50 protein-coding genes, 1 tRNA gene and 1 pseudogene (2 of these 52 running past the window's edge) are annotated in these 57,671 nt (G+C 63.6%); 22 read left to right on the forward strand and 30 right to left on the reverse strand.

The features are described 5' to 3' along the window. From ACM42_RS05775 to ACM42_RS05790, 4 genes and pseudogenes are all read right to left on the reverse strand, one after another. Positions 1–2,546, reverse strand: the 5' portion of a protein-coding gene (locus ACM42_RS05775; protein WP_225152176.1) for a bifunctional class I SAM-dependent methyltransferase/DEAD/DEAH box helicase. 1,786 nt of this gene lie to the left of the window's left edge; 2,546 of the gene's 4,332 nt are visible here — the first part of the coding sequence; the start codon lies at positions 2,544–2,546; its stop codon lies beyond the left edge, outside the window. A gap of 274 nt (positions 2,547–2,820) precedes the next feature. Then, positions 2,821–3,234: a hypothetical protein gene (locus ACM42_RS05780; protein WP_036044874.1), complete on the reverse strand. Its 414-nt coding sequence runs from the start codon at positions 3,232–3,234 to the stop codon at positions 2,821–2,823. Between the two features lie 100 nt (positions 3,235–3,334). Continuing rightward, on the reverse strand, positions 3,335–5,479 hold the full coding sequence (locus ACM42_RS05785; protein ID WP_036044870.1) for a ParB N-terminal domain-containing protein: 2,145 nt from the start codon (positions 5,477–5,479) through the stop codon (positions 3,335–3,337). Between the two features lie 173 nt (positions 5,480–5,652). After that, positions 5,653–6,835, reverse strand: a pseudogene (locus ACM42_RS05790) (DUF932 domain-containing protein). 254 nt (positions 6,836–7,089) lie between these two features. Here ACM42_RS05790 and ACM42_RS05795 point away from each other — a divergent pair. Together ACM42_RS05795 and ACM42_RS05800 are read left to right on the forward strand one after the other, a co-directional pair. Beyond that, a complete protein-coding gene (locus ACM42_RS05795; RefSeq protein ID WP_225152178.1) occupies positions 7,090–7,428 on the forward strand; it encodes a hypothetical protein in 339 nt (112 codons plus the stop codon). After that, a complete protein-coding gene (locus ACM42_RS05800) occupies positions 7,425–7,964 on the forward strand; it encodes a hypothetical protein (RefSeq protein WP_225152179.1) in 540 nt (179 codons plus the stop codon). Before ACM42_RS05795 ends, ACM42_RS05800 begins: the two co-directional genes overlap by 4 nt. Positions 7,965–8,803: 839 nt before the next feature. Here ACM42_RS05800 and ACM42_RS05805 read toward each other — a convergent pair. After that, positions 8,804–8,998, reverse strand: coding sequence for a hypothetical protein (locus tag ACM42_RS05805; RefSeq protein WP_036044866.1), 195 nt, complete (start codon positions 8,996–8,998; stop codon positions 8,804–8,806). 20 nt (positions 8,999–9,018) lie between these two features. Further along, the gene (locus ACM42_RS05810; RefSeq protein WP_157785250.1) at positions 9,019–9,789 is read right to left on the reverse strand and encodes a hypothetical protein; all 771 of its coding nucleotides are present in this window, start codon (positions 9,787–9,789) and stop codon (positions 9,019–9,021) included. A gap of 317 nt (positions 9,790–10,106) precedes the next feature. Between ACM42_RS05810 and ACM42_RS05815 the strand changes: the two genes are divergently transcribed. Both ACM42_RS05815 and ACM42_RS05820 read left to right on the forward strand, forming a co-directional pair. Continuing rightward, the gene (locus ACM42_RS05815; RefSeq protein ID WP_036044861.1) at positions 10,107–13,220 is read left to right on the forward strand and encodes a hypothetical protein; all 3,114 of its coding nucleotides are present in this window, start codon (positions 10,107–10,109) and stop codon (positions 13,218–13,220) included. A 29-nt stretch (positions 13,221–13,249) separates the two neighbouring features. After that, on the forward strand, positions 13,250–13,411 hold the full coding sequence (locus ACM42_RS05820) for a hypothetical protein (protein WP_157785249.1): 162 nt from the start codon (positions 13,250–13,252) through the stop codon (positions 13,409–13,411). A 411-nt stretch (positions 13,412–13,822) separates the two neighbouring features. On the opposite strand, the gene ACM42_RS05825 is transcribed toward ACM42_RS05820, so the two are convergent. The 5 genes from ACM42_RS05825 to ACM42_RS05845 are packed head-to-tail and all read right to left on the reverse strand — an operon-like array spanning position 13,823 to position 19,781. Continuing rightward, complete coding sequence (locus ACM42_RS05825; protein ID WP_271526999.1) at positions 13,823–15,595, reverse strand: TOPRIM nucleotidyl transferase/hydrolase domain-containing protein; 1,773 nt, start codon at positions 15,593–15,595, stop codon at positions 13,823–13,825. 60 nt (positions 15,596–15,655) lie between these two features. After that, positions 15,656–17,650 carry an ATP-binding protein gene (locus ACM42_RS05830; RefSeq protein WP_036044856.1) on the reverse strand — a complete coding sequence of 665 codons (1,995 nt, stop codon included), beginning with the start codon at positions 17,648–17,650 and terminating at the stop codon, positions 15,656–15,658. Between the two features lies 1 nt (position 17,651). Beyond that, positions 17,652–19,040 (reverse strand): SIR2 family protein, encoded by a 1,389-nt coding sequence (locus ACM42_RS05835; RefSeq protein ID WP_036044854.1) that lies wholly within the window; start codon positions 19,038–19,040, stop codon positions 17,652–17,654. Positions 19,041–19,050: 10 nt separating this feature from the next. Beyond that, positions 19,051–19,482 carry a PIN domain-containing protein gene (locus ACM42_RS05840; RefSeq protein ID WP_036044852.1) on the reverse strand — a complete coding sequence of 144 codons (432 nt, stop codon included), beginning with the start codon at positions 19,480–19,482 and terminating at the stop codon, positions 19,051–19,053. Further along, a complete protein-coding gene (locus tag ACM42_RS05845) occupies positions 19,479–19,781 on the reverse strand; it encodes a hypothetical protein (RefSeq protein WP_036044850.1) in 303 nt (100 codons plus the stop codon). Before ACM42_RS05845 ends, ACM42_RS05840 begins: the two co-directional genes overlap by 4 nt. 543 nt (positions 19,782–20,324) lie before the next feature. Here ACM42_RS05845 and ACM42_RS05850 point away from each other — a divergent pair. Continuing rightward, entirely contained in the window at positions 20,325–21,983 is a 1,659-nt protein-coding gene (locus ACM42_RS05850) for a recombinase family protein (protein WP_225152227.1), read from the forward strand. Here ACM42_RS05850 and ACM42_RS05855 read toward each other — a convergent pair. After that, positions 21,940–22,016, reverse strand: a tRNA-Met gene (locus tag ACM42_RS05855). The genes ACM42_RS05850 and ACM42_RS05855 overlap by 44 nt on opposite strands. Before the next feature lie 364 nt (positions 22,017–22,380). Between ACM42_RS05855 and ACM42_RS05860 the strand changes: the two genes are divergently transcribed. Further along, positions 22,381–23,757 (forward strand): coniferyl aldehyde dehydrogenase, encoded by a 1,377-nt coding sequence (locus tag ACM42_RS05860; protein ID WP_442868901.1) that lies wholly within the window; start codon positions 22,381–22,383, stop codon positions 23,755–23,757. A gap of 108 nt (positions 23,758–23,865) precedes the next feature. After that, the gene (locus ACM42_RS05865; RefSeq protein ID WP_271527001.1) at positions 23,866–25,470 is read left to right on the forward strand and encodes a GMC family oxidoreductase; all 1,605 of its coding nucleotides are present in this window, start codon (positions 23,866–23,868) and stop codon (positions 25,468–25,470) included. A 112-nt stretch (positions 25,471–25,582) separates the two neighbouring features. Here ACM42_RS05865 and ACM42_RS05870 read toward each other — a convergent pair whose 3' ends face one another. Continuing rightward, on the reverse strand, positions 25,583–26,344 hold the full coding sequence (locus ACM42_RS05870; protein ID WP_271527002.1) for an SDR family oxidoreductase: 762 nt from the start codon (positions 26,342–26,344) through the stop codon (positions 25,583–25,585). Between the two features lie 129 nt (positions 26,345–26,473). On the opposite strand from ACM42_RS05870, the gene ACM42_RS05875 reads away from it, so the two are divergent. Both ACM42_RS05875 and ACM42_RS05880 read left to right on the forward strand, forming a co-directional pair. Beyond that, a complete protein-coding gene (locus ACM42_RS05875) occupies positions 26,474–26,986 on the forward strand; it encodes a CvpA family protein (protein ID WP_271527003.1) in 513 nt (170 codons plus the stop codon). A 127-nt stretch (positions 26,987–27,113) separates the two neighbouring features. Continuing rightward, positions 27,114–27,896, forward strand: coding sequence for an SDR family oxidoreductase (locus ACM42_RS05880; RefSeq protein ID WP_271527004.1), 783 nt, complete (start codon positions 27,114–27,116; stop codon positions 27,894–27,896). A 219-nt stretch (positions 27,897–28,115) separates the two neighbouring features. Here ACM42_RS05880 and ACM42_RS05885 read toward each other — a convergent pair whose 3' ends face one another. Next, a complete protein-coding gene (locus ACM42_RS05885) occupies positions 28,116–28,592 on the reverse strand; it encodes a DUF3775 domain-containing protein (protein ID WP_271527005.1) in 477 nt (158 codons plus the stop codon). A 110-nt stretch (positions 28,593–28,702) separates the two neighbouring features. Here ACM42_RS05885 and ACM42_RS05890 point away from each other — a divergent pair, with 110 nt between their 5' ends. The 7 genes from ACM42_RS05890 to ACM42_RS05920 all read left to right on the forward strand — a co-directional run bounded on the left by ACM42_RS05890 (position 28,703) and on the right by ACM42_RS05920 (position 35,977). Then, positions 28,703–29,551, forward strand: coding sequence for an MBL fold metallo-hydrolase (locus ACM42_RS05890; RefSeq protein ID WP_271527006.1), 849 nt, complete (start codon positions 28,703–28,705; stop codon positions 29,549–29,551). A gap of 85 nt (positions 29,552–29,636) precedes the next feature. Continuing rightward, positions 29,637–30,479, forward strand: a complete 843-nt coding sequence (locus ACM42_RS05895) for a fumarylacetoacetate hydrolase family protein (RefSeq protein WP_271527007.1) — start codon at positions 29,637–29,639, stop codon at positions 30,477–30,479. A 112-nt stretch (positions 30,480–30,591) separates the two neighbouring features. Beyond that, positions 30,592–31,203 carry a glutathione S-transferase family protein gene (locus ACM42_RS05900; protein ID WP_271527008.1) on the forward strand — a complete coding sequence of 204 codons (612 nt, stop codon included), beginning with the start codon at positions 30,592–30,594 and terminating at the stop codon, positions 31,201–31,203. Between the two features lie 16 nt (positions 31,204–31,219). Beyond that, the gene (locus ACM42_RS05905; RefSeq protein WP_271527009.1) at positions 31,220–32,089 is read left to right on the forward strand and encodes an MBL fold metallo-hydrolase; all 870 of its coding nucleotides are present in this window, start codon (positions 31,220–31,222) and stop codon (positions 32,087–32,089) included. Positions 32,090–32,215: 126 nt separating this feature from the next. Further along, entirely contained in the window at positions 32,216–33,364 is a 1,149-nt protein-coding gene (locus tag ACM42_RS05910; protein ID WP_271527010.1) for an alpha/beta hydrolase, read from the forward strand. A 65-nt stretch (positions 33,365–33,429) separates the two neighbouring features. After that, positions 33,430–34,401, forward strand: a complete 972-nt coding sequence (gene mbfA / locus ACM42_RS05915; protein WP_271527011.1) for an iron exporter MbfA — start codon at positions 33,430–33,432, stop codon at positions 34,399–34,401. A 103-nt stretch (positions 34,402–34,504) separates the two neighbouring features. Further along, positions 34,505–35,977, forward strand: a complete 1,473-nt coding sequence (locus ACM42_RS05920) for an amidase (protein WP_271527012.1) — start codon at positions 34,505–34,507, stop codon at positions 35,975–35,977. Between the two features lie 78 nt (positions 35,978–36,055). Here ACM42_RS05920 and ACM42_RS05925 read toward each other — a convergent pair whose 3' ends face one another. Both ACM42_RS05925 and ACM42_RS05930 read right to left on the reverse strand, forming a co-directional pair. Beyond that, positions 36,056–37,144, reverse strand: coding sequence for a Zn-dependent alcohol dehydrogenase (locus tag ACM42_RS05925; protein ID WP_271527013.1), 1,089 nt, complete (start codon positions 37,142–37,144; stop codon positions 36,056–36,058). Between the two features lie 174 nt (positions 37,145–37,318). Then, on the reverse strand, positions 37,319–39,103 hold the full coding sequence (locus ACM42_RS05930) for an acyl-CoA dehydrogenase family protein (RefSeq protein WP_271527014.1): 1,785 nt from the start codon (positions 39,101–39,103) through the stop codon (positions 37,319–37,321). A 221-nt stretch (positions 39,104–39,324) separates the two neighbouring features. On the opposite strand from ACM42_RS05930, the gene ACM42_RS05935 reads away from it, so the two are divergent. From ACM42_RS05935 to ACM42_RS05945, 3 genes are all read left to right on the forward strand, one after another. Beyond that, complete coding sequence (locus tag ACM42_RS05935) at positions 39,325–40,026, forward strand: SDR family oxidoreductase (protein ID WP_271527015.1); 702 nt, start codon at positions 39,325–39,327, stop codon at positions 40,024–40,026. Between the two features lie 113 nt (positions 40,027–40,139). After that, on the forward strand, positions 40,140–40,970 hold the full coding sequence (locus ACM42_RS05940; RefSeq protein WP_271527016.1) for an enoyl-CoA hydratase: 831 nt from the start codon (positions 40,140–40,142) through the stop codon (positions 40,968–40,970). Between the two features lie 65 nt (positions 40,971–41,035). After that, positions 41,036–41,206, forward strand: coding sequence for an RNA polymerase sigma factor region1.1 domain-containing protein (locus tag ACM42_RS05945; RefSeq protein WP_271527017.1), 171 nt, complete (start codon positions 41,036–41,038; stop codon positions 41,204–41,206). Positions 41,207–41,290: 84 nt separating this feature from the next. Here the strand turns inward: ACM42_RS05945 and ACM42_RS05950 are convergent, their stop codons facing one another. Both ACM42_RS05950 and ACM42_RS05955 read right to left on the reverse strand, forming a co-directional pair. Then, positions 41,291–41,914: a GNAT family N-acetyltransferase gene (locus ACM42_RS05950; protein ID WP_271527018.1), complete on the reverse strand. Its 624-nt coding sequence runs from the start codon at positions 41,912–41,914 to the stop codon at positions 41,291–41,293. 68 nt (positions 41,915–41,982) lie between these two features. After that, the gene (locus tag ACM42_RS05955) at positions 41,983–42,186 is read right to left on the reverse strand and encodes a DUF1127 domain-containing protein (RefSeq protein WP_124159348.1); all 204 of its coding nucleotides are present in this window, start codon (positions 42,184–42,186) and stop codon (positions 41,983–41,985) included. A gap of 110 nt (positions 42,187–42,296) precedes the next feature. On the opposite strand from ACM42_RS05955, the gene ACM42_RS05960 reads away from it, so the two are divergent. Further along, a complete protein-coding gene (locus ACM42_RS05960) occupies positions 42,297–43,196 on the forward strand; it encodes a transcriptional regulator GcvA (protein ID WP_271527020.1) in 900 nt (299 codons plus the stop codon). Between the two features lie 145 nt (positions 43,197–43,341). Beyond that, a complete protein-coding gene (locus ACM42_RS05965; protein WP_271527021.1) occupies positions 43,342–44,673 on the forward strand; it encodes an MFS transporter in 1,332 nt (443 codons plus the stop codon). Positions 44,674–44,795: 122 nt separating this feature from the next. Here the strand turns inward: ACM42_RS05965 and ACM42_RS05970 are convergent, their stop codons facing one another. Genes ACM42_RS05970 through ACM42_RS05980 form a run of 3 tightly spaced genes read right to left on the reverse strand, consistent with a single transcriptional unit; the run spans position 44,796 to position 47,400 of the window. After that, on the reverse strand, positions 44,796–45,209 hold the full coding sequence (locus tag ACM42_RS05970; protein ID WP_271527022.1) for a Rieske (2Fe-2S) protein: 414 nt from the start codon (positions 45,207–45,209) through the stop codon (positions 44,796–44,798). Next, positions 45,209–46,318, reverse strand: coding sequence for an amidohydrolase family protein (locus ACM42_RS05975; protein ID WP_271527023.1), 1,110 nt, complete (start codon positions 46,316–46,318; stop codon positions 45,209–45,211). The genes ACM42_RS05970 and ACM42_RS05975 overlap by 1 nt, the downstream gene beginning before the upstream one ends. Beyond that, the gene (locus ACM42_RS05980) at positions 46,315–47,400 is read right to left on the reverse strand and encodes an amidohydrolase family protein (protein ID WP_271527025.1); all 1,086 of its coding nucleotides are present in this window, start codon (positions 47,398–47,400) and stop codon (positions 46,315–46,317) included. Before ACM42_RS05980 ends, ACM42_RS05975 begins: the two co-directional genes overlap by 4 nt. 144 nt (positions 47,401–47,544) lie before the next feature. Between ACM42_RS05980 and ACM42_RS05985 the strand changes: the two genes are divergently transcribed. Next, a complete protein-coding gene (locus ACM42_RS05985; protein WP_271527026.1) occupies positions 47,545–48,027 on the forward strand; it encodes a CinA family protein in 483 nt (160 codons plus the stop codon). 165 nt (positions 48,028–48,192) lie between these two features. On the opposite strand, the gene ACM42_RS05990 is transcribed toward ACM42_RS05985, so the two are convergent. The 9 genes from ACM42_RS05990 to ACM42_RS06030 form a co-directional block, all read right to left on the reverse strand. Next, a complete protein-coding gene (locus ACM42_RS05990) occupies positions 48,193–48,468 on the reverse strand; it encodes a DUF1488 family protein (RefSeq protein ID WP_131872072.1) in 276 nt (91 codons plus the stop codon). 83 nt (positions 48,469–48,551) lie between these two features. Beyond that, on the reverse strand, positions 48,552–50,021 hold the full coding sequence (locus ACM42_RS05995) for an AMP nucleosidase (RefSeq protein ID WP_271527027.1): 1,470 nt from the start codon (positions 50,019–50,021) through the stop codon (positions 48,552–48,554). A 217-nt stretch (positions 50,022–50,238) separates the two neighbouring features. Then, complete coding sequence (locus ACM42_RS06000; RefSeq protein WP_271527028.1) at positions 50,239–51,573, reverse strand: HlyD family type I secretion periplasmic adaptor subunit; 1,335 nt, start codon at positions 51,571–51,573, stop codon at positions 50,239–50,241. Further along, on the reverse strand, positions 51,570–53,318 hold the full coding sequence (locus ACM42_RS06005) for a type I secretion system permease/ATPase (RefSeq protein WP_271527029.1): 1,749 nt from the start codon (positions 53,316–53,318) through the stop codon (positions 51,570–51,572). The genes ACM42_RS06000 and ACM42_RS06005 overlap by 4 nt, the downstream gene beginning before the upstream one ends. A 377-nt stretch (positions 53,319–53,695) precedes the next feature. After that, positions 53,696–54,673, reverse strand: a complete 978-nt coding sequence (locus ACM42_RS06010) for an ABC transporter ATP-binding protein (protein WP_239627522.1) — start codon at positions 54,671–54,673, stop codon at positions 53,696–53,698. Continuing rightward, on the reverse strand, positions 54,670–56,085 hold the full coding sequence (locus ACM42_RS06015; RefSeq protein WP_271527030.1) for an amidase: 1,416 nt from the start codon (positions 56,083–56,085) through the stop codon (positions 54,670–54,672). The genes ACM42_RS06010 and ACM42_RS06015 overlap by 4 nt, the downstream gene beginning before the upstream one ends. Beyond that, complete coding sequence (locus tag ACM42_RS06020) at positions 56,082–56,279, reverse strand: hypothetical protein (RefSeq protein ID WP_271527032.1); 198 nt, start codon at positions 56,277–56,279, stop codon at positions 56,082–56,084. Before ACM42_RS06020 ends, ACM42_RS06015 begins: the two co-directional genes overlap by 4 nt. Beyond that, on the reverse strand, positions 56,276–57,334 hold the full coding sequence (locus tag ACM42_RS06025; RefSeq protein WP_271527034.1) for an ABC transporter ATP-binding protein: 1,059 nt from the start codon (positions 57,332–57,334) through the stop codon (positions 56,276–56,278). Before ACM42_RS06025 ends, ACM42_RS06020 begins: the two co-directional genes overlap by 4 nt. Before the next feature lie 197 nt (positions 57,335–57,531). Further along, positions 57,532–57,671, reverse strand: partial view of an ABC transporter permease gene (locus tag ACM42_RS06030; RefSeq protein WP_271527036.1) — the 3' end only. 763 nt of this gene lie beyond the right edge of the window; 140 of the gene's 903 nt are visible here — the last part of the coding sequence; its start codon lies beyond the right edge, outside the window; it ends in the stop codon at positions 57,532–57,534.

The following is a 57,671-nucleotide window of genomic DNA, read 5'->3' on the forward strand; positions in this document are numbered from 1 at the left end:
GGCGTGATGTCCACGCGCACGTCATTCCATTCCTCAGGTGAAATTTCGGCGAGCCGCCGCTCCATCAGCGCCTCGCCCGTTGACACGATCTGGATCACGGCGGCATGGCCGTCGGCGAGGTCTCGCCCGATGGAGCGGACCAGGGTCGGCGTCTTCATGCTGGTGAGCAGATGGCCGAAGAAGCGCTGCTTGGCGGACTCGAAGGCTGAGCGCGCGGCCGACTTGGCCTGACGGTTGAGCGTGCCGGTCTCGCCGGTGATGTTGGCGGCCTGCATCGCCGCGTCGAGATGATTGTGAATGATGGCGAACGCACCGGCGTAGGCGTCATAGATGCGCCGCTGCTCGTCGGTGAGCTGGTGCTCGACCAGTTCATATTCGACGCCGTCGTAAGAAAGCGAGCGGGCGGTGTAGAGGCCGAGGGAGCGAAGATCGCGGGAGAGCACCTCCATAGCCGCGACGCCGCCCTCCTCGATCGCCTCGACGAATTCAGCCCGGGTGGCGAACGGAAAATCCTCGCCGCCCCAGAGCCCGAGGCGCTGGGCATAGGCCAGATTGTGGACCGTGGTGGCACCAGTCGCTGAGACATAGACGATGCGGGCATTCGGCAGCGCATGCTGAAGGCGCAAGCCCGCACGACCCTGCTGCGAGGGCGCGACATCGCCCCGCTCGCCCTTGCCGCCACCGGCATTCTGCATGGCATGGCTCTCGTCGAAAATGATGACGCCGTCGAAGTCGGAGCCCAACCATTGAACGATCTGCCGGACGCGCGAAAGCTTCTCGCCGCGGTCGTCGGACCGCAGCGTAGCGTAGGTTAAAAATAGGATGCCTTCAGCCAACCGGATCTCGTGCCCTTGCGGGAAGCGCGACAGCGGCGTGACCAAGAGACGCTCCATGCCGAGGGCCGACCAGTCGCGCTGCGCATCCTCGAGCAGCTTGTCGGACTTCGAGATCCAGACCGCCTTGCGCCGGCCCTGCAGCCAGTTGTCCAGAATAATGCCGGCGGACTGGCGGCCCTTGCCGGTGCCGGTCCCGTCGCCGAGCATAAAACCTCGACGGAAGCGGACAGTATTCGGCGCATCATCGGGGGCGGCGGTGACGAGGTCGAAGGTCTCGTCTACGGTCCAGGTGCCGCCGAGATAGTTGGCATGCGCCTCGCCGGCATAGATGACCGTCTCAAGTTGGGCGTCTGAGAGGACGCCGCCGCTGATGAGGCTGGCCGGCAGCCGGGGCCTGTAACTCGGCTTCGGCGGCGCGACCGAGGCCATCGCGGCCGACTGCACAAGCTTCGTCGGGTGCGCCTGCGCGCCGGGGATCCGGATCGATTGGAGACGGTATTCTTCGTAGATGGCGTCGCTGAGGCGTGCCCCCTCGGCCGGCGTCCAATCGAATGTCTCATAGGCGAGGTCGACGCCCTCGGGATCGGCGGCCGGTGCGTTGACCGACTGCGCGGCGGCCCGCGCGAGATAGCCGCGCACGGTGCGAGGTGCCGGCGACGCTGACATGGGACACGGCCCGGTTGATGCGACGCTCAGCCGAGGTGGAACGTGTTCGCCGATCCAGCGGAGCAGCGTCGCGGCATCGGGCGCCATTCCCGGCGATTCCGCGAACGCGTTTGGATCATCGGCCGGCTTCTTGTCGATGACGGTGAGGCGCGTCTCGATCGTGGTGCCGTGCTTGGCGTAGACAGCTCCGGCGATCGCGGCGGTGAACACCACCCGGCCGCGTTCCTGCAGGCGGGCGAAGGCCTCGCGCCAGGCGGAGGCTTCGGGTGAGAAGTTTGCGCCTGATATCGTGACCAGCCGGCCGCCATCGGCAAGACGCGCCAGGGCCGAGGCGATGTGACGGTAGGCAGCGTCGGCCATGCGGCCGGAAACGTTCGCCATCGCCGAGAACGGCGGGTTCATCAGCACGACGCTCGGGACGACGGCCGGATCGAGGTGATCGTCGATCTGGGCTGCGTCGAAGCGCGTGACGGAGCTGGCCGGAAAGAGGGAGGAGAGCAACATGGCTCGCGTCTCGGCCAGTTCGTTCAGCACGAGGGCGCCGCCCGCGATCTCGGCTAGGATGGCGAGCAGGCCGGTGCCAGCGGATGGCTCCAACACTCGATCCGCCGCCGTAATGGCGGCCGCGGTCAACGCGGCCAGGCCGAGCGAGATCGGGGTCGAGAATTGCTGGAAAGTCTCGCTCTCGGCAGAGCGACACGTGTGGGTGGGCAGAAGCTTCGCGATCTTGTCCAAGGCGGAAAGTCGTGAAGCCGGAGAAGCGGCTTTGCGGAACAGCGCCTTTCCGTGTTTGCGCAGGAATATGGCGCTGGCAGCTTCACAGGCATCGTAGGCCGTCTTCCAATCCCATGCGCCTGTCGCATCGGATGCGCCGAAGGCCGCTTCCATCGCGGAGCGTAGGATTGCGGCGTCGATGCGCCGACCATGCTCAAGATGTGGGAGAAGCTGCTGAGCCGCAGCGATGATGACGCTGACGCTTTCGGGAGCGCGCACAGGCGAGATCGGGGCGGCCTCGTCGGCCGCAATCGAGAAAAGGTGGTTCATGAGGGGAGCCTTAGGGAGAGCGGGAACGGGCGAGCCGATCGGCGCTCTCTCTGACCGCGCCGGCTCAAACCCGTTCCGGCCGCCCTCTCCCTCTCAGCATCAAGGCGGTGCCCGACATGAGGAACGGCGCCCCACCGGATGGCGGCGCGCCGCGCACAGAGCATTCGTCAGTATCGAAACTGCCAAGAATGCCAACCTTAGCCGTCGTCAGCCTCGGCGGCGGCTTCTGCGAGGTAGCTCGCGTCGTGCTTGACGACGGTGACGATGTACTGGCTCATGACGCAGCTCCCTCGATCGGATCGTTTTCGCGCGCGAGAATGGTCTCGGCCTTCGCGACGGCGGCGTCCGCCCGCCGGCGCCAAAGCTCGACATCCGCTGAGCCTGCCTCCGGAGCGTGGGTGAGTATCTTGAGCAGACCCAGCAGCACCTCGAAATGGTCGGCCTTGCGCTGGACCTGCTCGTCAAAACGTGAGGGAAACGACAGGAGTCGGCCGAAATAGGCGGCGTCGCGGCCTTCCCATGCACCAGTGACATAGGTATCGCCGGATGCTTCAACGTCCGACTTGCTGTCGTCCCAGCCCTCGTCGGTGATCGCGAGATCGCAGGCTTGGTCGAGCGTTTCGGCTTCGTAAGTTCGCTGCCGATGGATCGGCAGGCGATAGGTCGTCTCGATGGTAAAGAGGGGCACGAGAGCCTCCATAATAATATAGAAGGCCCGGCACGAGCCGGGCTTGGGGCGATTGACGGTGGAGAGACGCGGACGGCGGAAGCCGTCCCGCGTGCTCGAGCTATTCGGCCGCGATCATGTGCGGTTCGGCCGCTTCGTCAGCCGGGGTTTCGTCGTCGTCGCCGGCGAGGAATTCCGGCAGCGCTTCGCCACCGCCCTCGGGCTCCGCGGCGTGGGCGGTCGCAGCCTGGTCGACGTCGGCCATTTGCAGGGGCTCGGGCAGCCAGCCGGTCTCGGCCAGGAGGCGTTCGGCCTCCTTGGCCATGTCGCCCTTCTTCAGATGGTCGATGAGCTGGGCGGCCCGCTCGCCGGCACCCTCGCGTACCGCCTCCAGGATACGACGCTTTGGCACGCGGCCGAGATAGTTCTCGACGGTTGGGCGCCAACCGGATTCCACCATGTCGAGATCGACGGCCCAGGCGATGCGATCAGCGTCCGCGATGCGCTGCTCGACTGTGTGCGGGGTAGCGCCGCCGCCGTAACGGTCGCCCTTCTCGTAGAGCGCGTTGACGCCGAATGAGGCGCAGTGCGCAAAGAGCGCTGCCTGCTCGTCGCCCGTGAGACTAATGAGCCAGTCCCAGAGATCGGCTTTGTCCTTGGGCAGGCGCTCCTCCCAGGTCTTGTGGCGCGCGTCGATCGCCTTGGCCGCCGGCGTGTCCTTCAACCCTTGCGCCTGCACGGGGAAGCTGGCGCTGCGCATAGAGATCTCCATCGCCGTGCCGTAGGAGGAATAGCGGGAGAAGACGTCCAGGCAGAACTTGTGCAGCACCGCCTGGAAAGCGACCGACGGCATAATCGCCAGCTTGTCGCGCAGCGCCAGCGTCCGCTCCGCCGTGAGCTCGGTCAGCAGGCGGTCCGGCAGCGGCTTCACCGCATCGTCATCCTCGTCCTCGGGCTCCGCAACCTTCCCGCCGATGGTGATGATGGCGCGCTGGATAACGGGCGCTGATGGTTCGGCGCCGTCCAGGGCCGCGGCATCGGGTTCGCTGCTCCTGGCCTGCTCTGGTTCGGACGCGGGCACTTCGTCCTCGGGTCGGACGTAGCCGCGATCAATCAAGAGCGTGCCTTCGGCGTCGATGCCGACGAACGCGCCCGCGCGGGCGATGTCGGCCGGCTGATAGATGACGGGTCGATCGTTGAAGACGCCGAGAGCCGTCTCAATTTCGCCGATGCGCTGGTCAACCTCATCGGGAAGCTCATCCGCGCCGTCATGCTCGGCTTCGAGTTTGGCATATTCGGCCTCGAGCGCCTCGATGGTCGCTTGCTCCTCGGCGGTGAGATCGGCGGATACGCCGTCCAGCTCGCGCAAGCCGCGCGTATGACCGTAGGGGAAGTCGATCGCGACCTCGATCCACTTCCAACCTTCGGCGGCGATCGTTTCCGCCTCTGCCTTCAGCTTCTCGGCGACCAGGCGGTCGAGCAGAGCAACGTCCTCGAGCCAACCGCCATCGTCGGACTGGAACAGGTCGCGCAGCAGCACTCCACCAGCGGCCTCATAGGCATCGAGGCCAACAAACACGACCCTCCGGTCGGAGGCACGCACTGTCTTCTCCGTCAACATGCGGCGGATCTGATAGGGCTCCTTCTGCCAGGAGCCGGAGATAGCCTGCCAGACCTGCTCCTGGCGTCCATGATCCGCGGTGACGGTGAAAGCCATCAACTGCTCGAGCGACATGCCGTCCTCGGCATAGATTTCGAGCAGCGCCGGTGAGACCGCGGCCAGGCGCAAGCGCTGCTTCACGACGTTGACCGAGGTGAAGAAGGCAGCGGCGATGTCCTCCTCGGACTGCCCCTTCTCCTGCAAAGCCAGGAATGCCCGGAACTGGTCGAGCGGATGCAGCGGCGCACGCTGAATATTCTCCGCAAGCGAGTCGTCCTCGGCGAGAATGGTGCTTGCCGGATCGCGGACAACACAAGGCACCGGCGCGGTCTTGGCCAGGCGCTTCTGCTTCACGAGCAGCTCCAGCGCACGGTAGCGCCGTCCGCCGGCGGGGATCTCGAACATGCCGGTCTCGGTGCCCTCGGGGTTTAGGACCGGCCGGACGTTGAGGCTCTGGAGCAAAGTACGCCGGGCAATGTCCTCAGCCAGCTCCTCGATGGAGACGCCGGCCTTCACGCGCCGGACGTTTGATTGGCTGAGCACTAGCTTGTTGAAGGGAATGTCGCGCGAGGATGACAGGGTGATCTTCTGAACGGCGTTAGCCATGGGTGATACTCCGCGACGGGCGGCCCAAAGACTCTCTCTGGGCCTCCAACCCGTCACGGAGCGCAGCGCGGCCCTCTTCCTCTCAAGGGCCGCGCCACAAATCCGACGACCAGGAAGGACGGAAAGGCACGAAGCCGGAGACACGCCGTTCCGCATCTCCGGTTTTCCGGGTATCAGGCTGCGCGGTCGAGTAGCTTCTTCGCGCGGGTCTCCAGATCGAGCCGTGCATCCTGATGGGTCTTGCCCCGCGCAACCGCTGTGATGCCTTGCACGAAATCGAACACGCTTTCGGGCTTGCGGCCTTCCTCAGACAGCACTCTTTCGATGATCTTCGCTGTCTCTATCTTCGAGAAGCCGCGCTTGCGCAGGAACTCGCTGCGATCCTCGTCGGTGCGGGCGACGATCATTTCTCGCACCGCCCTGATGCCATTGATGAATGGCATCGGTGAGGAGTTGGCAAAGCTGGCGAGCGCTGGCGCCGCCTCGTGGGCAAAGCGCGAGGCGGCGTATTTGGAGTGGCGGATGGTGATCTCCTCGAAATCCTCGACGCCCCAGAGATTGCGGTTCTGGCAGACGGCGCGGAGATAGAAGCTCGCCATGCCGAGCGTCTTCGCTCCTACCTCGGAATTCCAGCAGTAGAAGCCACGGAAGTAGAGGTCCGGCGAGCCGTGGCGAAGCCGGCCGGCCTCGATCGGGTTAAGGTCGTCGACCAAGAACAGAAAGACGTCCCGGTCGGAGGCGTAGAGCGTCGTCGTATCCTGGGTGATGTCGACGCTCGGGTTATAGACGCCGGTCGACCAGTCGAGCACGCCAGGGATCTTCCAGCGCGTGTCGCCCGTGCCATTGCCGGCGATGCGCTGAACGGCCCGCCACGAGTTCGTGGTCAAATATGCGCCCGTATTCGGGACCCGTAGCGGCGCGAAGCTCGACGCTCGAGCGTCTTGACCTGCTCGGCTCGATGAGAGCTGAGGCCGAACTGCAGGTTGATGCCAGCGAGTGGCGCCGGAAGCTGACGGAGGTAAGTCGCCGGAGCTCCGACCAGACTGGCAAGTTGGCCGAAGCTCCAGTGAGTGGGCGCGATTGGCGCGTCTGATCCGGGCAGCAGCAGAGCCAGGCGCTCGGCATCGTCGCGGCTGGCCTCTACCCGGATCGCCGCGCTCTCGACGGTCCGGGTCCGGCTGCGTTCTGTCCGTCCGCGCACGGAGGCAAGAGGTCAGACAGCGATAGATAGCGCTCGTCCGTCGGCCTCGAGAATCACTCCGACGATACTCGGCCGACGCGCTCGCCGCGGCTCACGTCCACCTTGTAGCCGCCGGCACGGTCGCGGTCAGGGTTCAGAACTTCGATGCTGGTCATCGGACAATCTCCATGACGGGCGCCGGAAGCCTCTCCTCCGATCCTCAACCCGTCACGGCGAAGCCGATCCGTCCTCTCACTCTAATGGGGGCTTTGCGGGGTCTCCCCGCAGAAGGGGTCGGCCGAGACCTCAGGCTCGGGCGCAGGGGAAGGCTTTCCCCTTTTTGGCGGTTTTGCAAAGTTAGCTGTTCAACGGGCCCCCGTCGCGTGTTCTACAGACGGTTGCCTATTCATGCGAGTGTCTGGAGAAAGTAATGGAAATCTACTGCAAGGGAACAGCTCGCATCAGGCACAATATGACCGGCGAAATCTACGAGATCGAAAGCGACGAGCTGGACTGGGATGCAGTGGCTAGCGACGAACGCCAGATGGGGCCGGAAATCCACTATGAGGCAGCCGTCGAGCATCCCAAACTAGGGGAGCTGACCTGGGGCCTTTGGGAGTATCCGGTCGGCCTCGAGAATTATCACGAGACAAACGCCGGGCCTCATGAGGTGATCGAGGATTTTGAGTACGGCCTCGAGCATGCGAACCCGAGCCTGATGAATGGGTCGATTACTCTATCCCCGATAACCCCTTCTCGATCTTCATGAGCTCCTATCACCATACCCGCGATTTGCTCGCGGACTATGGAAGCGATAGTGGGGGCCATTTGGTCAATCGTATGATCTTTTCGCATCAGATCACTGCAATGGAAGCCTTTCTGGCCGACGAGTTGAAAAGCGACATCGAGGCTGATGCAGCTGCCTTTCAGCGCCTAATCGATCAGGATGATGATCTTGCGAAGGAGAAGTTCACGCTCACCGAAATTGCGAAGGACCCCGCGCTCGTCGAGAGAAAAGTTTGGGAGCATCTTCGCTCGATCCAGTATCACAATCTCGCTAGGGACGATGCTCTTTACAACATTGCGCTTGGCATTCGTATCCTGAGCTTGGCCAACGACAAACCGAGCCTCTTCAAGGCGGTGATGCTGCGCTATGACTGTGTCCACCGGAACGGGTTCGACAAAAACGGGAACGAGCTGAAGGTCTTCACCAAGGCGTTCGTTCAGGACACGGCCGACCTGGTCAAGAGCTTCGTCGAAAACATCGAGAACGCGGTGCGAGCGAGACCGGCGGGAGCATCTTAGCGCGTCATGCACCGGACAGATCGACCGGCCCAAGTAGCTGATGTCGATCCCGCCGACAATCCTAAAACACCAGAGCGCGCAACGGCCCGGGTCCCTGGCATTAAGTGCGGTCCGCACAGTGTCGAGCGGCTCGGCATCGACCTAGAATATAATGTCTCACCGGCCCAGTGATGAATCTGGACCGGTGTGGCCGGAGGCGCGCGCTGAGCAATGTCACTTTCGCGTTGGCATCGGCGAAGCCATCCCAGGTACCGTACTCGGCCAGTGTAAAGCCTTGCTGCAAAGTACGCCCACATCGCTTTGGTCTTTGCGGTCGGCCAATTCAGCTGCGCCTCGATGCCGCAACGGCTTTCGAGTCGAACCATCCTCGAAGCTCACCCGTTTGGAAGGTGGCTGCGGTGTCGGTGCCTTCGATGTGATGGTCGCCGATACAACGACGCCGTGCCGTACGTACCGACCAACTCTCAAGGCGCAAAGACGGCTTGCTCGCACTCGCCATCGAGCCTTTCACTTGCGAGACGGCTGCTCCCCTTTCCCCGCGGTCGTTGCCGTAGTTCCACAAACCGAACACCGAGCTTATCCAGCCTCCCCCGTTCGTCGAACGGCACGCCCTCCAGTCGTGGCTGCCGAGTGGCCATAAGAGACTCGATTATCTCGTGGATGAGGCTGTGATGGGTCGGGCACAACCAGCAGAATTCCTGTACTGGCTCCCTCAAGACGTCATCGAATTGAAGCGACAAAGGATAAATATGATGCGCCTCGGTGACACTTTTATACTGAAGACAAACAACACAGGGGCGCCGCGGACCAGGATCAAAGGCCAGGCGGGCCGTCGCGACCTAGATCTGGCGGCGAGCCACCCTCGCCCGTTCGAGCTGCTTCGACTCCTCTACCATACTCGCCGCGATCATCGCGCGCTGACTTGGCGTCAGTATTTCAGTCAAGCGCGCGCGGTATTGCTCGTCGGTTTCGCCTTCGCGGACGGGCACTCGATCGCTCGCATGACGCTTCAGGATTTCGAACCACGGATTCATCCGTCCCTCTCCTTGAACGGCTACGCGATCGCTCTTCTTCGGCCGCGATCCTGCGCAAAGCCGCCTCGAGGGCGGATCTCAGCATCTAGATCGTCGATGACAGCTTTCGACATATTGAAGGTGACATTCGGCATGCCGTAACCGAGATCGTCGATATGGGCCTTGTGCTTGAACCCCATATGGACGGCGGCGGCGATCAACATGCCGTTGGGCACAAAGTCCGGGCCGAGCGGCGTACCTTCGGGATAGGTGCAAGGATAATTCTCGGCAATGTGCTTGAGCCGGTAGCTGCCGGTGCCCGAGCGGATTGTTTTGGTCTCCTTGACCCTCGCCAGCAAGGCCAAAGACCGCAAGAAGGCTTCCACCGCGTTCTCTTCAAGACATTCCTGCCGATGCTCAAGGAATTCCGCATATTGCTGCTGAGGGATCCGCCGGGTGCCATCGGTATTGCGTTGCGGTCGCCCGAACCCGCCTCCATGAATATGCAATCTTGGAAACGTATCGAGGACGCTCCGAATAGCGATCAGCGCGGCAGCCCGGTAGAGATGTACAGGCTCAACCTGAAAGCCATGCTCCCCAAGGTAGCTGACAAAAGCCGCGCCCGTCACCGTCGCGGTCGGCGGTGCGGGTTGCTGCGATGCTGCTCGTAGCGCGGCATAGCTGCGAAAGCCAAGCCCTCGGGCGACTGCCTCCACACGATGAGACGATTTGACTTCCTCAAGGCTTCTGGCGAGGTCGGCTTTGACGTGGTCGACAGCAAAAGGCTTCACAGAAATGCGAAGCACAAACATGTGCATTCTCCTCCAACAGGCTTCGCAGTTCGCCGATTACGCAGCAGCCCACAGGGTGAGATGCAGAATGAGTGCTTGTAATTTCAATAGAGCGTTTGACCCGGCGACAGGTCAGAGGTGCCCAAATCCCCACTTGATCATCGCTGAGTCGTCCGTTCTTTTCAATGAGAAAACCAGCATCATTGATGGCAAGAAAGCCTTGAAAATAGCTGCTCCCTTGCCAAATCACCTCAGCTGCGCCCCGCGCCTAGCCCGCGGTCCACGGTTCGTGCGATCGTGCAGTATTGTTGCGCAAATGTTTTCCTTAAGAGCCTTGCATGGACGAGCCGATTAAAACTCTCGATCTCTCACGGGAGCAGCAAGACACAGCAACGCTCATGCAGCGCTTGCTCGGCAAGCGCATCGCGGATCGCTATGTCGATTTTTGCCGGCTAGCAACCGGGGGCCTGCCGCTTCGCGTGTCAAGGCCCTTGGCTGCCCACGCCTTGCGAGAACTGGAATCGATCCTGCGGCAAACCCTCGACGTTCCAATGGAGGTGGCCGTCCCGCCGACACCGCAAGACATGGAGAGGATCGAAAAGGCCAAGGCGGGATTGCGAGCGATCGGGTACGGCGAGGAAGACTTGCAGCGTGTCGCCAATCAGTTGCGACCACGGCTCAGCCACAAGGAAGAAATTGAAAAGATCGTAACGCGCCTCGGCCTGGCGCCGGACGGCGACATTGCGCACGCCTGGAAATCCATCTCGCAGGCCCATGGCCTGGCTCACGGCGCCCGCGCGCTGCATCAAACAATCGAGGTCGATGACATGTTCCGGGCCGAATGGCAGGCGCCGTTCGACACCGTCGTGCGCGGCCTCATGGTCGCCCTTCAGGGGAAGTACGCAGCGTTCATGCGACGGATCGACCAGTTGGTCGCTATGCCAAATCGGAGTGCAGCGGTCACAAGCTTCTCCAAGGAGATTCCCGGAGCCCTGCCGCTTCTCTGGCATTTTTTTAACAAGCTCGAAACACCCGATTGGCTGCCGCATCTCTCGCAACGCAAGCTGCTCGTAGCGCCGCTTTCGCAAGACGACGAGTCCGGCGGTAATGGCCTCCCCATGCGCCAATGGCCCGCAGGCCGCTACTTGCTTCGCATGGCCAAATCACCCGATCCGGCAGCCCGGATTCTTGTGGCTAGCGCCCTTCGGGCCGTCGCCTCGTCTACCCACCCCGATGTCCAGCTCACGGGTATGGAAATCCTTACGGCGTTGCCAGCCGATGAATCAGCATCCCTTGTCGATCTCGCCGAGGGATGGCTGACGCCCGCAGCCCGCTTCATCATGGCGCAGGGGCCTCACGACCTAATCCGAAATCTCGCGCGGAGTGGCAAAGGACACGCCGCGCTCCGCACGACCCGCGCCGTGTTCCAGCTCTTCTCGGAAAATGAACGGCTTGCCACGCTTTTCAGCCGGCATATGTACGAGCACTTTTTGCCGGATGCGGTCAAGGCGATTGCGCCCCTTTGCAAGGTAGAAGGCGTCGCGCTATTGGCTGATCTTCTCGACCAGGCTCTACATATCGCTGGCAAGGTGTCCGACGACCCGCCGCATGACTATAGCTATTACCTCTCAGGCACGGTGTCGGAGCACGGCACCAAGCACGATGTCATCGACGCGCTGGTTGGCGAAACCGTTCGCGCAGCCAAACTCGCTATCGAGGCCGATCCGACGTGCGCGGGTGATGTTGTATCGCGCATCAAGGGCCATTCATCGCGGCTATTCATGCGGATTGCCTTACACGTACTCTCATTCGCCCCGGAACGCGCGCCCGAGACCGCCCAAGCGCTTCTATCCACCCCGGAGTTGATTGATGCCACATGGTGCCGCATTGAATACGGGCAGCTTGCGCTCAGTTGGTTTCCATCCCTGTCACCGTCCGTTCAACAGGACATCCTCGCTTATGTGGATTCCGTGCCCGGGATGTATCGCGAGCGCTTGAACAAGCGCTTCGAAGAATATGAAAAACGCGCGCCAACCGAGGAAGAACAGCGCGCGCGTGACGCATCCATTGTACGTGACTTGGTATGGCACTGGCGAGACGTCCTGCCCATAGAGCGTCGACAAGCGACCGAAAAGCTCGGCGATCCCGAGGCATGGCGCGCGAAATTTGACGAGCCCGATGCGAGCCCGCTTGCGGCACCAGATTTTTCGTCGCGCCCCATCGAGGAGATTGTCGCTTTTCTCGATACGTGGCGGCCCTCCGCCGGCGAGAGACGGGAGACCGCCACCGCACTGGCACAACAGCTTCGCGACGCGGCCATGGCTAGTCCATTGCGCTATTCAGCCAGGGCCGCGCAATTTTCGGCTCTGCCGCCCATCTATGTGCGCCGCCTTCTCGAAGGCCTCTCGTTAACCTCGAACAACACGAATGAACTGGACTGGACAGGTGTGATCGCCCTCATCGAGGTGGTGGGGCAACCGGGCCGCCAACTGACGGCAAGCGGCATGGAGGGCGACGACCCTGATTGGTCCTGGGCAAGAAAGGCAGCCATGGATCTTCTCGCCTCCGGGCTTCGCCGCGGAGCCGAAGGCGTATCCTTTGCCCATGCAGAGCGTGTCCAGCAGGTAATCCTTGAATCTTACCGAGGAGCGCCGCGCAAGCCGGACACGGATGACTTCGAGGAAAGCTACCGCCGGTTCCCGCATCACGGGGCCCAATCGACGTCACGCGGCGCCGCCGTCGAGCTCTGCGTTCTTTTCATCTACTGGATGAGCAAAGACGATCAAAGTGAGGTGGGCAAGGCCCAGCGCGAAGCGATCGAAAAGCTTCCTGCCATCCGGCAGGTATTCGAAGCGGAATTGGCTGATGGCACGCCCGATGGGCGCATTCCTCGCGCGATCCTCGGCAGTTACCTGAATTGGCTCTATTTCTTTGGCGAAGGCTGGCTCCTCGAACATTTTAACAGACTGTTTCCGGATGACATCTCGCTCCGAGATGCCGCGTGGCACGCGCACCTCAGCGCCGATAGCGGACCGATTAGTGCTTTGGGGCCACGTATGCGCGACTGCTATGCTACCGAAATCAGCCGGTTAAACGATAAGGCGAATGAGCGAGATCAGCAGCACATCGATGACCGCCTCGCAGAATACCTGATAATCATCTATATCAGCGCGGCACTTCCCGATGATGTGTTTGAGCAATTCTGGAACACCGCGCCCACGCGCGCGCTCCAGCACGCTATGTGGTTTCTCGGCGTGGAGCTTGAGCTGCCGGAGAAAAAACTTCCCGATCCATTTCGTGCCCGGGCGGTGTCTAATGGCTTCTGGATCAGACTATCGCCATGTCTGAGGCCGGCTTTGCGCCGAGTGATCCGTACAGCGTCCTCGACCGGCTTGCAAAGATATCGCCCAAGCTCCCGGATCGCGTGGCACAAGCTCTCGCATCCCTCGTGAAATGCAGGCATTTCGATTCTTGGATCTACATGACTCAATCTGCGGACATTCGGACGATCTTTGTGAATGGTCTTGCAACCGGGGCACCGGAAACGGTGGGCATGGTCGCCGAGGCTATCAACTATCTCGCAGCCATAGGCGATAGCAGCTATCTCGACCTTCTACCCAATCCGCCGCTCAGCAAAGGGTGAAGGATGACAATTATCAGGATCTTTGCGGTCGTGTGTGCGGGCCTTGGACTTGCCGCCGCCATTGTCGCAGCGGCCTATTGGTGGAAGGCAAGCCGCGTCAATACATCCCAAGTATCGGCGTCAATCTCCGACGTTCCGGAACAATATATTCTTAGTACGCAGGTTGCATTTCATGAGTCATCGCGCCTCAACAACCGCGCCGCAGTCTGGACGGGGGCTGCCGCAATCCTCAGCGCTATCGCATCTATCCTGGGTGTCTTACTCTAAGTGAAGGGTTCGGTCGGCTGCGCCGAACCATTCTCTCATCCGCCGCCTTTCGGCTTGGAGGCCCGCTTTCGGGATGGCCCAAAGGGATTTTTGCGGCGACCGATTGCGCCAGGGCGCAATGTCCCGAAATACCCGGTACGCTGGTTATACTCCCAGATGGCATGCGTCACGGGCTGATGATTGCGTCGAAGCCAGTCCGGCAACCTTGTCCAGGAACCGCACGATTGGCCGGTGCTGCGGCTTGCGCTTGGTCGACGGGTCGAACATCAGATCGACGAGGATCTGGCCGAACTGAGGCTTCTTTAAAGGACCGCCAGTACGCTGCGTATAAAGCGTTTCCAAGGTAAGCAGCTTGATGTTTTTGCGCGCGGTACGAACGCTGTCCCGGCAAAGCTTGACATCGGCCGCCGAGAAGCGCGCCCTTCCCTCCGCGTAACTTGTCAGCGCTCTTGCCAGCTCGGCGTTGTTAAAGTTGTCCATTTCAAACGAGAGCTTCCAGAGCTTGACGTAGTTTGACCGGGTGGCGCGCCGATCCGGAAAATGGATGGACTGCGCACGCCGCAGGCCCTTGCCGATATTGACCGGCGCAAGTCCTTCATTGTCCAGCAGGACGAAGGCAATGGTTTGATGGTGATGCAGATAGTCAATCAGCCGCCATAACGTGCTGTGCGTGCTGTCCTTGCCTCCGGTCGCGTTCGACACCCCACCGAGGTTCACCAGCTCGATGCCGAAGACATTGGGTGTCGTGGCAAACATTTTGTCGAACAATCGTGGGACCGCCGCATGCTCCGTCGCGCCCTCGACGAACAGCACGACCTGGGGCTTGGGATTGATACCGAAATCGTTCGCAACAAGCTCAAGCGCACGCAGCGGATCGTCTTCTACCACAATGTCCGGCACGCGGTCTATGACCGTCGTGCCGAACTCGCCACGTGGATCGATGCTCTCGCCGAAGGCATCGCGGTAGAACAGCCGAAGCATCTTCGCCATTTCACCGAAAGTCTGGGCTCGCAGCGCATCGTCTTTCAAGCGCTGCCGTTTATCGAGCCTGATGAAGCGTACCAGTCCTTGCCATCTTTCGAGGGGGTCGGTGGTACGGTACAGAAGGAACACGCGCTCATAAAGGCGCCTCAGCTCGTCCTTGCCGAGATCCAATGCAGCGGCCACGGCCGCGGCGTCCCAGTTTCGCGCAAATTGATACCAGTCCCATCTGGGGTGATCCATACCACCCGTAGAAATCATGATGTGGCGTTCGTCCCCTTGCGTCTTTGGATAATAACGATCCGAAATAATCTGACAGAGGGCGCTCAAGTCTCTATCGGGATTTGGCGTTCTGTGTCTCGCAATATTCGTAGCGAACTCCGACAGGTTCGGCTTGAGTTGATCGCCCCAGGCTGGATCGATTGTGCCATCGTCCCTTAAGGCCCATTCGATATGGACGGTGGCCGTCAGCGGACGAAGAAGGTAGTCAAGCTCGAATGCCTGAAATTGCGAGTAGTAAGCCTCATGGCGCCGCGGGTCGGTATCGACGGTCGCTGCGTGGGGCGAACTCCGCGCGCGCGGATCCCACGCGTTGCCATGCTCTATCCAGCTTTGCATGACACGCTGGCTGAAATCGAACCACGCAAGCTCGGTTTGTACATCGCCATCCCAAGCCTCGTCCGGACGCAACTGGCCCAGATCACGGAACAGGGTGCCGCCGTCCAGAAACTCTACCTTATGGACGACATCGATCCGGTGAATGCGTAGCATCGGGAAGAACAAGCCGAGCCGCTCCAGATGACGCAGCCGCTCGGCCTGCACGGGTATGTTCCGGTCGCGGCAAAAGCTGACGAAATCGCGCGAGGTCAAAAGCCGGCAGACATGATAGGCCTCTCGATCAATCATCAGATCCGTAACACGTACCGGCAAAGGCATCGAGAAGCTTTCAATTCAAAGTCAGGGCACCACGCGAAGCTTGGCGAAAGAACCTTTGAATTAGGCCCCCCAAGCATCAATAATCTGCCCCAGCGGAAACGGGGCGTCTTCCTTCGACCACTCATGGAAAGGCGCCGCCGTCTGGCTATAGGGGCTGGGATCGGGCCTATCGAATTGCACTCGTGTGGGGATGTGGAAGGCGCTGCCGAAGACAATCGCTTCGCCTGACGACAATATCGTCACCTGATCGAGCAAGCGCCGGGCTTGCATCGGAATGATGCGACGGAAATGGTCGATGTCGTCCGGATTCTGCAGACGATGGCTGATGAAGTTAGCGCACTGACTGATGATGGTCTGGCTAATCTCGCTCGGACGTTGGCTGGCGATGATGAGCGACAGGCCGAACTTGCGCCCTTCCTTTGCGATACGCTCGAAGGTCAGTCGCGCCAGACGATGACCTCGATCCTCGTCCGCGCGAGCGGGTCGGGCATAGTTATGTGCTTCTTCGAGGACGAGAACCCACGGATGTTTGTAGCGCGACGCAGCAGGCAAGCGTTCCCGCGCCTCCAGCAACACGCGCCCGATGACGGCACATGCATAGGGCAGCACTTCGTTGCTCAGCATCGAAAGATCGAGCACCGACACCTTTGGACCGGTCGTAGCCCCTAATCCGAAACGAGCGAACCAGGCGGACAAACTAGCGATAGCAGTGTCAGCGTCTTCATAGTTGAGGAATGCACGCCACCTTTTGTCATCAAGGCGGGTTTTCAAACGCAGCTTCAGCGTGGTGAGATGGGCGTCCACCCGGAAGGTGTCCTCCTTCGATACGGCGCGGTTGATCAGTGATGGATCGGTCAATGTCGAGCGCGCGATCGGAAGTGGAGAGTCCGCAGTGCGCGCGCCGGCCTCCGCCGTATCACGCCCGCCGACAATCTTAGATCGGATGGCGTCCTTGAGCTTCTCTGCTTCGGCCGCGATCACAGCCTGATTGTTCATGACCTCGGTGTTGTAGTCGTTAGCGGAGCGATGTGAGGTGAACAGTTTATCGAACGCCGCGGTGTCGATGTCGGTGTTTGCGAGATGGCCGGTAACGGCGTCACAATAGGAACCCGCAGCCTTCTTCTTGATCTTGGTAAGTTCGCTGAGAAGTTGATCGAGCGCGCTCATTGCGTTCTGCAGCGAACCGAGACTGGCCGCAGCCGTGGCATTGCCGCCCTTGGCGATCGCCCACCAGTCTTTCAACACGGGTTCCTGTGTCTGTTCCGCCGCGCTCAGCCATGCACAGATCTCCTCCGCGTTCAGGAACCAGAGCGGGAGGCCGAACTCTTTGCCATTGAGATAGATGCGATCCGGCAAGCGTACCGCTGCTTTTGTGGCAGGAAAGGCTTTGGCGTATTCGCCATTGATGTCGAGAATGAAGACATGCGGCTCCTCTGCTGCGCCGTCGAGCGCTTTCATGGCCTTCTGAATGAGGCTCGACACCGAGAATGACTTGCCCGACCCGGTGTTGCCGACGATGGCCAAGGGCCTCGAGAACAGGTCATTGTAGGACGCCCGGACGACGTTACGCGCCTGGCCCGTCGGAAATCCGATCTTCAAGTCGCAGTCAAAGTCCGTCGCATCATAACCCTCCGGCCTGTTGCGACGGGGCGGGATTTCAAAGACGGCGCGCAAGATGTCGGGTGATCCGATTTCTGCCGGTGTATCGAGTGTTGGCAGGATGGATATACCCGGGCTGAAAGACGGGTCATTGTCGGTATGCTCGATGGTACCTAGCAACTGCACGCTGGCGGTCCGGCGTGGCCTCATGAGTTCCAGGTTGAGTTCATCGCCGCTGGTGGGATCGAAGCTCTCGCGTGCCTCAAGATCGGTAATGATACCGATGACGGTTTCGCCCGCCCCCAATGAAAAGGTCAGATACGCGTTGATCGCGATCGCAGCCTGAACCCCATCAAGGGTCGCGCGCAGGGCCGATCTGGTTTCGGGCAGCAATTCCACCTTCACCCGGAAGCCTTGAACCGAGACAATATGGCCGACGAGACGTGGATTATCCATCTTACGCCCCCGGAGCGGGTTCAGCGGGCGTCGCGGACGAAGCTATTTGCTTTTCGAAGCGCCGCAGGCGCAGGAAGTCGTCCAGCCATTGCACGTCGGGCATCACCGAGCGGGCGAAATCATCAAACGTCGCGTGTTTGAACTTGGCAGCAGCAAAGGCGCCATCCGTCGGGCACAAAACGAAGGCGCGCTTGCCGAGATCCTTATAGCGGCGCACCCGCTCGATGACCGGGCTGGCTGGGTTAGGTTCGACCACGAGCATCACCAACGACGGATTCATGAGCGCGTTCTCAATGATGCGACTAACGTGATCATCGCCAAAGCCGTAACCGAGAACGAGCAGGAAGGTCTGGGGGACACCGAGGCGTACCTGAAAGGACCGGAAGAGATGCGCATAGGGCATCGTCAGGGTCTGCGCGAACTTGTTGGCAGTCGGCAGGATACCAACCGATGGCGTTCCGCCGGCCAATTTGACGAGCACGGCCGCCTTCTCATCCGGATTCAAACCTGCATAGGTTCGGAACGGGACGAGGTCGGGATGCCGCGCGCGCATCTCACCGTCCTGCTCGAACCAATGAATGGACCCATGCAGTTTGTAGAAGTGCAGGAACTTGTCGAAGCGCCGCACCCGGCCTTCGGCAACCTCACCCGGATAATAGACGTCGAGCCCATAAACCGATGGATCGAAGCGAGCGGCTGCGCGGCCGGTGAAGCCGTCGAAATATTGGATGCCTAGCAACTCCAGTGCCTGCTCGAATAGCGTGTCGTAATTCAGCGTGAAGAGATGGGTTCGGCCAAGATTGCTGTCACGCGCGACGAGCTTGGACAAAAATGCAAGCTGCGGCGCGATCTCGCTTGCAGACTTCGCTTTGGCAGAGTCAGGCAAAGACAGGGCGCATTCCAAGAAGATCGACATGCGCAGGCGATCAACAAACCATTGGAGGTCATCAAGGCTTGGAGCTGGCGTGCCCGGCCAAGTGACGCCAGAAAATGGTGCGTCCTTTGAGTTACCAACGACGAGGGAATTGGCAACAAATGATAGCCACTGCTCGAACCCCATGGTGGGCTCGTCGAGCAAGTCGGCCAATGAGACGGCATCCCGACGCGCCTTGATGACAGGCCCAACTGAGGCGGGCGCGTCGGAGAGAACCTCGATCGTTTCGAAGACGGCGGTTTCAAGGTTCGCCATGGTTTTACCGCCAGCGGAAACCGACGTGCCTGACCCCGTCAACACAACGAGGTTCTCCATGCGGAGCCATTCGGAGATCAGCGCCTGGAGGCGAATGCGCCCCTGCTTCTGATCAAGCCCAAGCAGGAGGTCGCCAGCATTGCCGTCCTCAGTCAGACCGATGAGCTGATACTCGATGGGTTCAGGCGCCCCTCCCGTCATGCATTTCCCCCTACAAGCCGCCGCGCAATGGATTGATGATCTGAAGCCCGGCAAAGTCATTTTCGTTGTCCGTCACAACCACGCAGTCATTCGCACCGGCGACGGCGGCGATGATCATGTCGAGTCCGCTACGAGGACGACCGGCGGCCTTCCCCTCCGCCATTAACCGCGCCCAAACCAAGCCAGCCCTGTCGTCGAACGACAGGATGCGCCCTGCAAACAGCGCTTGCGGTCCTTCCGGCCCGGCGAACCAGGCGTCGAGCGCGTCGCGCTTCTTGCCGTGCGGCTTTTCCAGAATGCCGCGCCGGATTTCGGCCACTGTCAGTGAGGCAATGAACAAATCCTCATCGCGCTGCTCCCCCATCCAGGCCAATAGTGACTCAGACGGCTTCGGCTTGACGATGTTGCTGATGATGTTGGTGTCGAGAAGATAGCGCGTCACAGATCGGCCTTACGCCCTTCTTCACGGGGGCGCGTCAGGTCGAGATCGGCACCAACGAGCGGCGAGCGACGCAACGCACTCAAGATGCCACCGGCCTTCGGTGGCTCGCCAGAAACGGCCTGTTGCACCGTGCGCCGAAGATCCCCAGCTTCTGGCCCTTCCTCGGTCAACTTACGGGCAAGCGTTCTGATGAGGTCGCGGTCGGTCTCGAGGGCTTGGAGCTCAAACCGCACGATGCCCCGCTTGGTCAGCCGGGATCGGTAATTTTCGATCGCCCTTTTCTGCGCGCTATTGCTCACCGACCGCCTCCATAGTATATCTGGTTATATAGCCGAATCTCGACCTTGCCGCAAGACCGCTAGAGTCTCGTGTTACGTCGGCAGCGGTGAATATGAGGGCGGTGCGTTGTCCGACGTCGGGGTCAAGCAAATTGCATCTCGCAGAGGTGATCACGAGAATGTTTCTCGTGCGCTCGACTTTGCGATTTCCCGATCCGCTACGCTCCGCATTCCGGAACAGCGCACAGCTACGCCACAATGCATTGATCTGACTGGATATTTCTTCTTGCGTTGCGACTGCAACTCGCCATCTTTGTCACGATGCGGAGCGATCCGCGTAGCAGCAAGGACGCCGCGGTGGCGCGACCGAGAGGAACAACTGCAGAAAGGCTTCGCGTGGTCGCCGATGCGGCGCCCGGAGCCTCGGTTGCGTCCGTCACGTCGAGGCCTGATCCGCGCCTCATCAATCTGGTGCGGCTGCTGGCTCGGCAAGCCGCGCGGGATTTCGTTCAAGCCGAGACGGATAGCCGAAAGCGTGACTGTCTCCCGGACTAAGGAGGCGTCATGAAGGTTGCGCTCTACGCCCGCTATTCTTCCGACAACCAGCGTGACGCTTCGATCGAGGACCAGTTGCGGCTTTGCCGCCTGCACGCCGAGAAGCAAGGTTGGACGATCGGCGACAGCTACACCGACCGGGCGATCTCCGGTGCATCGCTGCTTCGCCCCGGCATCCAGGAACTGATCAGCGACGCAACTCGCGGGAAGTTCGCCATTGTGCTGGCGGAGGCGATGGACCGCCTCAGCCGTGATCAAGAGGATATCGCTGGGCTCTTCAAGCGCATGGCCTTCGCCGGCGTGCGGATCGTCACCCTCTCGGAGGGAGACGTCACGCATCTGCACGTCGGCCTGAAGGGCACAATGAATGCCCTGTTCCTGAAAGACCTGGCGGACAAGACGCGGCGAGGTCTGCGCGGCCGCATCGAGGACGGCAAGTCCGGCGGGGGACGATGCTTCGGTTATGACGTCGTCAGGCAGTTCGCTGCCAATGGCGAGCCAATCCGCGGCGATCGCACGATCAATGAGGCCGAAGCGGCTGTCGTCCGCCGCATCTTCACAGATTACCTCTGCGGCAAATCCTCGCGCACGATCGCCTTCGAACTGAACCGCGAGCGTGTGGCCGGACCACAAGGCGCCGAATGGGGACCATCGACCATTCACGGCAATCCAAAGCGCGGCGTTGGCATCCTCAACAACGAACTCTATGTCGGCCGCCTCGTGTGGAACCGGCTTCGCTACCTGAAGGACCCCGATACTGGCAAACGGGTTTCTCGGCTCAACCCCGAACCCGAGTGGGTGATCCTGGACGTCCCCGAATTGCGCATCGTCGATCAGGATACCTGGGACGCTGTCAAGGCGCGTCAGCAGGCACTCGCCTACGAGCCCTCGGCCCCCGGCGAGAACAAGCTCAATGACCGTCGGCGGCCTAGGTATCTCTTCGCCGGCCTGGTGAAATGCGGTTGTTGCGGCGGCGGGTACACGATGATTTCGAAGGACCTGCTCGGCTGCGCGACGGCGCGCAACAAGGGGACGTGCAATAATCGCCGGAACATCCGGCGCGATACGCTGGAGACATCCGTATTGAGCGGCCTCCGGACGCACTTGATGGAGCCCGAATTGTTCAAGGAGTTCTGCGAGGAATTCACCCGTGAAGTGAACCGGCTGCGCATCGAACGTCGAACCGATCAGGATGCTTGGCAGAGCGAGTTGGGAAGAGTCGAAAAGCAGATTCGAGGCATCATCGCCGCGATCAAAGATGGCATGTATCAACCGTCGATGAAGGCTGAGATGGATGCGCTCGAAGCTCGCAAGGCGGAGTTGACCGATCTGCTCGCGAACGCCGAAGACCCCCCGCCGCTCTTGCACCCGAGCATGGCGGAGATCTATCGGCAGCGCATCTCGGCGCTTTATGAAAGCCTGCAGAGCGAAGAGGAGAGATCCGAGGCGGCGGAGGTGTTCCGTACGTTGGTCGACCAGGTGACGCTCGTGCCCGAGGCGGAACAACTCGCCATCGTCCTGCGCGGTGACCTGGCTGCGATCCTGCGATTTGCGGCGGGCAAGAAGAACCCCGACTTCCTCTCGGAGGCCGGGGCTCTGGATGACTTGCTATCGCAAGCATCGGTGGTTGCGGGGATAGGATTTGAACCTATGACCTTCAGGTTATGAGCCTGACGAGCTACCGGGCTGCTCCACCCCGCGTTAAACTGTTGCGCGCCTTCGCGAAAAGGCCGGGGACAGTCGGTTGAGGCCGGCGCTGTTCGCGTGGCTTGCTCTTCCGTCCCAAAGGCTTCCTTGGAAGGCGACCCCGGGGCAGAGCCCATCGGGTGCGGGGCGTATGTATCAAGGCGGGCTGGCTTTGGAAAGGGCTGCGGGAACGTTTTTTTCGACTTTATGACAGGGGGATGGACGAATTTCCGCTCGTTCCGCGCGCTCTTGCCAGAAGTTCCACAAAGGGCCAGCTTGCGGCAACAAGATTCAGGCTGAAACGCCTGGAGGGAGGAACGCCGTGGACAAGTCCCTGACGAACGCCCCGCTGCGGGACCTCGAAGAGGCCTTCCACGCCATGCGCGCACGGTCGCGGGACGAGCCGGCGCCCGACCTCGCCCAGCGGCTGGACCGGCTGGCGCGGCTGCGGGCGGTGGTTGCCGACAACGAGGAGCGCTTCCGGCAGGCGATCTCGGCCGATTTCGGCCACCGCTGCGCGGTCGAGACCACCATCGCCGAGACCATGCTGGTGTTCTCCGAGATCCGGCATGCCACCAAGCACCTCAAGGTCTGGATGACGCCGCAGCGCGTCGCGACCGCGCTGCAATTCCTGCCCGCGCGCAACCGGCTGATGCCGCAGCCGCTCGGCGTCGTCGGCATCATCGCGCCCTGGAACTACCCGCTCCAGCTCACGCTCGCGCCCGCGATCGGCGCGATCGCCGCCGGCAACCGCGTCATCATCAAGCCGAGCGAGCTTGTCCCGCACTTCGCGGCGCTGCTCCAGGAGACGGTCGCGCAGCGGTTCGACGGCGCTGAGGTGCTCGTTACCGGCGTCGAGGACGAGGTCGCCAAGGGTTTTGCGAGCCTGCCGTTCGATCATCTCGTGTTCACCGGCTCGACGCGGGTCGGCCGCCTGGTCGCGGAGGCCGCGGGGCGCAATCTGACGCCTGTCACGCTCGAGCTGGGCGGCAAGTCGCCCGCGATCATCGACGCCTCGGCCGATCTCGACGAGGCCGCCGAGCGCATCGCCTACGGCAAGCTGCTCAATGCCGGGCAGACCTGCATCGCGCCGGACTACGTGCTGGTGCCGGAGCGCTCGTTACAGGCCTTCGCCGAGAAGGTGCGCACGCAGATGCGGAGGATGTTCGGCACCGATCCCTCGAACAAGGACTACACGTCGATCATCTCCGACCGGCACTACGCGCGGCTCGAGGGCCTGGTCGCGGACGCAGCCCAGCACCGCGCAAAAATCCTGCAACCGGCAAAGCCCGACGATCCGAACTGGAAGGCGCATCGCAAATTCCCGCCGACGCTGATCGCTGGTGCGACCGAAACGATGGCGGCGATGCAGGAGGAGATCTTTGGCCCGGTGCTGCCGTTGCTCGGCATTCGCGACCCGGCGGAGGCCATCGCTTTCGTCAACCGGCGCGACCGGCCGCTGGCGCTGTACTGGTTCGGCAAGGACGGCAGCGCGCGCGACGAGGTGCTGGCGCGCACCGTCTCCGGCGGCGTCACCGTCAACGACTGCCTGTTCCACTTCACGCAAGTGAACCAGCCGATGGGCGGCGTCGGCGCCTCCGGCACCGGCGCCTATCACGGCGAATGGGGCTTCAAGACGTTCAGCAAGCTGAAGCCGGTGTTCTATCGCTCCAGGTTCAACCGCCTCGCCGATCTCTATCCGCCCTATGGCGGCAAGATCGCGCGGCTGGAGAAGTTGATGCGGTTCATGTCGTAGGGGACGCGCAAATAGTGTCATTCGGGGGCGCGAAGCGAACCCGGAATCTCGAGATTCCGGGTTCGATGCTCCGCATCGCCCGGAATGACGATAACGGGGGAAACAACATTGACCGACACATTCGATTTCGTCGTCGTGGGCGCGGGCTCGGGCGGCTGCACCGTTGCGGGCCGGCTATCCGAAGATGCGGCGACATCCGTGGCGCTGCTCGATGCCGGCGGGCCTTGCGACAACTGGATCGTGACCACGCCGGGCGCGCTGGTGCTGATGGTCGCCGGCAACGTCAACAACTGGGCATTCAACACCGTGCCGCAGAAGGGGCTGAACGGCCGCATCGGCTATCAGCCGCGCGGCAAGGGTCTCGGCGGCTCCTCGGCGATCAACGCCATGGTCTATATCCGCGGGCACCGCGCCGATTACGACCACTGGGCTTCGCTCGGCAACACCGGCTGGGCCTATGCCGACGTGCTGCCCTATTTCAAGCGGTCGGAGAGCAACGCCGATTTCGACGGCGAATATCACGGCAAGGACGGACCGCTCTTCGTCAACAAATTGCGCTCCGGCAATCCGGTGCAGCAGATCTTCCTGCAGGCGGCGCAGGAGGGGCAATTCCGCATCCGCGAGGATTTCAACACTGACGACCATGAGGGCCTCGGCATCTACCAGGTGACGCAGAGGAACGGCGAGCGCTGGAGCGCGGCGCGGGCCTATGTCCATCCGCACATGGGCAAGCGCGCGAACCTGCGCGTCGTGACCCAGGCGCATGCCACGCGTATCCTGTTCGAGGGCAGGCGCGCGGTCGGCGTCGAATACCGCCAGGGCAAGGATTTGAAGCAGCTTCGCGCGCGGCGTGAGGTGATCCTGGCCGCCGGTGCGTTCCAGTCGCCGCAGCTCCTGATGCTGTCGGGCATCGGCGATGCCGCCGCGCTTCGCGCGCACGACATCGCAAGCGTGCATCATCTGCCGGGCGTCGGACAGAACCTGCAGGACCATCCCGACTTCATCTTCGGCTACATGTCCGACAGTCCCTATTTCTCCGGCATCTCGCTGAAGGGCATGCCGCGGCTGATCCGCGCCATCCTGCAATATCGGCGGGAGCGCCGCGGTCCCCTCACCTCCAATTTCGCCGAATGCGGCGGCTTCCTGAAGACGCGACCCGATCTGGACATTCCCGACATCCAGCTGCATTTCGGCATGGCGATGGTCGACGACCACGGCCGCAAGCGCCATAACGGTACTGGCTTCTCCTGCCATGTCTGCCTGCTCCGGCCGAAGAGCCGCGGCAGCGTTTCGCTCGCCAGCCTTGATGCGATGCAGGCGCCGCTGATCGACCCGAACTTCCTTGGGCACGAGGACGATCTCGAGACCATGGTCGCGGGCTTCAAGACCACGCGCCGCCTGATGGAGACGCCGGCGCTGCGCGCGCTGCAGACCAGGGACATGTTCACCGCGAACGTGCGCAGCGACGACGATATCCGCGCCGTGCTGCGCGAACGCGTCGACACCGTCTATCACCCCGTCGGCACCTGCAAGATGGGGACGGACGCGCTGGCCGTGGTCGATCCGGCGTTGAAGGTGCACGGGCTCGAAGCCCTGCGCGTCGTCGATGCCTCGATCATGCCGACGCTGATCGGCGGCAACACCAATGCGCCGACGATCATGATCGGGGAGAAGGCGGCGGACATGATCAGGGCGGAGATGCGGGCGAGTTGAGCGACGGTGTAGCCCAATTCTCCGCTGTCGTGCTGCGAAGAGCAAACTGCCGCCGCGCTCGCCGCTGTCGTCCCGGACAAGCGTAAGCGCAGATCCGGGACGACAGTGGGGCTCAATTCAGCAGAAAACCACCGTCGACGGTGATGACGCTCCCCGTCATGTAGCGCGAGGCCCTTGACGCCAGCAGCAGGATGGCGCCGTCGAGATCGGACTCGGCGCCGACGCGGCGCTGCGGGATGCGTTTTGCGAGGCGTTCGCCTGCCGGCGTCGACCAGAACGCATGGTTCATTTCGGTGTCGATATAGCCGGGCGCGAGCGCGTTGATGCGGATGTTCTGCCCCGCCAGCTCCAGCGCCATCGCTCTCGTCGCCTGGATGATGCCGGCCTTGGAGATCGCGTAGGGCGAGACCGCCTTGAGCACGCCGGTGCCGAGCACGGAGGCGATGTTGACGATGTTGCCTTCCTGCTTGCGCGCGATCATGCGACGGGCGATTTCGGTCGCGAGGAAATAGGCGCCTTTCAGATTGGCACCGATCACCGCGTCCCAGTCCGCCTCGGTCTGCTCGGTCGCGAGCTTCTCGATGGCGATGCCGGCATTGTTGATCAGCACGGTAACGGGGCCGAGCGCGGCTTCGACGGCGTCGACAGCCCCGGCGATCGAGGCGGTGTCGGTGACATCGAGCGCGACCGCGGCCGCGCGGCCGCCCTTGCCGCGGATCTCCTCCTCGAGGCTCTTCAGCTTGTCGGTCTGCCGCGCGGCGAGCGCAACCGCCGCACCATGCGCCGCCAGCACCCGTGCAAACTGCCGGCCCAGCCCCTGGCTCGCGCCCGTGACGAGGATGGTTTCTTTACTGACGTCGAATAGGTCTGACATGACGATTTCCTTGCCGATTCCTTGGGCGCATCCCGCGAGCTTTGGGGCCATCAATACAGACGATTTTAGCGATCTGAAACCGGAATGATCGGTTCGGCGTTCATTCGTTCCAGAGGCAGGGTTTCGCTCATGAACAGTTTCGATCTCGCCGTGTATGCCGCGCTCGCCGTCGCGGTCGGCTTCGGGTTCAGGACCGGCCTGCTGCGCAGCGCCATGACCATCCTCGCCTATCTTCTCGCCGCGCCGATCGCGGTTGCGCTATTGCCGATGATCGCACCGCAGATTGCCGGCAATGCAAACTCGCCGCTGCTCCAGAACTGGATCTGGTTCTTCGCGATCTTCGTCGTGGTGGGCATGCTGTTCGGGCATATCGGCCGCATCGCGCTGAACGACACCGTCGGCGAGGCGGGCATCGGCGACCGGCTCGGCGGCGCCGCGCTCGGCGCCATCAGGGTCGGCCTCGTCGCCACCACGCTGGTGCTGGTGTTCGACCAGATCGTGCCGGCCAACCGCGAGCCGCCCTTCCTCGCCGGCTCGCATCTGCGGCCGCTGTTCTCGGCCGCCGGCCAGATGGGCTTCAAGTCGCTGCCGCCGGAGGCGGCCTCCGCGATCGACCGCCTCAAGCAGGAGCGGCGCATCTGATCTGGCGCATTTGCATCGCAGCGTGGACGCACATGCATTTTGGTGCGAGCCCGTCCCTTATCAGCGGCGCAACAGTTGGCTAGAGTGCCGCCGTCCAAAACCTGCCTGACATTACGGGAGTGAAACAGTGGATCTTGGGATCAAAGGTCGCCGCGCCATCGTCTGCGCATCCAGCAAAGGCCTCGGGCGCGCCTGCGCCATATCGCTGGCGGACGCCGGCGTTCACGTCACGCTGACCGCGCGCGGCGCCGAAGCCCTGAAGAAAACGGCCGATGAGATCCGCAAGGCCTATCCTGACGTGACGGTCACCGAGATCGTCGGCGACATCACGACATCAGCCGGCCGTGAGGCGGTGCTGAAGGCCTGTCCCGAGCCTGATATCCTGATCAACAATGCCGGCGGCCCGCCGCCCGGCGATTTCCGCAACTGGACCCGCGACGACTGGATCAAGGCGATCGACGCCAACATGCTGACCCCGATCGAGCTGATCAAGGCGACGGTGGACGGCATGATGGCGCGCAAGTTCGGCCGCATCGTCAACATCACCTCGGCCGCGGTGAAGGCGCCGATCGACATCCTCGGCCTCTCCAACGGCGCGCGTGCCGGTCTCACCGGCTTCATCGCCGGCCTGTCGCGCAAGACGGTGATCAACAACGTCACCATCAATGGCCTGTTGCCGGGCCCGTTCGAGACCGACCGGCTCACCGGCACCGCCAAGGCCGAGGCCGACAAGCGCGGTGTCACCCCAGAGCAGATCCTGGCCGAGCGCGCCAAGCTGAACCCCGCCGGACGCTTCGGCCAGCCCGACGAGTTCGGTTATGCCTGCGCCTTCCTGTGCGGCGCCAAGGCAGGCTTCATCACCGGGCAGAACATTCTGCTGGATGGTGGTGCGTTCCCGGGCACGCTGTAAAGCATGATCCGGAAAAGTACGCAGCGGTTTTCCGAAAAGATCATGCTTAAACAACAACCTAAAGCGCGATGACGATTCATCCTAATCGCGTCGCGCTTTAGCCGCGATTGCGAGGCGCTGAAGCTTCCGCATCGTCATGGCCGGGCCTGTCCCGGCCATCCACGATTTGCCGCGAGTTACGAAGAACGTGGATGCCCGGGACAAGCCCGGGCATGACCATCACCGCTGCTTCGTTGGTTCGTCCTCGTCCCGCTCGCTGGGGTCGGAGGAATCGGCGGTGAGGCGCTCGCCGGTCCAGTCGACGCCGAATTCCTCGAGCCCGTTGGCGAGCAGGTCGCCCAGCATCGGCTCGCCGAGCAGATAGTGCACCGTTTCGCGGCGCGGGCTGCGATACTCACCGCGCGCCTCCACGGCGCGGGCGCGCAGATCGTCCCAATCATCGATCGTGCCGTCGCCGCGACCAAGCCAGGTCAGCGCGACGAGATCGACCTGCTCGTCCTCGTTCAACGCGATCATGAAGCTTCCGAGCTCGTTGACGACAGGGTCGGAGCCATCGTCCTCGAGGACATCGACCGAACCGTCGTCGCTCGGGTTCGAGCCGGAATCCGGATCGGAATCCCCCTCCTTGACGTCGAATTCACGCGCCTTCTCGATGATAAAGGCGACCTTCTCAGCGGAAATCGTAAGCTCCGGCATGGCTCTCTCCAGGGTTCCCGCGATAACGCCGCATCGCGTCAGATGATCCATTGCGCTTGACGGCGGAAAACCGCATGTTTCGGCACCAAAAGAAGCTGGGAAGGTGCCGGATGCAGTGGCAGGTGGGCAAGGTCAAAATCACCAAAGTGGTGGAATTGGAGACGGTCGGTTCGACCCGTTTCATCCTGCCGCTCGCGAGCAATGAGGAAATTTGCAAGCTGCCCTGGCTGATCCCGCATTTCGCCACCGAAGAAGGCCGGCTGAAAATGTCGATCCATTCGCTGGTGGTGGAGACGCCCGGCAGGCGCATCGTGGTCGATACCGGCCTCGGCAACGACAAGCAGGGCCGCAACGTCCCGACCTGGAACAACCGCAGCACGCCGTTCCTGGAGACCATGACGGCGGCCGGCTTTGCGCCCGACAGCATCGACACCGTGCTGTGCACGCATCTTCATGTCGATCACGTCGGCTGGAATACGAAACTGTCCGGCGGCAAATGGGTGCCGACCTTCCCGAAGGCGCGCTACGTTTTCGGCAGGACCGAATACGAATACTGGCGCGACCATTCGACCGAGCCGGACAAGCAGGCCGTGTTCGGCGATTCCGTGCAGCCGATCGTCGATGCCGACAGGGCCGATCTGATCCCGAGCGACCACCGTCTCTGCGAGGAGATCAGCATGATCCCGACGCCGGGCCACAGTCCCGGCCATATGAGCATCCTCATCCAGTCGGACGGCGAACAGGCCCTGCTCACCGGCGATGTCGCCCACCACCCCTGCCAGATGGCGCATCTCGGCTGGTCCTCGACCGCCGATTCCGACCAGGCGCAATCGGCCGCAACGCGGGCGGCGCTGTTCGGCCGCTTTGCCGACACGCCGACGCTGGTGATCGGCGGACATTTTTCGGCCGGGCATATCAGGCGGGATGGAGACGCGTTCAGGTTCGTAGCGCTGGGGTGATCTCTGTTCTGGGCGGTTGAATTTCCTGCCGCCCTGTTCCATGAAGCTTTTAACCGATCGGTCCAATCTCCAGGGAGAAACGAGAATGAAGCTTGTTCGTTACGGCGAGAAGGGTGCGGAAAAGCCCGGCCTGATCGACAAATCCGGCCAGTTGCGCGACCTGTCGGCGCATGTGAAGGACCTCACTGGCGAAGCCTATTCACCCGAGTCCCTGAAGAAGCTGGCGGCGCTCGATCCCGCCTCGCTGCCCGCCGTTTCCGGCAAGCCGCGGTTCGGCGCGCCCGTCACCGGCATCTCGAAATTCGTGGCGATCGGCCTCAACTACAGCGACCATGCCAAGGAGACGGGCGCCGATATTCCGAGCGAGCCGATCATCTTCATGAAGGCCAACACCTCGCTGTCGGGCCCGAACGATCCGGTCGAGAAGCCGCGCGGCTCGACCAAGCTCGACTGGGAGGTCGAGATCGCCGCCATCATCGGCACCCGCGCAAAATACGTGTCGGAAGCCGACGCGCTGAACCATGTCGCCGGCTATTGCGTCTGCAACGACGTCTCCGAGCGCGCGTTCCAGATCGAGCGCCTGGGCCAGTGGACCAAGGGCAAGTCGCACGACACGTTCGGCCCGCTTGGGCCATGGCTCGCGACCAAGGACGAGATCAAGGACGTGCAGAACCTGTCGATGTGGCTCGACGTCAATGGCCAGCGGCGCCAGACCGGCTCGACCAAGACCATGATCTTCTCGATGGCCAAGTGCATCTCCTATGTCTCGCAGTTCATGACGCTGCTGCCCGGCGACATCATCACCACCGGCACTCCGCCCGGCGTCGGCCTCGGCATGAAGCCGCCGACCTTCCTCAATGTCGGCGACGTCGTCACGCTCGGCATCGAAGGTCTCGGCGAGCAACGCCAGGAGATCATCGCGGCGTAAGGCGCAATTCTCTCTTCGTCATTCCGGGACGGCGCGTAAGCGCCGGACCCGGAATCTCGAGATTCCGGGTTCGATGCTTCGCATCGCCCCGGAATGACAACAAGGATCCAAAATGAAGCTCACCTTCTCCCCCGCCTCGCCCTTCGCCCGCAAGGTGCGCATCGCCGCCATCGAGCTCGGGCTGATCGACAAGATCGAGTTCGTGCCTGCGGCCGTGACGCCGGGCACGGCCAACGAGGATTATTCGCGCATTACGCCGCTGAAGAAGCTGCCGGTGCTGATCACCAATGACGGCGACGTGATCCTGGATTCCTACGTCATCGTCGAATATCTCAACGAGATGGCCGGCGGCAGCCTGATCCCGGATTACGGTCCGCGGCGCTGGAAGGCCAAGACCAACCATTCGCTGATCAACGGCATGCTCGATTCCATGCTGCTGTGCCGCTACGAGAAGATGGTGCGGCCGCAGGGCCTGCAATGGCAGGCCTGGTCGGACGACCATTGGAACCGGGCCTGGACCGGCATGGCGCGCTTCGAGAACATGCCCGACGTCCTGAACGGTCCGTTCGACATCTCGCAGATCGGCCTCGTTTGCGTGCTCGGCTATGCCGACTTCCGCTTCGCCGATTGCGGCTGGCGCAAGGCCTATCCGAAGCTCGACGCCTTCCACCAGAGGATGCTGGCGCGGCCCTCGGTCAAGATCTCGGTGCCGCCGGCCGCGTAAATCTGCGAGAGTTCTCATGAGCCTGAAGTTCTCAGTCGGCGATCTCACCATCCATCGCATCATCGAGCAGGAGACCTCCTTCGTCCCGGCGCTGGAAATGCTGCCGGGACTGACCGCGGAGGTGCTGGCCGAGAATCGGGCGTGGATGCGGCAGGCCAGAGCGCTGGACGAGCAGGACGTGCTGCTGCTGTGCTTCCAGTCCTACATCGTGAAGACGCCGCACCACACCATCCTGATCGACAGCTGCATCGGCAACGACAAGCCGCGGCCGCAGCGGCCGAAATGGAACATGAAGACAGACGACACCTATCTGCGCGCGCTCAATGCCGCCGGATTCTCGGTCGAAGACATCGACTTCGTGATGTGCACGCATCTGCATGTCGATCATGTCGGCTGGAACACGCGGCTCGAGAACGGCCGCTGGGTGCCGACCTTCCCCAAGGCGCGTTATGTCTTCGCCAAGCAGGAGTTCGATCACTGGTCTGCGCAGAACGCGAAGACGGAGATCCCGCCTTTCGCCGACAGCGTGCTGCCGGTGGTCGAGGCGGGGCGCCACGAGCTCGTCGGCAACGATCATCAGATCGGCGACCATGTCCGCATCCTGCCGACGCCCGGCCACACGCCGGGCCATATCGCCATTACGATGGGTCGCAGCAAGGACGATGCGGTGTTCTCCGGCGACCTCATGCACTCGCCGCTGCAGACGCTCTATCCGGAGCTGTCAATCAAGTTCGATGTCGATCCGGCCAAGGCAGCCACGACGCGCCGCAGCTTCCTCGATCGCTATTGCGACACCGAGACGCTGTGCTGCACCGCGCATTTCCCCTCGCCGTCGGTCGGAAAGATCAAGCGCAAGGGCAGCGGATTCGTTTGCACGGCGGTCTAGCGCAAGCGGTCTTCCTGCTTCCTCCCGTCATGCCCGGGCTTGTCCCGGGCATCCACGCTCTTACAATCCATCGATCACAAGGAACGTGGATGGCCGGGACAAGCCCGGCCATGACGAGGAAACAACATGCCTGATCTGCCCGACATTCCCCTCCCGGCCGGCATCCGCTCACGCACCATCGACGGCATCAACGGCTTGCGCATGCATGTGCTCGAGGCCGGCTTCGAGACCAAGGGGCGACGCTGCATCCTGCTGCTGCACGGCTTTCCGGAGCTGGCGTTCTCCTGGCGCAAGGTGATGCCGGCGCTGGCCGACGCAGGTTATCACGTGATCGCGCCGGACCAGCGCGGCTATGGGCGCACGACGGGATGGAGTGCGGAGTACGACAGCGATCTCGCGCCCTTCTCGCTCTTCAACCTCGTGCGTGACGCGCTCGCCCTGGTGTCGGCGTTCGGCTACAGGCAGGTCGATGTGGTCGGGCATGATTTCGGCAGCCCGGTCGCGGCCTGGTGCGCCTTGATCCGGCCTGACGTGTTTCGTTCGGTGACGATGATGAGCGCGCCGTTCGGCGGACCGCCGCCGCTGCCGTTTGGCACCGTCGACATGCCGGCCAGGCCTGCGGCCGAAGACCCCGTTCATCGCGAGCTTGCCGCGCTGCCGCGGCCGCGAAAACACTATCAATGGTACTACTCGACACGCGAGGCAAACGCCGACATGCACCGCGCGCCACAAGGCGTGCATGATTTCCTGCGCGCCTATTATCATCACAAGAGCGCGGACTGGACCGACAACAAGCCCTATCCGCTGCAATCGTGGTCGGCGCATGAGCTGGCGAAGCTGCCGACCTATTACGTGATGGACCTGAACGAGACCATGGCCGAGACGGTTGCGAAGGAGATGCCGTCGCCGGCCGCGGTCGCCGCCAATCACTGGCTGCCGGACCGCGATCTCGCCTATTACAGCGCCGAATATGGCCGCACCGGATTCCAGGGCGGCCTGCAATGGTATCGCTGCGGCACGTCGGGCGCTTTCAACAACGAGCTGCAATTGTTTGCCGGCCGCAGCATCGACGTGCCCTCCTGCTTCATCTCAGGCAAGCAGGACTGGGGCACCTATCAGCGCCCGGGCGTGTTCGAGACGATGCAGAGAAGCGCATGCACGAAGATGCTCGGCTGCCATCTCGTCGACGGCGCCGGCCATTGGGTCCAGCAGGAGCAGCCGGCCGAGGTCACCCGATTGCTGCTGGACTTCCTCACCAAGACTGGCCCCGCCTGATTTGACCAGGGAACCACGCCGCCTTATATGATTTAGAATGGTTCTAAATTGATGACAGGGCGGCCGTGAAGAATTTTGCCGATCTGACCGAGCGCGAGGTGCTGGCGGTTGCGATCTCCTCCGAGGAGGAGGACAGCCGGATCTACATGACCTTCGCCGAGGATCTGAAGGAACGCTATCCCGACTCCGCGAAGCTGTTCGAGCAGATGGCCGAGGAGGAGCGCGGCCATCGCCACATGCTGCTGGAAACGTACGAGCAGCGCTTCGGCCAGCATTTGCCGCCGATCCGCCGCGAGAACGTCAAGGGCTTCCTGCGCCGCCGCCCGATCTGGCTGACCAAGAACCTGCCGCTCGACACGATCCGGAAGGAAGTCGAGACCATGGAGCTCGAGGCCGAGCGCTTCTACGTCAAGGCCGCCGAGCAGGCCGAGGACGTCAACGTGCGCCGGCTGCTCGGCGACCTCGCCGAAGCCGAGAAGGCTCATGAGCATACGGCCGCGAAACTCACTGACGAGATCCTGAAGCCCGACGTGCGTGCCGAGGAGGACCGCACGCGCCGGCGGATGTTCGTGCTGCAATATGTGCAGCCGGGTCTTGCCGGCCTGATGGACGGATCGGTCTCGACGCTCGCGCCGCTGTTTGCGGCCGCCTTTGCCACGCATCAGAACTGGCAGACGTTTCTGGTCGGTCTCGCCGCCTCGATCGGCGCCGGCATCAGCATGGGATTTGCGGAAGCGCTGTCCGACGACGGCTCACTGACGGGGCGCGGCTCGCCCTGGCTGCGCGGCGTTACCTGTGGCGCGATGACGACGCTCGGCGGGCTCGGCCACACCGCGCCCTATCTGGTACCGGACAGCTGGGCCAACGCGTTCTGGATCGCGACCGCCATCGCCTGTGTCGTCGTGTTCTTCGAATTGTGGGCGATCGCCTTCATCCGCTCACGCTACATGGACACGCCGTTCCTCCAGGCCGCGTTCCAGATCGTGCTCGGCGGCGCCATCGTGCTGGCGGTGGGGATCGTGATCGGGGCGGCGTAGGAGACACACTGTCCCACTGACATATCAATCGCGATCAAACGGCGGTTGCGACGTTCGGCCAAACTGCGCATCATCCTCCAACAACCAGAGCGGGAGAAGCGCCGTGGCGAGGTCGGAATGGAGTTTCAAGAGTGCGGTCGAGCTGTCGGCCGCATTGAGCGCGAAGAAGGTCTCCGCGGTCGAGCTCACGCAGGATGCGATCGCCCGTATCGAGCGCCACGACGGCAAGATCAATGCGATCTGCGTGCGCGATTTCGAGCGCGCCCTCGTTGCGGCGCGCGAGGCGGACGCGGCGCTGGCGCGCGGCGAGCGCAAGCCGCTGCTCGGCCTGCCCGTGACAATCAAGGAATCCTTCAACGTCGCCGGCCTGCCGACCACCTGGGGGTTCGTGCCGCAGAAGGATTTCAAGCCTGTGGAAGACGCGCTGCCTGTGGCCCGTATCAAGCAGGCCGGCGGCGTGATCCTCGGCAAGACCAACGTGCCGGTCGGCCTCGGCGACTGGCAGAGCTACAACGACATCTACGGCACCACGAACAACCCCTATGATCTCGGCCGCACGCCGGGCGGATCGTCCGGGGGATCGTCCGCAGCCCTTGCCGCGGGCTATTGCGCGCTCGCCACCGGCTCCGACATCGGCGGCTCCCTGCGTGTGCCGGCTTTTCATTGCGGCATCTTCGCGCATAAGCCGACTCTCAATCTCTGCCCGGCGCGCGGCGAGACCCCGCCACCGTTTCCCGCCATTCCGCGCGAGGGCGACCTCGCCGTCATCGGACCGATGGCGCGCACGGCAGCAGATCTCTCCCTGCTGCTCGACGTCATGGCCGGACCGGATCCGCTGGATGCCGGTGTCGCCTACAAGCTCGACTTGCCAGCTGCACGGCATCAATCATTGCGGGACTTTCGTGTCCTGGTGATCGACAGCCACCCGCTGCTGCCGACCGACCGGGACGTCCGCAGCGCGATCGACAGGCTCGCAACTGATCTGTCGAAGGCCGGCGTGAGCATCGCGCGCGAGAGCAGCCAGCTCCCGGACTTCGCGGAGACGTCGCGGCTATACATGCGCATGCTCCTGAGCTTTCTCGGCGCATTCTTCCTGCCGGATGAGCTTGCGGATGCGCAGGCCCGGGCGAGCCAGCTTTCGCCGGAGGATCGCAGCCTCGGCGCAGAGCGACTGCGCGGCATCACCGCAAGCCACCGCGCCTGGGTGCTCGACGCAGGCAGCCGCGCCGGCCTGCGGGCGCAATGGCGCGCGCTGTTCAAAAGCTTCGACGCGGTGATCTGCCCGATCATGCCGACGCCGGCCTTTCCGCATGACCATTCGCCGGACCAGAGCCTGCGGCGTATCAGCATCGACGGCAAAGACTATCCCTATTCCGATCAACTTGCCTGGCCGGGCATTGCGACGTTGCCGGGCCTGCCTGCGACGGCCGTTCCGCTCGGTTTGACGAAGGATGGCCTGCCGGTCGGCGTGCAGATCGTCGGCCCGTGGCTCGAGGATCGTACACCGCTGAAGCTCGCCGAGCTGATCGAGCGCGAGTTCGGCGGGTTCGTGCCGCCGAAGATGTTCGAGGATTGAGGCGCGCATGGTGGGCGAGACGATTCGCCCTTGGCACTGATCGAACGTCACGCGATCAGGGCTACGCGCGCGTCGCACTCAGCTATCGAACATGATCACGCTGCGCAGCGTCTTGCCGGCCTTCATGTTGGCAAAGCCCTCGTTGATCTCGCTCAGCTTCAGCTTGGCCGAGATCCAGTCCTCGAGGTGCAGGCGGCCGCGCAGGTAGAAATCGACGAGCCGCGGCATGTCCACACGGAAATGGTTGGAGCCCATCGAGGAGCCCTGGATCTTGCGCTCGCGCAGGAAGTCGAAGCCGTGCAGCTCGATCTTCTGGCCGAACGGAATCATGCCGACGATGGTCGCGGTGCCGCCGGAGGCGAGCATGCCGAACGCCTGCTCGGCGGTCTCCTTGCGGCCGAGCACCTCGAACGAGTGATGCACCCCGCCATTGGTGAGATCGCGGACCTGCTTCACGACGTCACCATCCGCCGGGTTGATGATATCGGTCGCCCCTAACTTGGTCGCGAGCTGAAGCTTGGCCGGATTGGTGTCGATGGCGATGATGCGGCCGGCGCCGGCGATCTGCGCGCCGTTGATCGCGGCCATGCCGACGCCGCCGCAGCCGATCACCGCCACGGTCTCGCCGGCCGTCACCTTCGCCGTGTTCACCACCGCGCCGTAGCCGGTGATGACGCCGCAGCCGATCAGCGCGGCGAGATCGAGCGGCATCTCCTTCCTGATTTTGACGATGGCGTTCTCGTGCACCAGCATCTGCTCGGCGAAGGAGGAGAGGTTCAGGAACTGGTGCAGCTTTTCCGGCTTCGACCATTGCATCCGGTTGGAGACGCCCGGCAGCATCTTCACCGTGGTGTCGGTGCACAGCACGGTGCGGCCCGTGGTGCAGTTGTCGCAGGTGCCACAGAACACGGACAGGCAGGTGACGACGTGGTCGCCCGGCTTGACGTAGGTGACGTCCGAGCCGACCTGCTCGACCACGCCGGCGGATTCGTGCCCGAGCACCGCCGGCAGCGGATGCGGATAGAGACCCTCCATGAAATGCAGGTCGGAGTGGCAGAGGCCCGCGACCGCCGTGCGGATCAGCACCTCGCGCGGGCCGGGCTTCGGCAGGCTGATGTCCTCGATGACGAGCGGCTGGTTGACTTCATGGAGGACGGCGGCCTTCATCGGTGTTTCCTCGTTGTTATGATTGTCGTCGCGTGCAGAGGCTCGACCTTTCCCATCGGGAGAGGTCGGCGCGACGCGTCGGGTGAGGGGTTATGCTCCCTCGTCGGACCTGAGCCCCTCACCCGATTTGCTGCGCAAATCGACCTCTCCCGATGGGAGAGGTGAAGGGGGAGCCTACGCTGCCAGAACCAGTTCGCCAACCTCGCTCATGCTTCCTGCGCGATCGCCGAGCAGCAATGCGGCGATCTTCGCTTGCGCGGCATTTTCCGTCAGCCGGAACGGATCGCTCGGCAACACCCGATGATCGATGACGAGGCGCGACAGCAGCAGGCGGCGCGCATCGCCGCGCATTTCGTGGATGCGATGCGCCTCCCAGGCGAGCGCGACCGCGCTCGCGACATGATAGAGCAGGCTGGTGGCGCGGCGGGCCTCCGCCTCGTTCTCGGACTTGCCCGCGACCTCGCGCGCGAAGCCGACGGCGCGATCGGTGAGACCGCGCAGACGGTCGCGCCAGGCCTGCGGCACGGAGGCGCTGTCGTCGAGCCGGGCGTGCAGATCGGCCGCGAGCGCGGACTCCGCGCCGTGGCGGCCGACCGCGCGCCGCAGCGCATCGATGGCCACGATGTTGCCGGTGCCCTCCCAGACCGAGCCGAGATGGGCATCGCGCAGCAGGCGGGCGGTGGCGAATTCCTCGATATAGCCGATGCCGCCGCGCATCTCGAGCGCATCGCCGCAGACCTTTCGTGCATCGCGCGTGGCGCGGAATTTCAGCGTCGGGGTGAGAATGCGCAGCAGCGCCGCCGCATCCTGGCTGCCGGCTTCGGCGCGATCGAGCGCATCGGCGGTGAGAAAGCTCATCGACAGCGCCTGCTCGACCGGCAGCATGATCTTCAGCATCTGCCGCCGTCCGAGCGGCAGGTCGACGATGCGGCTGCCGAACACCACGCGGTTCGTCGCCACCGTCATCGCGTCATGATAGGCGCGGCGCATCAGCGCAGTGGACTTGACGCCGTTGGAGAGCCGCGACGAGTTGACCATCTCGGCCATCTGCACGAAGCCGCGGTCGAGCTTGCCGACCGCGTAGGCGATCGCGCCTTCGAGCTTGATCTCGCCCGAGGCCATCGAACGCGTGCCGAGCTTGTCCTTGAGGCGCACGATTCGGTAGTTGTTCTGCGAGCCGTCGTCGAGGAAGCGCGGCATCAGGAACAGGCCGACGCCGCGCGTGCCGGGGCCCGCGCCTTCAGGGCGCGCCAGCAGCATCACGACCTTGGCGTCGGCATTCGAGCAGAACCATTTTTCGCCGTAGAGGCGCCAATGGTCGCCCTCCTGCACCGCGCGCGTGGTTAGCGTGCCGACGTCGGAGCCGCCCTCCTTCTCGGTCATGAACTGGCCGCCTTGGGTCAGCTTGCTCATGTCGGTCGAGGTCAAGCCGTCGAGATATTTTGCCTTCAGCGATTCGCTGCCGAAGTTCGCCAGCAGCTTGGCGCAGCCGTCGGTAACGTTGATCGGGCAGCCCATGCCGAATTCGGTCTGGTTGAACAGGAAGGTGAAGGCGTGCTTGGCGACGACGGGATATTTGTCCGGCCAACCCATGATGCCCTTGCGGATCGAGAGCGCGTGGATGCCGAACTCGCCGAATGCAGCGTTCTCCAATTCGCGATAGGCCGGGTGGTATTCGATCCACTGCATGTCGCGGCCGAACTTGTCGCGCTGGTGCAGAACGGGCGTGTGCCGGTCCGCGAGCCGCGCGCACTCGTCGAGATGGCCGCCGGCGAGCTCGCCGAGGCGGTCGAGATGCGGCTCGATATGACGGAACAGCGTGTCCGGCAGATGGATGCGCAGGAGATCGGCCAGCGCCGGATCGGCGCGGTAGAAATTCATGCCTGACGTATCGGGCGCCAGCAGGCCGGATGGTGCGGCCGCGACATTTTGTGGCTGCGCTGTGACCGGCTTGTGCATGATCGTCCTCTTCGTTTCCGTCCGACGGCAATTCTTTGCGCTTGCCGCTTTGGATGATGTCGATCATGCTCCAGTCGCGGACAGCGATAAAGCCGCAAATTGTCAGGGAGGCATGATCGCCGTGGAGGAGCAATTCGCTCTGCGGAACTGTCATCGTCCCGGCTGGTTCTTCGCACAGCCCATGCATAGATCAGCGGCTCCTGCTTCCGAGAGATCACGCCATGGAACATCCGAAATACAAGATCGCCCTCATCGTCGGTGCCGGCGAAGGCCTGAGCGCCTCGCTGGCGCGGCTGCTCTCCGCCCAGGGCATCCGCGTCGCGCTCGCCGCGCGAAAGATCGAGAAGCTCGGCGCGCTCTGCAGCGAGACCGGCGCCAAGGCCTATGCCTGCAACGCCACCGAGCCCGACGAGGTGGAGCGGTTGTTCGGCCTCGTCGAGCGCGAGATCGGAACGCCCGACCTCGTCGTCTACAATGCCAGCGGCCGTACGCGCGGACCTTTCATCGAGCTCGTTCCGGCCGACGTCGCGCAGGCGATTGCGGTCAGCGCCTATGGCGGCTTTCTGGTGGCGCAGCAGGCGGCCAAGCGCATGCTGCCGAACAAGCACGGCGCGATCCTGTTCACCGGCGCCTCCGCCAGCGTCAAGGGCTATGCGCAGTCGGCCCCGTTCGCGATGGGCAAGTTCGCGCTGCGCGGACTCGCGCAGAGCATGGCGCGCGAGCTATCGCCACAGGGCATCCATGTCGCCCATTTCGTCATCGACGGCGGCATCCGCAGCGCGGCGCGAACCGAACCGGCGGACAAGCCGGATTCGATGCTCGACCCCGACGCGATCGCACAGAGTTATTGGAACGTGCTGCAGCAGCCGCGCAGCGCCTGGAGCTGGGAGCTGGAGCTGCGGCCCTGGGTCGAGAAGTTTTGAATTGCGTTTATCATGCCGGGACGGCTCGACGAGCCGAACTATGGTGCGCAATTGCGCACTATAGTTCGATGCTTCGCATCGCCCCGGAATGACAACAAGAACAGGGAGGCGACATGACCACGGAAACCACCATCGACACCGGCACCAGTGAACTCCTCTGCGTCGTCCGCGACCGTGTCGCGATCATCACGCTGAACCGACCGGAGGCGCGCAATGCGCTATCCGATAACCTGACGCCGGCACTGCGCACGATGATCCGGACCTGCGGCGAGGATCCCGGTGTCGGCGCGCTGCTGCTCACCGGCGCAGGCGAAGCGTTCTGCGCCGGCGGCAACGTCAAGGCCATGGGCGCACATCGCGACAAGGCGAAGCTCGACATGTCCTTTGACGACAAGGTTGCCGACCTTCAGGAGCGGCAACGGCTGCTGACCGGCGCGCTGGTGTCGGTGCGCAAGCCGACCATCGCCGCGCTGCCCGGCCCCGCGGTCGGCGCCGGACTTGCCATCGCCATGGCCTGCGATATCCGCATCGCCGCGCAATCCGCCTTCGTTGCGACCGGCTATGCCCGCATCGCGCTCAGCGGCGACTACGGCATCGCCTGGCTGCTCACCCGGCTCGTCGGCACCGCGCGGGCGCGCGAGCTGATGTTCACCGGCGATCGCGTCGATGCCGCGCGTTGCGAAGCCATCGGCCTCGTCAACCGCGTGGTGCCTGATGAAAAGCTGCAAGCCGAGGCCTTCGCGCTGGCCAGATCGCTCGCCGAAGGCCCGCGCCTGGCGCTACGCTACATGAAGGACAATCTCGACGAGGCCGTGCTATTCGACTTCGAAACGGCGCGCGACCACGAGGCTGAACGACTGATCCGCCTGACCACGACAGCGGATCACAAGGAGGCGGTGCAGGCCTTCATCGAGAAGCGCAAGGCGGTGTTCACGGGGAAGTAGGGGCTACGCGCTCCGAGCCATCAGATCATTCCATAAAGTAGGGGCCCTACTCTAAGGAGCGCTGAATGGATTGGTCTGAGGTGGTCCGGAAAGTCGCCATACTGGCGGAGAAGACGGGCTACGTTACGTTCGATCAACTCAACGAACTGATACCGTGCGCCGAGATCGAGCCGAAAGACCTTGAGACCCTGCTCGCCGCCTTAAGCGAGCGTGGTATTTGGATCGCAGAGGAATAGGCCGTCGCTGTCATGAAGTGCAATTGGGCTCGTATTGGAAAAAAAGCCCGGCTCTGGCTCCGCCAGAGCCGGGCTGCAGTGGTGTCAGGCCGAGGCTGAGGGGCTGTCGGCCTGACGGGAAAGGGCGGCGAGGCGCCAGCTTGCGCAGGGAATGTCTCTGGGCGCGACACTGATCTCCTTGTCGAAGCGCACCAGCTTCCAGTCGTCGGGATGGTTGACGAAGGCGAAGCCGGATTTGCGCGCGAGCGAGACCATCGCCTCGTTGGAACGCAGCGTGTCGCCGAACATGTGCTCGGCTCGAAGCGCGGCGGCGCGGCATTCGAGGTTCTTCATCAGCGCGGTGGCAATGCCGTGGCCCTGCCAGCGGTCGTCGACCGACAGGCCGAACTCGAGCGTCGCGGTCTCGGCATGGAAGGCGTAGCGCGCTTCGGCCACGATGGTCTCGAAGCCGTCGACCATCATGGTCGCAACGATCGTGAAGCGCTCGCTCTCGCCGACCTGAAGGAAGTCGTGCAGCAGGCCCTGCGGCAGTTCGCTGATCGCCCCGAAGAAACGGTTGTAGCGGGAACGGGTCGAGAGCGAGCGGACATAGTGCTGGAGCTCGTCGGTGTCGCGCGGCTCGACGAAGCGAACGTTGAGCGCCGTGCCGTCGCGGGTGCGCAGCCTATCCGAATATTGCTTCAGGTCTTCCAGGCGAAGGATGCTCATGACACATGCCGTGAGGAAAAGGGACCGCCGGCGCCCCCACAGTCAGGCGGCGCCGGCCTGGCGGCCAATCAGGCCCGCCAGAAGGGTTTGTCGGCCTCATAGGCGATGTCGGACCAGGACAGCCCGACATCATGGAGGTCGCGGGCGGTCCAGTTGGTCAGCTCACGCCTCGTGCGGTAGCGCTCGTGCCAGACGTGAAGCGTCTCGCCGATCTGCTGGATCAGGCCCGGTGCATGATGATTTGTCATCGAATTGTCGGTCAAAGTAGACATTTTCAGCTCCTGGAGCTAGGTTCACCGCTAATATCTGCTTCCTATCGCGCTGCGACAAACGACAATTTGTACCTCTTCGCATGAAATAACGTCATGTATCCTGTTGCCAAATGACTGCCAGATTGCCGTCCCTGAATGGATTGCGGGCGTTCGAGGCCGCCGCGCGCCATCTCAGCTTTACGCTGGCGGCCAGCGAGCTGAACGTGACCCAGACCGCGATCAGCCATCAGATCCGCAGGCTGGAGGAGGAACTCGGCATCCGCCTGTTCATCCGGCAGAACCGCGCACTGGCGCTGACGCCGGAGGCGCGCGACTACCTCCCGGGCGTCCGAGCCGCCTTCAACGACCTCCGGCTCGCTACCGATCGACTGCTGCGCAAAGAGGACGACAAGGTGCTGACCGTGTCGACGCTGGCCTCGCTCGCGGCAAAATGGCTGCTGCCGCGGCTGACCGATTTCCAGGAGCAGCATCCCGGCATCGACGTGCGCATCACCACCTCGACCAGCCTCGTCGACTTCCAGCGCGACAATGTCGATGCCGCGATTCGCTATGGCCGCGGCCAGTGGCCGGGCGTGCGTGCCGACTGGTTGATGGCGGACGAACTGTTTCCGGTATGCAGTCCGTCACTGCTGCGCGGCGACAAGCCGCTGCGCCGGCCTGAGGATCTGCGCAACCATCCGCTGCTGCACACCTCGAACGCCAACAGCGACGACTGGCGGCTGTGGCTGACCGCGGCGGGCCTGCCGGTCGATATCGCGCGACATCCGGGCATCACCTTCGACATGATTTTCATGACCATCCAGGCGGCCATCGACGGCATCGGCGTGGCGATGGGACGGACCTCCTACGTCCAGGACGACATCGCCAAGGGCCGCCTCGTCGTGCCCTTCAAGATCGCGCTGCCGGCCGATGCCGGGTTCTACCTGGTCGCGCCGGAGGGCCGCCGTGAGGTACCGAAGCTTGCCGCATTCCGGCAATGGATCGTCGCTGCAACGCAAAATAAAGCCTGAAAAATCATCAGCTTCCTCCGGAATACCGGTTGACTCGCTCCGCTCTGCGCGGGAAGGGGTATGACAGATTGTCGCAGCATCAATCTGTCGCCTTGCCGTGAAATGAGTTTCGGCCCGGCCACGTCTTTCCAAGGGGAGCAACGTCATGGCTGGACCAGCCGCCTCAACCAATCCGCCCGCCATCAAGTCGCGTGTCGGCGCGATCCTGCGCGCCACGTCGGGCAACTTCCTCGAGCAGTTCGATTTCTTCCTGTTCGGCTTCTACGCCGCCGCGATCGGCAAGGCGTTCTTCCCCTCGACCAACGAGACCGCCTCACTGCTCAACACTTTCGGCGTGTTCTGGCTCGGCGCCTTGATGCGCCCCGTCGGCGCCATCGTGCTAGGGGCCTACATCGACCGCATCGGCCGCCGCCAGGGCCTGATCGTCACACTCGGCATCATGGCCTTCGGCACCGTCGTCATCGCGTTCTGCCCAAGCTACGCGACCATCGGCATCGCAGCGCCAATCATCGTGCTGATCGGCCGGCTGCTGCAAGGCTTCTCGGCCGGCGTCGAGCTCGGCGGCGTGTCGGTGTATCTCGCGGAGATCTCGACGCCCGGCAATCGCGGCTTCTACACCTCGTTCCAGTCATCGAGCCAGCAGGTCGCGATCTTCGTGGCCTCGATCCTCGGCTACATCCTCTCCGAGGTGATGCCGGCCGACACTGTGGCCGCCTGGGGCTGGCGCATTCCCTTCTTCGTCGGCTGCCTGATCATTCCGCTGATCTTCCTCCTGCGGCGGACGCTGGAGGAGACGCCGGCCTTCCTCGCCATGAAGAAGCACCCGACGGCCAGCGAAGTGTTCGCCTCCGCGCTCGCCAACTGGCGCATCGTCGTCCTCGGCATGATGATCGCGATCCTGACCACGACGACGTTCTACTTCGTCACCGTGTACACGCCGACCTTCGGCAAGAGCGTGCTGAAGCTGTCGACACACGATGCGCTGCTGGTCACGCTGCTCGTCGCGGTGGCCAACTTCGTCTGGAATCCGGTCGGCGGCGCGCTCTCCGATCGCATCGGCCGCAAGCCGGTGCTGATCGCGATCGCCGGCCTGTCGCTGGTGACCGCCTATCCGGCATTGCACTGGCTGGTGGCGGCGCCGACCTTCGGCAAGCTGCTCGCGGTCGAGATGATGTTCTCGTTCTATTTCGGCGTCTACAGCGGCACCATGTTAGGTGCCCTCGTCGAGATCGTGCCGGCGCATGTGCGCACCACCTGCTTCTCGCTGGCGTTTGCGCTTGCCGCCGCCCTGTTCGGCACCTTCACGCCGTTCGCCTCGACCTGGCTGATCGAGCGGACCGGCGACAAGGCCTCGCCCGGCTTCTGGCTGATGTTCGCCGCCCTGCTCGGCATCATCGCGGCCTCGACGGTGTATCGCGGCGGCGGCAAGGTGGCGCCGGCCTATGATGCGGTGCCGGAGCCGGTGGCGGGGCGTTAGGACGGTGTCATTCCGGGGCGCCTCGAAGAGGCGAGCCCGGAATCCATTTCTCCCAGCATTTCTGTCGCACGATGGATTCCGGGCTCGCGCTACGCGCGCCCCGGAATGACGGCGCGGTTGGCTTACAGCTCCACCACCACGTAGTCGCTCTCGATCCTGACCGGGATCGTCTCGGCGACATACGGCCCCTTCACCACGCTCGCCCCCGGCTCGACATGGGCCGGGTAGGCCTTCACGCGGAAGCGGCGGGGGTCGCAGTAGGATTGGCCGGTGCGGATGTCGAACTCCCAGCCGTGCCAGGGACAGCGGATGATCTCGCCGAGTTTCGTGTACTCGATCTCGCCGGGATTGTTCGATTGCGCGAGCCCGATCAGCGGGCCCTCGCACAGCGCCGCGCCCTGATGCGGGCAACGGTTCATCAGGCCGAAATACTCGCCCTTGATGTTGAAGATTGCGATCGGCCGCCCGTCGATCTCCAGAAACTTTCGCGTGCCCGGCGGAAGCTCGTCGACCGGCGCGATGACGTGTCTTGCCATCAGGAAACGCCGTAAAGCTTCTTCGCGTTGCCGAGGTAGAACGCCTCGCGATTGGCTTCGCTGACGCCCGCCGGCAAGACGCGTGAGGGCTCATCGTAATCCCAATGCGGATAATCTGTGGCGAACAAGAGCCGATCCCAGCCGATCCATTTGATGACGTCGAACAGATCCTCGCGCCGCTCCGGATCCTCCATCGGCTGCGTCGTCCACCACACCTGCTCGCGGATATATTCCGACGGCGGCCGCTTCACATGCGGCACCTCGCTCCTGAGCCGCTGCCAGGCCTTGTCGAGCCGCCACGCCAGCGACGGCGCCCAGCCGAAGCCGGCCTCGATCATCACCATCTTCAATTTCGGGAAGCGCTCGAAGACGCCCTCCAGCACGAGGCTCGCCAGCGCCGATTGCTGGCATTGCGAGTGACCCACCATCTCCTCGATGTAGTAGGACGGCCAGCCCGAGGGCGTGATCGGGTTGCCGCCGAAGCCGAAGGCGTGGACGCCGACGGGAAGGCCTGCCTCTTCCGCGGCCTGGTAGATCGGCCAATAGCGGCGCTGGCCGAGCGGCTCGACATTGCGGCTGAGCAGCAGCACCTGCACGAAGTTCTTGTCGCCGGCGCGCTCGCGAATTTCGGCGGCGGCCGACAGCCCGTCCTCGTTGCTGACGACGATCGAGGCCTTCAGCCGCTTGTCCTTGGAGGTCCATTTGTCGATCTGCCAGTCGTTGATCGCCGAGCACAGCGCCGCCGACAGTTCGTGGTTGCGGATGCCCTGTCCGGTGTTGAGCGGATTGAGCACGCCGAGTTGCACGTTGTTGGGATCGAGCAGCTGCTTCTGCATGAACGACAGCGAGGAGCCCTGCGGTCCGCCCTCCGGCGGATAGGCATCGCGGCGCGAGGCGTTGGGCTGGGCCTTCGGATAGGGCGGGCCTTCCATCATGCCCTGATAGGCATGGACGCCGTAAACCTCGAGGTGATGCTGCCAGCGTTTGGCGAGATAGGGATAGAGCTCGGTGCGGGTGGCGCGTGCCGGATGGATGTCGCAGTCCGCGATCGCGGTCTTCACGGTGAGGGGAGCGACGGAATCCGTTCGTTCGCGGAACTGGATGTTCATGGCCTTGCCTCCTTGGGAGGGAGTTCTTTCAGGCGGGGATAGGTAGCATGCGGATTGTCGATCATGATCTTGCGCACGAGATCGGGGGACAGACCTTCGGGCAGCGCGTCCTGGCCGTCGAACTGCCAGTGCGGATAGTCCGTGGAGAATAGGACCAATTCGTCCGACTGCATATGATCAAACAGGCGAATTAATGTCTCTGGTTCCGGCGGCGCATCAAATGGTTGTAACGAGAAGCGGATGTTGCTGCGCACAATCTCCAGGGGCGCGCGATCGACCCAGGGCGTCTCCATTCGCACCCCGCGCCAGAACTTGTGTAGCCGCCAGAGATAGGGCGCGATCCAGGAGACGCCGGACTCCAGCATCACCATTTTCAGCCGCGGATATTTGGCGAACACGCCTTCGACGATCAGGCTGGTGAGCTGGGTCTGGAACGCCTGGGCCTGTCCGACATAGTCCTCGATGTGGTAGGACCCCCATCCCACCGCGGTCGGCGGATTGTGATAGGCGGAACCGGCATGGATGCCGACCGGCAGTTCCAGCCGCTCCGCGGCCTCATAGATCGGCCACAGCGCCCGCTTGCCGAGCGGCGTGTCGCCCATGACCAGCACGAGCACCTGCACGAAGCGCTTGTCCGGCGCGCAGCGCTCGATCTCGGCGACGGCCTTCTCGACGCTTTGCGTCGGGATCACGATCGAGCCACGCAGCCGCGCATCGCGATCGAGCCACTCCTTCGCCAGCCAGTCGTTCAGCGCGCGGCAGAAGGCAGCCTGCATGTCCTCGGAGAACACCATCTGCACGCCGTACAGCGGATTGCAGATGGCATGCTTGAGCTTGAAGGGATCGAGCACATGCCGCTGCATGTCCTCCAGACTCTCGCCGGGCTTGCCGGCCTCGGGACGCCAATCCGGCCGTGCCGTAATCGGCGAGTTCGGCGGATAGGATTGCGAGACGAGGTCGACCATGCCGCGCGTCGTGACCTGATCGCGCCAATAATCGTTCAGGTACGGCAGCAGGCTAGTCAGATGCGGCACGGCCGGATGCACATCGCAGTCCACCCCGCCGGCGATCAGGGACGCCATGACGTCTCCTTCACGTTTCCTCGTCAATTCTTGTCTCGTGCCCCGCATTCAAGCAGGCCTGCCCGCCGCCCGCAACTCAGCCGGGGCCGCCGGCATATGCTAGGAAGGCGCAGCTCGGTTGCGAAGGAATGAGGGGTTTCAGGGATGAAAGAGCTCGTCGGCATTGCGGAACGGGTCGCGGCCCAACTGATCGCGCGCAGACAGACCATCGCGGTTGCGGAATCATCGGCCGGCGGCCTGATCTCGGCCAGCCTGCTCGCGGTGCCCGGCGCCTCCGCCTATTACCTCGGCGGCTCGGTGGTCTACACCCGCGATGCCAGACGGGTGCTGATGGATATTTCGGATGGCGGCATGAAGGGTTTTCGGTCGTCGTCGGAGCCTTACGCGCAGTTGCTGGCCGAGCAGATGCGCAGCCGCTTCAATTGTGATTGGGGCCTGTCCGAGACCGGTGCGGCCGGCCCCACCGGCAACCGCTACGGCGACGCAGCGGGCCATAGCTGCATGGCGGTCGCAGGACCCGCCGCGGAGGTGATGACGCTGGAGACGGGCAGCAGCGACCGGTTTGCGAACATGCAGGTGTTTGCAGCGACAGCACTGAAGTTGTTGCTGAGGAAGCTGGAGGGGTGAGCAGCTGCGCTGTGAGCGAATCGAGACATTCTCACCACCAACACCACTGTCATCGCCCGGCTTGACCGGGCGATCCAGTACGCTGAGACCGTTGTGATTGAATCGATACGCCGCGGCCGACTGGATGCCCCGGTCAGGCCGGGGCATGACAACGGAATATGGAGCCTACCGCCCCAAATGCCGCATGAAAATCCGTACCACATAGCCGTGAAAGCGCGGCGCCTCGTCGTAGAGGTCCGACGCAATGCGTTCGATGGTTTCGCGCAGCGACAAAAATTGTGCCTGGCGCGCGCTGCTCTCGGTGCCCTGCATGCCCGCGAGCTCGTCCATGGCAGCGTCGCTGATCTGGCACTGCACGACCTCGCCATCGTTCAGCATGGTGAAGCGAAAGGCCAGACGTTCGAGATCATGGCCAATGATCTTGTCGCGCGTGAGCGGCATTGCAAGCGTCCCGGTCGGCCCCCCTCGCGGACAATGCGAAAAATTCTCCGGCTTGTCAGCAAGGATGAAAGGGGGGCACCGACCTACTGGAACGCGACTTCGGCGAAACTGCGGAGCTTTCGCGAATGCAGGCGCTCCGATTCCTGCTGCTTGAGCCGCTCCAGCGCCTTCAGGCCGATCTCGAGATGCTGGCCGACACGGCGGCGGTAGAATTCGCTGGCCATGCCGGCGAGCTTGATCTCGCCGTGCAGCGGCTTGTCCGAGACGCAGAGCAGCGTGCCATAGGGGACGCGGAAGCGGTAGCCGTTGGCGGCGATGGCGGCTGATTCCATATCGAGCGCGACCGCGCGCGATTGCGACAGGCGGCGGATCACTTCAGGCCCTGAAATCTCCCAGTTTCGATTGTCGACGCTCGCCACCGTCCCCGTGCGCATCAGGCGCTTCAGCTCGAAACCTTCGAGTCCAGTGACATCCTCGACCGCCTCCTCGAGCGCGACCTGCATCTCCGCGAGGGCGGGAATCGGCACCCACAGCGGCAGCTCGCGGTCGAGCACATGGTCCTCGCGCACATAGCCGTGCGCGAGCACGTAGTCGCCGAGCCGCTGCGTGTTGCGCAGGCCCGCGCAATGGCCGAGCATGAGCCAGGCATGCGGCCGCAGCACGGCCACATGGTCGGTGACGTTGCGCGCATTGGACGGACCGGTGCCGATGTTGATCAGCGTGATGCCGCGATAACCCGGCGCGACCAGATGGAAGGCCGGCATCTGCGGTGTGCGCGCGGGGGCAACGCCCGTCGTCGCGCCGCCGCTGCGCGTGACCACGTTGCCGGGCGCCACGAAAGCGTCGAGGCCCGCCTCGCCGGACTGAAGACGCTGCTGGCAGAGCTGCGCGAAGGCGTCGACATAGAACTGGTAATTGGTGAAGATCACGAAATTCTGGAAATATTCGGAATCGGTGCCGGTGTAGTGATAAAGCCGGCGCAGCGAGTAATCGATGCGGGCGGCGCGGAACAGGGACAGCGGCTTGGGCATCCCCGGCTGCAGCTCGAAGGTGCCGTCGGCGATCGCATCGTCCATCGTCGCGAGATCAGGCACGTCGAACGCATCGCGCAGCGACCGCGTGACGGCGGAGTTCTCGCTGGTCGTGATGGCGGCTTCGATGTTGATGTCGCGGCGATAGGCGAAGTGGATCGGGATCGGTTCGGTGGATTCGCCGATCTCGACCGGCACGCCGTGGTTCTGGATCAGCAATCCAATCTGCTCGGTGAGATAGCTGCGGAACAGATCCGGCCGCGTGACGCTGGTCTCGTGCACGCCGGGGCCTGCGACGAAGCCGTAAGACAGGCGCGAATCCAGCCGCGCATGCGTCGCGGTGGTGATGCGGACAAAGGGATAATAGGCCCGCATCCGCGTCGTGATGGTCTCGCCATTGACATAGGCCTCGAACCGGTCGCGCAGGAATTTCGTGTTACGCTCGTAGATCTCTTCGAGGCGGGTCACGGCCGCGGACGCATCGGAGAAGGATTCGGTGGCGATGGAGGGGGGAGATTGCATTGTTCGACCGCCGGGTTATTGGGGCTTTGACTCGAACTATAGCAAAGAAGGTGGTGCCGTAGGGTGGGCAAAGCGAAGCGTGCCCACCAATATGCTCGTCGGGAGAAAGATGGTGGGCACGGCGCGTTGCGCCTTTGCCCACCCTACGAGACCGAGTATGCCGCACGAGATCCCGGATGCGCGCCAAGCGCGCTCCGGGATGACGCGCTTTCGCGCGTCACTTCTCCCGGAAGGCGCGCATCAGCTGGTCGTGCAGCGGCTTCATCAGATAGGACAGCATGGTGCGGTCGCCGGTCTGGACGAAGGCCTCCACGGGCATGCCGGGAATCAGCTTGACATCGCCGAGCCGGGCGACCTCCTCGGCCGGCATCGAGACGCGGATGGTGTAGTAGCCCTGGCCGGTGCGCTGGTCGGTGGTGACGTCGGGCGACACGCGGCTGACGACGCCGTTGAGCTCCGGCGTGGTGCGCTGGTTGAACGCGGAGAGGCGCAGCAGCGTCTTCTGGCCGATCTGGAGCTTGTCGATATCAACCGGATTGACCTTGGCCTCGACCTGGAGATCGTCGGCCTGCGGAACGATCAGCATCAAGGTATCGCCGGCGGTGACGACGCCACCGACGGTATGCACGGTCGATTGCAGCACCATGCCGTCCTGCGGCGCGCGGATGTCGATGCGGCGGAGCTGGTCTTCGGCGGCGACCTTGCGCTCGATCAGCTCGCCGATCTTGTCGTTGGTCTCGCGCAGGTCCTTGGAGACCTCGCTGACCACGTCCTTGTCGATCTGGATGATCTGGAGCTCGGTCTCGGTGATCTTGCCCTTGGCCTGGGCGCGCGAGGCGATGTACTGCGCGCGCTCGCCGTTGAGACGCGCCGAGTCGCGTTCGAGCTGGGTCAGGCGCGAGATCTGCACCAGGCGCTTTTCGTAGAGCTCGCGCACGCCGGTGAGCTCGTTCTGCACCAGCGCGATCTCCTGGTCCTTGGCCTTCTCCTGGGCGCTGAGACCGGAGATTTCCTCGTTGAGCTGCGTGATGCGCTCGCGCAGCTGCGCCTTCTGCCCGGTGCGGCCGTTGACGCGGACGTCGAACAGCTTGGTTTCGGCCGAGAGCAGCACCTTGACGTCGGGATCGCTGGCGCGCTCGATCAGCGTTTGCGGAAACTCGATGCTGTCGAGACCGCGCTGCTCGGCCTGGAGTCGCGCCGCGCGCGCCTGCGCGGCGTCGAGATTCTTGGTGACGATGGCAAGGTTGGCCTTGGTCACGGTGTCGTCGAGCCGCACCACGATGTCGCCGGCCTTGACCCGATCGCCGTCGCGGGCGCGCACCTCGCCGACCACGCCGCCGGTCGGATGCTGCACCTTCTTGACGTTGGATTCGACCACGATCTGCCCCGGCGCGATCAGCGCGCCGGAGATCAAGACGGTCGACGCCCATCCGCCGAGGCCGACGACCAGCACCACCACGATCGCGAGGCCGAGGACCAGGTGAAACCTGATGGAATCACCTACAGTCTTCTTGGCGGCGGGCTTCGTTCCGCCGATGGCCAACGTGCTCATGACTTGGCCACTCCGCCTTCGCTGACGATCTTGATCGGTGCCGGCGGCGTCGCGCGCGGCTGCAGCACCTGGGCGAGCACCTGCTCCTTGGGACCGAACGCCTGCATGCGGCCGTCGCGCAGCACCAGGATCTGGTCGACTGCCTCGACGCCGATCGGGCGGTGCGCCACCACGACGACGATGGCACCACGTTCGCGCGCGGCACGGATGGCACGGGTCAGCGCCTCGTCGCCTTCGGTGTCGAGATTGGAGTTGGGCTCGTCGAGCACGATCAGGAAGGGCCTGCCGTAGAGCGCGCGCGCCAGCGCCACGCGCTGCGCCTGGCCTGCGGAGAGCGCCGCGCCCTGCTCACCGACTTGCGTGTTGTAGCCCTCGCGCATCTTGATGATCATCTCGTGCACGCCGGCCTCCTTGGCCGCGGCGATGATCGCGTCGGAGGTCGCCTCGGGATCGAAGCGGCTGATGTTCTGCGCGATGGTACCGCCGAACAATTCGACGTCCTGCGGCAGATAGCCGATGTGGCGGCCGAGCATGTCGGACGACCATTGATCGAGCGCCGCGCCGTCGAGCCGCACCTTGCCGCGCACCGGCTGCCAGACCCCGACCAGTGCGCGGATCAATGACGACTTGCCGGAGCCGCTCGGGCCGATCACGCCGAGGCCGTTGCCCGCGGCGAGCGCGAAGGTCACGTCCTGCACGACGAGGCGCTGATCGCCGGGCGGCACCATGGCGACGCCTTCGACCGAGAGGCGGCTGGTGGGCGCCTGCAACTGGGTCGGCATCGCCTGCGCCGGCATCTGCTCCAACAGGCGGGTGAGACGGTGCCAGCTCTGGCGTGCGGCGACGAAGGATTTCCAATGCGCGATTGCGAGATCGACCGGTGCGAGCGCGCGGGCGGCGAGGATCGAGCCGGCGATGATGATGCCGGCCGTCGCCTCCTGGTGGATGACGAGATAGGCGCCGACCGCGAGCACGGCCGATTGCAGCATCATGCGCAGTACCTTTGCGACCGCGCCGAGACCGCCGGCGACGTCGCTCGCACGCTGATTGCCGGCAAGATATTTTTCGTTGGCTTCGCTCCAGCGCTGGTTCATCCGTCCCGCCATGCCCATCGACACCATCACCTCGGCGTTGCGGCGGCTGGCCTGGGCGAGATCGTTGCGCTGGGCGGCGAGCCCCATCGCTTCGCGTGCCGGCTGGCGGGACATGAACTCGGTAACCAGCGTCAGGCCGACCAGGATGATGGCGCCGACCAGCGCGGTTACGCCGATCAGGACGTGGAAGGCGAAGCAGATGGCGAGATAAAGCGGCAGCCAGGGCAGATCGAAGAACGCGCTCGGGCCCATGCCGCCGAGGAAGGAACGGACATTGTCGAGATCGCGCAGCGGCTGGAGGCCCTCGTTGCGGCTGCCGACCAGAAGCGGCAGTCGCACGATGGTGTCGAACACGCGCTTGTTGAGGGCTTCGTCGAGCGACGTACCGATCCGCCCCAGGATGCGGTTGCGAATCATGTCGAGCACGCCCTGCGCCATGTAGAGGAAGCTGGCGAGGATGATGAGGCCGACCAGGGTCGGGATGCTGCGGCTCGGCAGCACCCGGTCGTAGACCTCCAGCATGAAGATCGACCCGGTCAGATAGAGCAGGTTGATCATGCAGCTCATCAAGCCGACGCCGATGAATGCCGTGCGACAAGCGCGCAAGGCGTCACCGAGCTCTGAACGGCGGACGCCAGGGATGGCTGCCATCAGTCTGATCTCTTTCGACTAGGGGGCAAAGCCCCTGATTTCACGGGCAATTCAGGGTACTCGCCCCGGATTAACATCATGTTTGCCCGGCGTCCAACGCAGCCGAGCTCATCCAGAGCCCTGATGAGGCCACATCTACCCCTGATGACCTCCCGCGCAAGTCCGGAATTTCACAGGCTTGCGGCTTTTTCTTGCAGGCTTTCAGCCTCTTCCGGGAAAACGGAGAGGCTGAAAGTTCCGGCCTGCCGAATGCGGGGGCTACAGCGCGATGCGACTGGGATGAATCGTCATCGCTTCAGGTTGTTGTTTAAGCATGATCTTTTCGGAAAGCCGCTACGCACTTGTCCGGATCATGCTTTAGCTCAACTCATCCGAGACTATGACACCACGGTGACCGGCTGCGCCAGCACGCATCTCGCCGCCCTGCCCGGTCCGACCTCGACATTCGCGGGCAATTGCTCCAGGCAGCGCGGCTCTGCGAGCTTGCAGCGGGGAGCGAAGGAGCAGTTGTGCGGCTTCTCCGCCAGCGAGGGCGGGGTGCCGGGAATGGTCTCCAGGCGGGCGCCGCGCTTGGCGCCGTGGATGGTCGAGGCGAGCAGGCCCTTGGCGTAGGGATGCACCGGCGAGCGGACGATGTCGCGAAGCGTGCCCTGCTCCACGATCTGGCCGGCATACATCACCGCAACGCGGTCGCATATCTCGATGGCGACGCCGATGTCGTGGGTGACGAAGATGACGGACATGCCGAACTCGCGCTGCAGCTCGCGCAGCAGCAGCAGGATCTGGATCTGCACGGTGGCATCGAGCGCGGTGGTCGGCTCGTCCGCCAGCAGGATCTTGGGACGGCAGGCGAGCGCGAGCGCGATCATCGCGCGCTGACGCATGCCACCGGACATCTCGTGCGGATAGGCGTCGAGCCGGCGCTTCGCCGAGGGGATGCGCACGACCTCGAGCATTTCGAGCGCCCGCGCCCTGCCCTCCGCGAAACTCTTGCCTTCGTGACGCACGACGCTTTCGGCGATCTGCGCGCCGATGGTGTAGACCGGATCGAGCGCGAGCGCCGGCTCCTGGAAGATCATCGACACGGTCTGGCCGCGAAACGACGACAGCTCCTCGTCGTTCATGGCGAGCACGTCGCGGCCCAGCACGTTGACCGTGCCAGTGATCTGCGTGCGCTTCTTCGGCAGCAGCCGCATCAGCGCACGCAGTGTCACGCTCTTGCCCGAACCGGACTCGCCGAGCAGGCCCAGCACCTCGCTGTTGCCGAGCGAGAGGCTGAGATCGTTCACGGCATAGACCGTGCGCTCGCCGGTGAAGCGGATGTTGAGGCCCGAGATCTCGACGAGCTTTGTCATGACGGCAGTTTCGGCAATCGATCGTGATAGTCGGTGGCGCGCTGGAAGGCCGCGCCGATGGTGAGCAAGGTCGCTTCGTCGAAGGAACGACCGATCAGCTGCATCCCGACCGGCAGGCCGGTCTTCGTGAAGCCGGAGGGCACGGTGAGCGACGGCAGGCCGAGGAAATTCACCGGACGGGTGAACAGCGTGAGCCGCTGCAGCAGCGCCGGCGCGTTCGGGCCGCCGCCGACGTCGCTCTCCTCGATCGTCGGTGCCGGCACCGGCGAGGCCGGTGCGATCACCGCATCGACGCCTGACGTCGCGGCGTTGTGCGCGGCGAGCGCCGGCCCGCGCCAGCGCATGGCCTCGAGATAGGTGATGGCGGGAACGGCGAGGCCGTTCTGGAGCCGCATCAGGACCTGCGCGCCATAATCCTGCGGACGCTCGATCATCCAGCGCTTGTGGAAGGCGGCGGCTTCCGCGGCGAGCACGAGCTGGCTGGCCGAGGACAATTGCCGCTGGTCCGGCAACTCGACCTTGACGATGTCGGCGCCCTCGCGCTTGAGCACTGCGATGGTCTCGTCCAGCACGCGCGCAACCTCGCTGTCGAGATCGTCGACATAGAAGGAGACCGGCACGCCGATCTTGAGGCCCTTCAGCGCGCCTTTGGTCGCGCCGACGTAGTCCGACAGCGGCTCGTGGCTGCAGGTCGAATCGGCGGGATCGGGGCCGGCCATCAGGGCCAGCAACAGCGCGCAATCCTCGGCAGTGCGCGCCAGCGGGCCGACGGTGTCGAGCGATTGCGACAGCGGCATCGCGCCGGCACGGCTGACGCGGCCGACCGTCGTCTTGAGGCCGGTGACGCCGCAGAAATGCGCGGGCATGCGGATCGAGCCGCCGGTATCCGAGCCAAGCGCCGCATAGGTCAGGCGCGCGGCGACCGCGGAGCCGGAGCCGGATGACGACCCGCCGGTGATGTGCGCGACATTCCAGGGATTGCGCACCGGGCCGTAATGGGCGTTATGCCCGGTCGGCCCATAGGCGAATTCAGCCAGATGCAGCGTGCCGAGGCGAACCTGGCCGGCATCCTTCAACCGCTGCAAGGCCGTGGAGGTCACGGTCGGCACGAAGTCGCGGCGGATCAGCGAGCCACAGGTCGCGACGTGGCCCGCGTCGTAGTACATATCCTTGTGCGCGAGCGGCACGCCGTGCAGCGGACCACGGACGTTGCCCTTGGCAAGCTCGGCATCGGCTGCATCAGCCGCCTTCAACGCAGCCTCTGCCTCGATCGACATGAAGGCATTGAGGTGCGGCTGCCACTGCGCGATGCGATGCAACAGCGCGCGCGTCACCTCATGCGAGGACAGCTGCTTCGTCGCGATCGCACGCGCGACCCCGGTGAGCGTCATCAATGCGGGTTCGGTGCTCATTTCGACACCTTCTGCGTCTGCGCGAGCACGTAGCCGGCGGGCTCGAGGTCGAACGGCAGCGTGCCGGCGATGGCCGCGAAGCCCTCGAAGGCAGGTCCGATGGCATTGGAGATGCGGGTTGCGATCTCGTCGTCCACAGGCACGCCTGCAACCAGCGCGATCGGCTTGATCTCTTTCGGTGTCGGTCTGGTCATGCGGTCTTCTCCCTGGGCGCGCGGCTATGGCCTGAACCCGGAATCGCCATGTAGCACGCGGCCTCGTGGCCCATTCTATCGAGCGCGGTGAGCTTTGGTGTCGCGTTTGCGCAGAGCGGCTCCGCAAACGGACAACGGGTGTGGAAGCGGCAGCCCGGGGGCGGATCGATCGGATTGGGCGGATCGCCTGATATCGGCGGCGTCTCGGTGCGCTGGTCGGGATCCGACGACGGCATCGCCGCAAGAAGGGCACGCGTATAGGGATGGGCAGGCGCGTCCCAGACCTGGTCGACCGGGCCGAGCTCGACGACCTCGCCGAGATACATCACCAGCACGCGGTCCGAGATGTAGCGGACCACGTTGAGGTCGTGGCTGATGAACAGATAGGTCAGGCCGAACTCGCGCTTGAGATCGGCCAGGAGATTGAGCACCTGCGCCTCGACCGATTTGTCGAGCGCCGAGACGGCTTCGTCCAGGATCACCAGCCGCGGCGACAGCGCCAGTGCCCGCGCGATGTTGACGCGTTGGCGCTGGCCGCCGGAGATCTCGTGCGGATAGCGGTTGGCGAACGTTTCCGGACGCAAGCCGACCTTGCCGAGCAGCTCGCGCGCGAGCGCGCGTGCCGTGGCGTCGGCCATGCCGTGCACCTTGGGGCCGAAGGCGATCGATTCCTCGATGGTGAGGCGCGGATTGAGCGAGGCGTAGGAGTCCTGGAACACCATCTGCATGCCGCGGCGCAATTCGCGCAAGCTCAGCGATTGGCCAATTGTCATGCCGTCATAGATGATGTCACCGTCGTCGCGCGGCATCAGATGCATCAGCAGCCGCGCGGTGGTGGACTTGCCGCAACCGGACTCGCCGACGATGCCGACCGTCTCGCCCTTGGCGACGGTGAACGAGACGTTGTCGACGGCGCGCACGGTACGTTTGGCGGCGAACAGCCCGCCGCGCACCGGGAAATGTTTCGTCAGGCCGTTGACCTGAAGCAGCGGCTGCGCGACGCCGCCGACGTCCTCGACCGGTTCCAGCATGGCGACAGAGGCATTCTCGCTCATGGCAGCCGCCCTACACTTTTCCCGATCCCGGCGGGGCAACCCCATATGGCTGGTACTAGAGCCTCCACGCCGTCATGGCCGGGCTTGTCCCGGCCATCCACGCCTTGCCACGCGGAACGAAGAACGTGGATGCCCGGGACAAGCCCGGGCATGACGACCTTCCGTGCGGCGCCATTGTGCTTCTGCATCATCATTCGTCAGTTCCTGATGTCCATGGCGCTGCGCAGGCCGTCCGAAAGCAGGTTGAAGCAGATCGAGACCGCGAAGATCATCGCGCCCGGCAACGCTGCGACCCAGGGATTGACGTAGATCGCGGTTCGCAGCGTGTTCAGCATCA

The organism is Bradyrhizobium sp. CCBAU 25338, assembly GCF_028128965.1.
Classification (GTDB): Bacteria; Pseudomonadota; Alphaproteobacteria; order Rhizobiales; family Xanthobacteraceae; genus Bradyrhizobium; species Bradyrhizobium liaoningense.

Bases quoted from the DNA above. Each gene is read 5' to 3' on its own strand.
- ACM42_RS05850 (WP_225152227.1), top strand. From the start codon at position 20,325: ATGAAGGTTGCGCTCTACGCCCGCTATTCTTCCGACAACCAGCGTGAC.
- ACM42_RS05810 (WP_157785250.1), bottom strand. From the start codon at position 9,789: ATGTTTGTGCTTCGCATTTCTGTGAAGCCTTTTGCTGTCGACCACGTC.
- ACM42_RS05935 (WP_271527015.1), top strand. From the start codon at position 39,325: ATGGAACATCCGAAATACAAGATCGCCCTCATCGTCGGTGCCGGCGAA.
- ACM42_RS05835 (WP_036044854.1), bottom strand. From the start codon at position 19,040: ATGACGGGAGGGGCGCCTGAACCCATCGAGTATCAGCTCATCGGTCTG.
- ACM42_RS06020 (WP_271527032.1), bottom strand. From the start codon at position 56,279: ATGACCAGACCGACACCGAAAGAGATCAAGCCGATCGCGCTGGTTGCA.
- ACM42_RS05885 (WP_271527005.1), bottom strand. From the start codon at position 28,592: ATGCCGGAGCTTACGATTTCCGCTGAGAAGGTCGCCTTTATCATCGAG.
- ACM42_RS05990 (WP_131872072.1), bottom strand. From the start codon at position 48,468: ATGCCGCTCACGCGCGACAAGATCATTGGCCATGATCTCGAACGTCTG.
- ACM42_RS05965 (WP_271527021.1), top strand. From the start codon at position 43,342: ATGGCTGGACCAGCCGCCTCAACCAATCCGCCCGCCATCAAGTCGCGT.
- ACM42_RS06010 (WP_239627522.1), bottom strand. From the start codon at position 54,673: ATGACAAAGCTCGTCGAGATCTCGGGCCTCAACATCCGCTTCACCGGC.
- ACM42_RS05995 (WP_271527027.1), bottom strand. From the start codon at position 50,021: ATGCAATCTCCCCCCTCCATCGCCACCGAATCCTTCTCCGATGCGTCC.
- ACM42_RS05980 (WP_271527025.1), bottom strand. From the start codon at position 47,400: ATGGCGTCCCTGATCGCCGGCGGGGTGGACTGCGATGTGCATCCGGCC.
- ACM42_RS05940 (WP_271527016.1), top strand. From the start codon at position 40,140: ATGACCACGGAAACCACCATCGACACCGGCACCAGTGAACTCCTCTGC.
- ACM42_RS06000 (WP_271527028.1), bottom strand. From the start codon at position 51,573: ATGAGCACGTTGGCCATCGGCGGAACGAAGCCCGCCGCCAAGAAGACT.
- ACM42_RS05960 (WP_271527020.1), top strand. From the start codon at position 42,297: ATGACTGCCAGATTGCCGTCCCTGAATGGATTGCGGGCGTTCGAGGCC.
- ACM42_RS05970 (WP_271527022.1), bottom strand. From the start codon at position 45,209: ATGGCAAGACACGTCATCGCGCCGGTCGACGAGCTTCCGCCGGGCACG.
- ACM42_RS05820 (WP_157785249.1), top strand. From the start codon at position 13,250: ATGACTCAATCTGCGGACATTCGGACGATCTTTGTGAATGGTCTTGCA.
- ACM42_RS05875 (WP_271527003.1), top strand. From the start codon at position 26,474: ATGAACAGTTTCGATCTCGCCGTGTATGCCGCGCTCGCCGTCGCGGTC.
- ACM42_RS06025 (WP_271527034.1), bottom strand. From the start codon at position 57,334: ATGAGCGAGAATGCCTCTGTCGCCATGCTGGAACCGGTCGAGGACGTC.
- ACM42_RS05925 (WP_271527013.1), bottom strand. From the start codon at position 37,144: ATGAAGGCCGCCGTCCTCCATGAAGTCAACCAGCCGCTCGTCATCGAG.
- ACM42_RS06005 (WP_271527029.1), bottom strand. From the start codon at position 53,318: ATGGCAGCCATCCCTGGCGTCCGCCGTTCAGAGCTCGGTGACGCCTTG.
- ACM42_RS05985 (WP_271527026.1), top strand. From the start codon at position 47,545: ATGAAAGAGCTCGTCGGCATTGCGGAACGGGTCGCGGCCCAACTGATC.
- ACM42_RS05815 (WP_036044861.1), top strand. From the start codon at position 10,107: ATGGACGAGCCGATTAAAACTCTCGATCTCTCACGGGAGCAGCAAGAC.
- ACM42_RS05900 (WP_271527008.1), top strand. From the start codon at position 30,592: ATGAAGCTCACCTTCTCCCCCGCCTCGCCCTTCGCCCGCAAGGTGCGC.
- ACM42_RS05945 (WP_271527017.1), top strand. From the start codon at position 41,036: ATGGATTGGTCTGAGGTGGTCCGGAAAGTCGCCATACTGGCGGAGAAG.
- ACM42_RS05955 (WP_124159348.1), bottom strand. From the start codon at position 42,186: ATGTCTACTTTGACCGACAATTCGATGACAAATCATCATGCACCGGGC.
- ACM42_RS05910 (WP_271527010.1), top strand. From the start codon at position 32,216: ATGCCTGATCTGCCCGACATTCCCCTCCCGGCCGGCATCCGCTCACGC.
- ACM42_RS05805 (WP_036044866.1), bottom strand. From the start codon at position 8,998: ATGAATCCGTGGTTCGAAATCCTGAAGCGTCATGCGAGCGATCGAGTG.
- ACM42_RS06015 (WP_271527030.1), bottom strand. From the start codon at position 56,085: ATGAGCACCGAACCCGCATTGATGACGCTCACCGGGGTCGCGCGTGCG.
- ACM42_RS05860 (WP_442868901.1), top strand. From the start codon at position 22,381: ATGCGCGCACGGTCGCGGGACGAGCCGGCGCCCGACCTCGCCCAGCGG.
- ACM42_RS05785 (WP_036044870.1), bottom strand. From the start codon at position 5,479: ATGGCTAACGCCGTTCAGAAGATCACCCTGTCATCCTCGCGCGACATT.
- ACM42_RS05975 (WP_271527023.1), bottom strand. From the start codon at position 46,318: ATGAACATCCAGTTCCGCGAACGAACGGATTCCGTCGCTCCCCTCACC.
- ACM42_RS05800 (WP_225152179.1), top strand. From the start codon at position 7,425: ATGAGCTCCTATCACCATACCCGCGATTTGCTCGCGGACTATGGAAGC.
- ACM42_RS05950 (WP_271527018.1), bottom strand. From the start codon at position 41,914: ATGAGCATCCTTCGCCTGGAAGACCTGAAGCAATATTCGGATAGGCTG.
- ACM42_RS05895 (WP_271527007.1), top strand. From the start codon at position 29,637: ATGAAGCTTGTTCGTTACGGCGAGAAGGGTGCGGAAAAGCCCGGCCTG.
- ACM42_RS05890 (WP_271527006.1), top strand. From the start codon at position 28,703: ATGCAGTGGCAGGTGGGCAAGGTCAAAATCACCAAAGTGGTGGAATTG.
- ACM42_RS05825 (WP_271526999.1), bottom strand. From the start codon at position 15,595: ATGCCTTTGCCGGTACGTGTTACGGATCTGATGATTGATCGAGAGGCC.
- ACM42_RS05930 (WP_271527014.1), bottom strand. From the start codon at position 39,103: ATGCACAAGCCGGTCACAGCGCAGCCACAAAATGTCGCGGCCGCACCA.
- ACM42_RS05870 (WP_271527002.1), bottom strand. From the start codon at position 26,344: ATGTCAGACCTATTCGACGTCAGTAAAGAAACCATCCTCGTCACGGGC.
- ACM42_RS05830 (WP_036044856.1), bottom strand. From the start codon at position 17,650: ATGGATAATCCACGTCTCGTCGGCCATATTGTCTCGGTTCAAGGCTTC.
- ACM42_RS05905 (WP_271527009.1), top strand. From the start codon at position 31,220: ATGAGCCTGAAGTTCTCAGTCGGCGATCTCACCATCCATCGCATCATC.
- ACM42_RS05795 (WP_225152178.1), top strand. From the start codon at position 7,090: ATGGAAATCTACTGCAAGGGAACAGCTCGCATCAGGCACAATATGACC.